Origin of the sequence: Pseudomonas sp. Sample_21, assembly GCF_004307525.1 — a bacterium.
Classification (GTDB): domain Bacteria; phylum Pseudomonadota; class Gammaproteobacteria; order Pseudomonadales; family Pseudomonadaceae; genus Aquipseudomonas; species Aquipseudomonas atacamensis.
On the sequence record NZ_RCNZ01000003.1, the window covers coordinates 1 to 56823 of the forward strand.

Sequence of the window (56823 nt, forward strand, 5' to 3'; positions counted from 1 at the left end):
CGATCTGCCCGGCGCCCTTGGACGACTCTTCGTTGAGCGGGATGCGGATCATGCCATCCGGTGCGGTCATGGCTTTCGAAGTCAGACCGGTGTACTCGCCTTTGATGTCGAAGTAACGGATTTCACGGAAGTTGAACAGCTTCTCGTAGAAGTTCGCCCAGTACGCCATGCGACCGCGATAAACGTTGTGGGTCAGGTGATCGATAATCTTCAGGCCGGCGCCAACCGGGTTGCGATCAACACCTTCGATAAACACGAAGTCGATGTCGTAGATCGAGCTGCCTTCGCCGAAACGGTCGATCAGATACAGCGGCGCGCCGCCGATGCCTTTGATCGCCGGCAGGTTAAGCTCCATCGGACCGGTTTCGATGTGGATCGGCTGAGCGCCGAGTTCGAGTGCGCGGGAATAGGCCTTCTGCGAATCCTTCACGCGAAACGCCATGCCGCAAACGGACGGGCCGTGTTCGGCGGCGAAGTACGAGGCGACGCTGTTGGGTTCGTTATTGAGGATCAGGTTGATCGCGCCCTGACGATAGAGGTGCACGTTCTTGGAACGGTGGGTCGCGACTTTGGTGAAGCCCATGATCTCGAAGATCGGCTCCAGCGTGCCGGGAGTCGGCGCTGCGAACTCGATGAACTCAAAGCCCATCAGGCCCATTGGGTTTTCGTATAAATCTGCCATGGTGACGCCTCATCATTTCTTATCAATTAACCAGGGTTATTTGTCAGGAAAGTGATGTAGAGGGAGGCGCACAGGAGATGCCACGCACGCTGCGCGCGAGGAAGTCTCCGTAGATCAGTTGGAACCCGAATATCTTCATTGTCGACCCAAGGCTCTTGCGGGCGAGGCTTCTGCTGCCAGAAGACGATTATTATTGTATGCGTAAATCGATTCTACACAGCGTAACGGGACCTGTCTGCCCTCTGTATAAAATCCGCTTTTTTTCGTACGGCGCAAGAGCCATCTGCGATCTATTCTCCCCTCTGGCTCAATTGTTTATCGGGTCGGATTTCTAAACCACAGGATGTGTCCATGCCGCTGACCCGTCGAACCCGCCGCAAACGCAGGACCCGAATCGCCGTGACTGTGCTCAGCGGTCTGCTGCCGATCGTGCTGGGCAGTGGGATTCTTTATATGCAGGCAGAACGCACACTGCAGCAAAGTGCCGGGGAAACGGCCGAACAAGCGCTGCGACAGTTCGATCTAATGCTCGATAACACGGCAGAAGCCGCTCGGGTCCTGCTGCCGCTTGCCGGGAAAAATTGCGAAGAGGTGAAACTGGCCCTGCGCGAACAAGTGACCCGCCGCCCCTTCGTGCGCTCGACCAATCTGGTCTGGGACAACAATCTCTACTGCAGCTCACTCTTCGGGGCGTTCCAGGAAGCCGTCAATGCCGGGGACTATCATCAAGGCAAACTGTGGTTGATGAACGGCAATCCGGTGACGCCTGATACGGCATTGTTGATCTACCGTATCAGCGACGGTCGCGGTGGCGCATTGACCACTCTGGATGGCTATCACTTGAGCAACATCCTGCGCCTGATCGGCCGCCAGACATTACTGACGTTGCAAGTGGGCGATAACTGGCTGTCCGCCGACGGCAAAGTTCATCAGGGATCACTGCCTGCCCCGCCGGTCGCGCACAGCCTGCTGGAATCCGAGCGTTACGGCTTCAAAGTGTCGGCGGGTTTCCCCAAGGGCGAAGTCCGGCGCTACATGGCGGCTGAATACCCTCCGCTGTTCAGTCTGTTGATTTTCTTCGGTGCAATTTCCGGTGCCATTGGCCACTTCGTTCAGAAGCGATCGACCTCGCCCAGCCACGAAATGATGCGCGCACTCGAGGCCGGGGAATTCATTCCGTACTTCCAGCCCGTGGTTCACGGCGACAGCAAGCGATGGTCGGGTGCCGAAGTGCTGATGCGCTGGAATCACCCGAAAGAGGGGCTGGTACGCCCGGATCTGTTCATTCCATTTGCCGAGCACTCAGGCCTGATCGTGCCGATGACCCGCGCTCTGATGCAACAGACTGCGGCCCTGCTGGGACCACCTTCTGTGAACTTCGCCAAGCCTTTCCATATCGGCATCAACATCAGCGCCAGCCACTGCCAGGATCTGGAACTGGTCGAGGATTGTCGTGACCTCCTGGCGGCATTTGCGCCAGGCAGCGTCGAACTGGTGCTGGAATTGACGGAGCGCGAACTGATCGAGCCGAGCGACATCACGCTTCAGTTGTTTGAGCAATTGCATGCACTGGGAGTAAAAATCGCGATCGACGACTTTGGTACCGGACACTCGAGCCTTGGTTATCTGCGCACCTTCAACGTCGACTTTCTAAAGATCGATCAGAGCTTCGTGGCCATGATCGGCGTAGACGCGCTATCGAGGCATATTCTCGACTCCATCATTGAACTGTCGGCCAAACTGGACTTGGGCATTGTTGCCGAAGGTGTCGAAACTCAGGCCCAGGCTGATTACCTGACCGAGCATAACGTTAACTTTTTGCAGGGCTATTTCTACGGTAGACCGATGCCTGGCGCTGATTTCCTCGAAGCATTAACTCATCATTAAATCGCCGACACTGCCCGCCGAACAACTGCACCAAATTGATACAAAAAGTCATTGTTGTTACATGGCGACAACATCAGGATTTACTCTTGTCGCATTAACTACTACAATTTTTTCAACCTGAGCCAGACTGGCAGGTGAGCCAATTATCACCGAGTCGCTTCCAGGCTCTTGGCTTATAGCTTTGTTTGCGGTTGGTATCAGCCAAACACACTATTGGAGTAAAGATATTGTCCAGACTCGCTGAATTTCGCGCAGCTGAAAAGGCCCTTCAGGAACAGCTCAAACAGCTGGAATCGCTGAAGAACGATGCCGGGCTGAAGAAAGAAATCGAATTCGAAGAAAAGCTCCAGGGACTGATGAAAACCTATGGCAAAGGCCTGAAAGACATCATCGCCATCCTTGATCCAAACCCGGCAAAGTCCGGTCTGCAGCAGTCCGCAGCGCCCAAGACCCGCCGCGCTCGCGTGGTCAAGGTTTATCAGAACCCGCACACTGGCGAGCTGATCGAAACCAAGGGCGGCAACCATCGCGGTCTGAAAGCCTGGAAAGAGCAGTACGGTGCAGCCACCGTGGATTCATGGTTGCGCGGTTAATCTGACGCCAACAAAAAGCCCTGCCTGATGCAGGGCTTTTTTATTGACAATATCTAACAAATGAAATGATTTTCATCGAACAAGTTGGAAATTTGTGTAACGCTTCTGAATCATCAGGCTAAACATTTTGCTGCGCCATGTTACCTCGAGCGCTTGATCAAACTATCTGCTTAATCCTTTCCGGTAAGCGAACTGCTGCGAGTTAGTACGAACGTTTATAATTTCAGGCTGTTGCGCGCCGCTTCTATATCGTCGGCGCTCGCCTTATAAACGTCGGCCTGACCGGCATATGAAAGTACGTAAGCCTTGTCTGTTTCCACAGCTGCCACCAACGTTTGTGATAATACGTGTCGACCGTTCTCGGTGACCGTGCAGGTCGTCTCCAGCCCGGACAATGAGCCGAGCGCAGCCGGATGAATTCTGTTGCAGACGCTCTGATAACCACTGCGGAAGAAATCCTTCTGGATCGATTTGCGCATTTCCAGCAGCACGCCTTGCAAATTGACCTGATGCCCCGCCTCCACGTGCGTCATCGTCAACTCCATCACCATCACCTGATTGCCGTCGGCGTCGAGCTTCACCGCCCGTTGCCGCGAGACTGGCGGCGCGGTTTCCGGCAACGCTTCAACCTCCCAGCCCGTCGGCCAAGTGATACTTGGTTCGGCCATTACGGGTAAAACCACAGCCGACGACAAAGCAAAAAAAACAAACACGGATTTCAACAGTCGGATCATTGCCGGACGCACTCATGGATAGAAAGCAAAGTCTGAGCCCCGCCTTCGCGCAGGGCAAGCCCGCCTTGCATTTGGCGATGCCGGCCGGCATGCGTATCATTGCGCCCATTCACTCGCCCATTTGTTACTGGAGGGCCCATGAGCCTCAACGAACTGAACACTTTCCCCGGCGTGACTGCCACGCCAGACAGCGCAACCCGCAACTTCGTGTTCAACCACACCATGCTGCGCGTGAAGGACATCACCAAGTCGCTGGATTTCTACACCCGCGTACTGGGTTTCTCGCTGGTCGAGAAGCGTGATTTCCCGGAAGCCGAGTTCAGCCTGTACTTCCTCGCGCTGGTCGATAAATCACAGATCCCGTCCGACGACGCTGCGCGTACCGAATGGATGAAATCGATCCCGGGCATTCTCGAACTGACCCACAACCACGGCACCGAAAACGATGCCGACTTCGCCTATCACAACGGCAACACCGACCCGCGTGGCTTTGGTCACATTTGCATTTCGGTGCCGGACATCGTCGCAGCGTGTGCACGCTTTGAAGAGCTGGGTTGCGATTTCCAGAAGCGTCTGACCGATGGCCGGATGAAGAGCCTGGCATTTATCAAGGATCCGGATGGTTACTGGGTTGAAATCATTCAGCCTGTGCCGCTGTAAAAGCTGAAAGCCCCTCACCCTAGCCCTCTCCCAGAGGGAGAGGGGACTGATTGCGGGATGTTGGAGAATTACGCCGACTTGAACGATTGGCGGTGAATCCATAATCGACCGGCTCTCTCAGGTCGATGGATGACTTCAGACACCTCGGTCGGCTCCCTCTCCCTCGGGAGAGGGCTGGGGTGAGGGGTGGCTTTCCACGCGCAATAAAAAACCCATGATCGCTCATGGGTTTTTTCGTTTTCGACCTGGCAGTTACGCCGGGGCCGAAGTCCGGATCAAGTGATCGAACGCACTCAGCGAAGCCTTGGCGCCCTCGCCCACTGCGATCACGATCTGCTTGTACGGCACAGTCGTCACGTCACCCGCTGCGAAGATCCCCGAGATCGAAGTCTCGCCACGATTATCGACAATGATCTCGCCACGCGGCGACAGCTCGATGGTGCCCTTCAGCCAATCGGTGTTCGGTAGCAGACCGATCTGCACGAAGATGCCTTCCAGCTCAACCGTACGCAGCTCATCTGTGGTGCGATCCTTGTAACGCAGACCGTTGACCTTCTCGCCATTGCCGGTGACTTCAGTGGTTTGCGCACTGGTGATCACGGTGACGTTCGGCAGGCTGTGCAGCTTGCGTTGCAGCACGGCATCGGCACGCAGTTGCACGTCGAATTCCAGCAACGTTACGTGCGACACGATACCGGCCAGATCGATGGCCGCTTCAACGCCGGAGTTACCGCCGCCGATCACCGCCACGCGCTTGCCTTTGAACAACGGGCCGTCGCAGTGCGGGCAGTACGCCACGCCCTTGTTGCGGTATTCCTGCTCGCCCGGAACGTTCATTTCGCGCCAGCGCGCGCCGGTCGCCAGGATCACGCTCTTGGCTTTCAAAGTTGCACCGCTGGCGAAGTGGACTTCATGCAGCTCACCGTTCTTGCCCGGGATCAGCTTGTCGGCGCGTTGCAGGTTCATGATGTCGACGTCGTACTGCTTGACGTGTTCTTCCAGCGCCGTGGCCAGTTTCGGCCCTTCGGTTTCCTGCACGGAAATGAAGTTCTCGATGGCCATGGTGTCAAGCACCTGACCGCCAAAGCGCTCAGCCGCAACACCGGTGCGGATGCCTTTACGTGCGGCATAAATAGCCGCCGAAGCACCAGCGGGGCCACCACCAACAACCAGCACATCAAAGGCATCCTTGGCGCTGATCTTCTCGGCCTGACGCACGATGGCGCCGGTGTCGAGTTTGGCGAGGATTTCTTCCAGGCCCATGCGGCCCTGGCCGAAGTTTTCACCGTTGAGGTAGATGCTCGGCACGGCCATGATCTTGCGATCGTTGACTTCGTCCTGGAACAGCGCGCCGTCGATGGCGACGTGGCGAATGTTCGGGTTGAGCACGGCCATCAGGTTCAGCGCCTGGACGACGTCCGGGCAGTTCTGGCAAGACAGCGAGAAGTAAGTCTCGAAGCTGAACTCGCCTTTGAGCGAGCGAATCTGCTCGATGACTTCAACACTGGCTTTCGATGGGTGGCCGCCGACTTGCAGCAGGGCCAGCACCAGCGAGGTGAATTCGTGGCCCATTGGAATGCCGGCGAAACGCAGGCTGATGTCGGCTCCCGGGCGGTTGATCGAGAACGATGGCTTGCGGGCATCGTCACCGCTGTCGATCAAGGTAATCTGGCTCGAAAGACTGGCAACGTCTTTCAGCAGGTCCAGCATTTCACGGGATTTCGCACCGTCGTCGAGGGATGCAACGATCTCGATCGGTTGGGTGACCCGTTCCAGGTACGATTTCAACTGGGCTTTAAGATTGGCGTCCAACATACGGGCGATTTCCTTTATTTGAGGCGAAAAAAAGCCCGAGCGAATCTCGCCCGGGCATTTTTATTGGGCGGTGCAGCTAACTTAAGAAGGTGCGGCGTGCCGCCCTGCGTTGCATGTCACAGACTTAGATCTTGCCGACCAGGTCCAGCGACGGAGCCAGAGTGGCCTCGCCTTCTTTCCACTTGGCCGGGCAAACTTCGCCTGGGTGTGCAGCGACGTACTGAGCAGCCTTGATCTTGCGCAGCAGCTCGGAAGCGTCACGGCCAACGCCGCCATCGTTCAGTTCAACGATTTTGATCTGGCCTTCAGGGTTGATCACGAAGGTGCCACGGTCAGCCAGACCAGCTTCTTCGATCAGTACGTCGAAGTTGCGCGAGATGACGTGGGTCGGGTCGCCGATCATGGTGTATTCGATTTTGCCGATGGCTGGCGAAGTGTTGTGCCAGGCAGCGTGAGCAAAGTGGGTGTCGGTCGAAACGCTGTAGATTTCCACGCCCAGCTTCTTGAACTCAGCGTAGTTGTCGGCCAGGTCTTCCAGCTCGGTTGGGCAAACGAAGGTGAAGTCGGCTGGGTAGAAGAACACTACAGACCACTTGCCTTTCAAGTCAGCATCCGAGACTTGAACGAAGTCGCCGTTTTTGAACGCGGTAGCTTTGAACGGTTTTACTTGGCTGTTGATGATAGGCATCGATGACTCTCCGTCAGGGGTTATGAAGTTGATGGGTGGAATCCTACCCACTCACTCGACGGAAGGCTCATTGGCAAACCTGATACTGCTGATTTGTTTTCGCTATTAGCTGACTGTATTAATAGAAGAAAACGATCTCTACGCTTGCTCCGGCTTATCCATAATCCGAGCCATTCCCTGGAATGGGCTGACCTCAACATAGCGCATGGCGGATTTCATGTCCTTCCAGCCGACGTAACTCATCAACGATTTAAGATCCCAGCCGCTTTGATGCGCCCATGTGGCAAAGCCACGCCGCAGTGAATGGCTGGTGTAGTTGGCGGCGGCAATCCCGGCGCGCTGCAAGGCCTGGCGCAGCAGCGGAATGATGCTGTTGGCGTGCAAGCCCTCCTCGCTCAGATTGCCCCACCGATCAATGCTTCGGAAAACTGCGCCGCGTACCAGCGCGGCCTCGGTAACCCAGTCGATGTAAGCCTGCACCGGACACAGCTTGAGCAGCGCTGGGGCCTGATAGGTCTGTCCGAGGTTTTCCCGGTCGCCCTTGCTGCGCGGCAGATACAAAGTGATGCCCTTGCCAGCACTCGCCTGCACATGCTCGATTTGCAAACGGCACAATTCGTCGCTGCGAAAGCCGCGCCAGAAGCCCAACAGAATCAGCGCGCGATCACGATACGCCTTGAGCAAGGTCGGGCGGTCCTGTTCCTGGCGGGCCGTCTGCGCCTCCTGTTCCAAGCAATCGATCACTCGTTGCAGATCCTGCAACTGCAACGGTTCGGCCTGTTTTTCCTGCGCCGGATGCAGTGCACGAATGCCCTTGAACACCTTGCGCACCACTGGCGCCTTCGTCGGATCGGCAAAGCCCTGACTGTTGTGCCACTGCGCCAGCGCCGACAGGCGCAATTTGAGGGTGTTGATCGACAGAACCCCGGCGTGCTCCACCAGATAGCGCGCAACGCTGTCGGCAGTAGCCGGGAGAAATCCGCCCCACGTCACCTCGAAATGCTCGATAGCCATGCGATAGCTGCGGCGAGTGTTGTCCCGGGTGGCGGCTTGCAGATATCGATCGATGTCACTCATGGGCAGTTTTCTCGCTTGTGTACGGGTTCACTCATGCAGGTGCGCATTTTGCCGCCTGACATTGGGTAATACCAGTATATCCCGCGTGTTTTAATTCAAATATTTACCTATATTTTCAGCATGGTACACTGCGTACTTTAGTGGCATGTACCACAGTACGTAACCGTAGGAGTTCACATGGCCCGTGGCGGCATTACCAAAGCACTGGTGCAAATCGCGCGCACAGCGATCCTGGCTCGCGGCGAACACCCAAGCATCGATGCAGTACGCATTGAAATGGGCAACACCGGCTCGAAAACCACGATCCATCGCTACCTGAAAGAACTGGATGACGGCGCACAACCAGCAGAAGCGTCAGCCGAACCGATCGATGATGAGCTGACCGCCCTCGTCTCTCGCCTCGCCCAGCGCCTGAAAGAACAGGCGCAGGAGCCCATCGAGCAAGCCCGCGAACAGTTCGAAGAGCAACGCGAAGCACTGGAAACCGAGCTGAAACAGGTTCGCCAGGCGCTGGAAAAACTCGAGCACGATCACGACATTCAAGGCGCCGCACTGCAACGCGAATCCGAGGCGCTGAGTAACACCCGCTCGATGCTGCAAACCGAACAAACGCGCAACGCCGGTCTCAACCAGGCACTGGCCGATTTTGAATTGCGCTTGCAGGACAAGGACGAGCAGATCCGCTCACTGGAAGAAAAACACTTGCACGCTCGCGATGCGCTGGAGCATTACCGTAACGCCACCAAGGAACAGCGCGAGCAGGAACAGTCCCGCCACGAAGGGCAGCTTCAGCAGATTCAGGCGGAACTGCGTCAAGCTCAGCAGAGTGCACTGGTGCGTCAGGATGAGATCACACAGTTGCACCGTGACAACGAACGCCTGCTTACCGAAAACCGTGGCACCCAGCGCGAGCTGAATCTGGTGCAGGATCAGCTCAAGCAGAGCAATCAGCGGCAGGACCAATTGCTCGAGCAGGCGACGCGCATGGATAGCGAGCGCACCCTCCTCCAGGAACGTCTGCGCGTCGCGACGCTGGAAAGCCAGGCGCTCAAGCAGAGCGTCGACGAACAGACGCAGCTCAATCAGTCATTGGAAAAGGAGTTGCTCAAGGCCCAGGCGAGCCTTGAGGACAGCCAGCGTCTGGCGGCTGCCGTTGCGGCAGCGCCAGACTCGACCAAAGCGAAAGACGCTTAAGCGCTGACCGGCGTGCGCATGGTGACGAACTCTTCGGCGGCCGTCGGGTGCACCCCGATGGTGTCGTCGAAGTCGCGCTTGGTCGCGCCGGCCTTCAAGGCGATCGCCAGACCTTGCACGATCTCGCCAGCGTCCGGGCCGACCATGTGACAGCCAAGCACCTTGTCGGTCTTGGCGTCGACCACCAGCTTCATCAGGGTTTTCTCTTGGCAGTCAGTCAGGGTCAGCTTCATCGGCCGGAAGCGGCTTTCGAAAATCACCACTTCGTGACCACATTCACGCGCTTCTTCTTCGCTCAAACCGACTGTGCCGATGTTCGGCAGGCTGAACACGGCGGTCGGGATCATCTTGTAGTCCACCGGGCGGTATTGCTCCGGCTTGAACAGGCGCCGCGCCACGGCCATGCCTTCGGCGAGCGCAACCGGTGTCAGCTGCACGCGACCAATGACGTCGCCCAGCGCCAGAATCGACGGCTCGGTGGTTTGATACTCGTCGTCGACTTTGATGAAGCCCTTATCATCGAGCTGAACATCGGTATTTTCCAGGCCCAGATTGTCCAGCATCGGACGCCGACCGGTGGCGTAGAACACGCAATCAGCTTCGAGTACACGACCATCCTTGAGCGTCGCTTTCAAGCTACCGTCGGCCTGTTTGTCGATGCGTGCGATGTCGGCATTGAATTGCAGATCGAGGCCGCGCTTGGTCAATTCTTCTTGCAGGTGCTTGCGCACCGCCCCATCGAAACCACGCAGGAACAGATCGCCGCGATACAGCAGCGTGGTGTTGGCGCCGAGGCCATGGAAAATCCCGGCGAACTCGACCGCGATATAACCGCCGCCAACCACCAGCACACGCTTGGGCAGCTCTTTGAGGAAGAACGCCTCGTTCGAACCGATCGCGTGCTCGTGCCCCGGAATTTCGGGAATCTGCGGCCAGCCGCCGGTGGCGATCAGAATGTTCTTTGCCGTGTAGCGCTCGCCATTGACTTCGACCTCGTGCGGCCCGACGATTTTCGCGTGCGCCTCGTGCAGGGTCACGCCGCTGTTGACCAGCAGATTGCGATAAATGCCGTTAAGGCGATTGATCTCGCGATCCTTGTTGGCGATCAGCGTGGCCCAGTCGAAGTTGGCCTCGCCCAGGTTCCAGCCGAAACCGGACGCCTGCTCGAAGTCCTCGGCAAAGTGCGCGCCGTAGACCAGCAGCTTTTTCGGCACGCAACCGACGTTGACACAGGTGCCACCCAGGTAACGGCTCTCGGCCACCGCCACTTTCGCCCCGAAGCCTGCGGCAAACCGCGCAGCTCGCACACCGCCGGAACCGGCACCAATCACATAAAGGTCAAAATCGTAGGCCATTTCTATCTCCTCGGCAGGCCATCAGCATACCCGCAGTCATCCATTGGGCAAGCACTGCCATCCATATAAGGGCGGAAAATGAAAAAGCCACCCGGAGGTGGCTTTCTTTTGCAGACGAGGCAAACGCTATCAGTAAGCTTTGCCAGTCTTGTAGAAGTTTTCGAAGCAGAAGTTGGTCGCGTCGATGTAGCCTTCAGCGCCACCGCAGTCGAAACGCTTGCCCTTGAACTTGTAGGCCATCACGCAGCCGTTCTGGGCCTGCTTCATCAGGGCGTCGGTGATCTGGATTTCGCCGCCCTTGCCTGGCTCGGTCTGTTCGATCAGGTCGAAGATGTCCGGGGTCAGGATGTAGCGACCGATGATCGCCAGGTTCGACGGCGCGTCTTCCGGCTTAGGCTTCTCGACCATGCTGTGTACGCGGTAGATGTCATCGCGGATCATTTCGCCAGCGATTACGCCGTACTTGTTGGTTTCCTGCGGATCGACTTCCTGGATAGCGACGATCGAGCAGCGGAACTGCTTGTACAGCTTGACCATCTGGGTCAGCACGCCGTCGCCATCGATGTTGACGCACAGGTCGTCCGCCAGGACCACGGCGAACGGTTCGTCACCGATCAGCGGGCGGCCAGTCAGGATCGCGTGGCCCAGACCTTTCATTTCGGTCTGACGGGTGTAGGAGAACGAGCACTCGTCCAACAGCTTGCGGATGCCAACCAGGTACTTTTCCTTGTCGGTGCCCTTGATCTGGTTTTCCAGCTCGTAACTGATGTCGAAGTGGTCTTCCAGAGCACGCTTGCCACGGCCAGTGACGATGGAAATCTCAGTCAGGCCCGCGTCCAGTGCTTCTTCAACGCCGTACTGGATCAGTGGCTTGTTTACCACCGGCAGCATTTCTTTAGGCATGGCTTTGGTCGCTGGGAGGAAGCGAGTGCCGTAACCGGCTGCTGGAAACAAGCATTTCTTGATCATATAAGTCCTTGAAAAGGCTGTGTGTACGAGTTTCGAGGCAGTCTAATCAGGCGGCGTGCGCCTTACAATGCCCCGCGCTGGCTAACCGATGCCAACATAGAGAAATATTCGCGCGGATAGTTCCATCCGGGTATTTCAGCGGCGGAATCAGCGTAGCTCAAGATTCGGGCAAACAGGATCACCATACGCTTATCAGCCCCCAATGCGAGCATTTGCCGCTATCATGGCGTCTTTGAACCAGCGAACGAGAATGACCAGATGGCTGCGGTAAAAATCATCAACGGGTATGTGATCGACAAGAAAGACGGCAAGTGGACGCTGACCACCACCAACGGCGAACATATCGCCGGGCCTTTCGACAGCGAGCAGATGGCGACGGATGTAGCCTCGGTGTTCACCGATACACCTGCTTCTTCCAAGCGCCGTGGTAAAGATCAAGACTGATCCTGCCAGCACTTGCGCCAAGCCCTGCCAGAACGCAGGGCTTTTTTGTGCCTTGTTGGCAAACAAGTGGCCAATCGCTATAACCTTTTCATCGCGGCGCTGTCAGAGCAACCAGTCCCCCACTTGAAGATCACGCAACCATGAACCTGAACAAACTGCAGCCGCTTCTCGCGGTATTGGTATTGAGCGGCTGTGCCACTTCGCAGCCCACCTATCTGAACAATGGCGAACAGGGTCTGAGCATCGACTGTTCCGGCGAAGCCAACTCCTGGGCCATGTGCTACGAAAAGGCCGATGCCTCCTGCGCTGGCACCGGTTATCGCATCGTCGGGACCGATGGCACGCCGGCGCCCAAGGAAGATGACAAAACCCTGGGCGTTGACGTTGGCAATTACAAGACCCGCAACGTCGTGGTCGTCTGCAAGTAAGCCTTACATGTGGATTTCGGCGAACTTGATCCCGAGGCCACGGACGACCTCGATCAGATCGTCGAGGCGATTGAAGGACTCGACTTCGTCATTGTCATCCACCAAAAAATAGCTGCGACCTGCACTCTTCTTGAAAAACACGATCCATTCACCGGGATTCGCCGGGTTCTGGATGACATGGGTGGCAGAGATAAGGCCCTCTGCGTGGCGCTCCCGCACATGCTCTCGCTTCATCGCGACTCCATAAATGACAATGCCGCCACAGCAGGACTGTGACGGCATCGGGTGCTGATGTTCGCTAGTCTATCAGCCGGAAATACAGGCGTTCGCGGCTTTCTGTACATCGCGAGGGCGAACCGGCACGTTGGACATGCGCTCATGCAGCTTGATGCTGCTGCCGCCGGCGCGATCCTCGATATCAAACACGGCTGCCGGGCCTGACGAAAGTTTGCCGGGAACGATGACTCGTACACCGTCCTTCTGCGGCTGGACTTGCAACGCACCACGACTGTCAGCGAGCTTGTCGGTCAGACACTGCGCATACTCCTGGGGTTTTTTGCCGGAGATCACGCTCATGGTTGGCAGTGTTTCATTGATTTCGGAAACATTTGCACAACCGGCCATCGCCAGAATCAACGGCACACACACCACACCCCACTTCATATAAATCCTCCGTTAAAGACCGTCCGACAGCACAAATGCCGCTTTTCTCCGGGGCCTTGTGCATTTAACCCGCCTGCCGTGGCGAAGTTCTGTTCAAAATTTGTCAAAGCAACGCCCGACGGCCAGATAATAACCCGTGCGGGCTGATAAACTGCGCCCATCGACAAGCTATCGTTTTGATTTAGTAGAAAAAGCCCTTCTGGAGGCGCCATGAAATTCATTCACCAGCGCGAGCACCTCAACGAAGACGACATCGTCGTCATTCAATGCTCGCAGATGTGCAACATCCGTTTGATGAACGACGCCAACTTCCGCAGCTTCAAAAACGGCGGCCGTCACACCTACCACGGCGGCGCGTTCGACACGTTTCCGGCGCGTATCACCGCGCCGAGCACCGGCTTCTGGAACATCACCATCGACACCGTCAACCGCCGCGCAATCAGCGTCACGCGCAAGCCGACGCTGACCCATTCGATCAAGATCATCCGTCGTTCCAGCACTAAACTGAGCTGAGACGCGCAGCCTATTCTGAAAGGGAAACATGACCGTGGCGCAAAAAACCAAATACGTGATCAAGTACAAACTGGACGGTGAACAGCGTTTCGAGTTCGCCGAACTGGAAACCGGCACTGACGAGGAAGCGAAAGCGGCGCTGAAGAAAATGCACGCTGACGAAGAACTCAGTGAGATCAAAGTCAGCAAAGCGCTGTAACCAACACCATGCACCCAACCACGTTCGACCTGTTCGCCGACAACGAACCCGTGCAGCAACCACGCGCCGAGCAGATCGGCGAGCAATCGTGGGTGCTGCGCGGTTTTGCCTTGTCACGGGTCGAGCAACTGCTGAACGAGCTCGAAGCCATTCTCGCCGCCGCCCCGCTGCGCCACATGGTTACCCCCGGCGGCTTCAGCATGTCGGTTGGCACCAGCAGCTGCGGGCAGCTGGGCTGGATTACCGATCGCAGCGGTTACCGCTATTCCAGCGTCGATCCACTCAGCGGCTTGCCGTGGCCGTCGATGCCGGCGGTGTTTGCCGATCTGGCGCACGAGGCGGCGAAACGCGCCGGCTTCCCGGGTTTTCAGGCCGACTCCTGCCTGATCAACCAATACGTCCCCGGCGCCAAGATGTCGCTGCATCAGGACAAGGACGAAAAGGGCTATGCCGCGCCCATCGTTTCGTTGTCGCTGGGGTTGCCGGCAATGTTTCTGTTCGGCGGTTTCGAACGCAGCGATAAAACCCGGCGCATCCCGCTGCTGCATGGCGACATGGTGGTCTGGGGCGGCGTGGACCGTCTGCGCTATCACGGCGTGCTGCCAATCAAACCCGGCCATCACCCGCTCTTGGGCGAACGGCGCATCAACATCACCTTCCGCGTTGCTGGCGATCAGTAAAAGTTTGACCGCAAGGCGCGGAGTGTCGCGGGTTACGATGCTGGTTAACCTGACTCAAACAGGTCAACGGATTCCCTCTCATGGACACGCTTTCGAAGACGATCAGAACTGAAGACGATCCACGCTGGGCTGCCGTGGTTGCGCGCGATCCGCGTGCGGACGGGCAGTTTGTCTACGCAGTAAAAACCACCGGCGTTTATTGCCGACCGAGCAGCCTTGCGCGCCTGCCCAAACCGCAGAATGTCGAGTTTTTCGACACCGCCGAAATGGCCGAAGCAGCGGGATACCGGGCAAGCAAACGCGCCAGCAAGGACCAGAATGACGCGCAGCACGCGGCGATCATCGCAGCGGCCTGCCGGCAAATCGAAGCGTGCGAGACATTGCCCGCGCTCGACAGCCTCGCGGCGAGCGCCGGCCTCAGCCCTTTTCATTTCCATCGAGTATTCAAAGCTGCGACAGGCCTGACGCCCAAGGCTTACGCCATGGCGAATCGTTCACGCAAGCTGCGTGCGCGCCTGGCGGACGGCGGCTCGGTGACCGACGCGCTGTATGACGCCGGATTTAACTCCAACAGCCGTTTTTACGAATCAGCCGATCAACTGCTGGGCATGAAGCCCACCGATTACCGCGCCGCCGGGCAGAACAACGACATTCGCTTTGCCGTTGGCCAATGCTCGCTTGGGGCGATTCTGGTGGCGCAAAGCGAACGTGGGATCTGCGCGATTCTGCTCGGCGACGATCCGCATCAACTGGTCTGCAACCTGCAGGATCAGTTTCGCAAGGCCAACCTGATCGGCGCCGACCGCGAATTTGAACAGTTGATTGCCAGCGTCGTCGGCTTTGTCGAAGCACCGGCGAAAGGCCTGAACTTGCCGCTGGATATACGCGGCACCGCGTTTCAGGAGCGCGTCTGGCAGGCGCTGCGGGAGATTCCCGCAGGCCGCACCGCCAGTTATGCCGAAATCGCGCAACGTATCGGCGCGCCGACTTCGATGCGTGCGGTGGCCCAGGCTTGCGGGGCCAACCGCCTGGCGGTGGCGATTCCCTGCCACCGCGTGGTACGCAGCGATGGCAACCTTTCCGGCTACCGCTGGGGCGTCGAGCGCAAACGCCAACTGCTTGAGCGCGAACTCAACGATTGACGTCGACCACCACCCTGCCCCGCAGTTTCCCGGCGAGCAGTTTGGGCGCAGCCTCAAGGGCTTCGCTCAAACTGATTTCGTGACTGATCAATTGCAGCAATGAGATATCCAGATCCTTGGCCAGCCGGTCCCAGGCCTCGATACGGCGTGCTTTGGGCTGGGTCACGCTGTTGATTCCAGCCAGCGTCACGCCGCGCAGAATGAACGGCGCTACCGAGGCCAGGAAATCCATGCCTTGCGCCAACCCGCATGCCGCAACCACGCCTTCCGAACGCGTGCTGGCGCAAGCGTTGGCCAATGTATGGCTGCCGACCGAATCGACCACCGCCGCCCAACGCTCCTTCGCCAATGGCTTGCCCGGTTCGGACAAGGTGGCGCGATCGATGATTTCGGCAGCGCCCAATTGCTCCAGATATTCATGCTCGGACACGCGGCCGGTGGATGCCACCACGCGGTATCCCAACTTGCTGAGCAAGGCGATGGCAAAGCTGCCGACCCCGCCGTTGGCGCCAGTGACCAACACTTCACCGTGATCCGGCGTCACGCCATGGCGCTCCAGCGCCAGAATGCACAGCATCGCCGTGTAGCCGGCGGTGCCGATGGCCATGGCTTGCGCCGGGGTGAAAGCTTCGGGCAGTGGAATCAGCCAGTCACCGTTGAGCCGGGCCTTTTGCGCCAGTCCGCCCCAGTGGCTTTCACCGACGCCCCAACCGTTGAGCAGCACCCGATCGCCCGTCTTGAAATCTCCATGCGTACTGGACTCGACGGTCCCCGCTAGGTCGATCCCCGGCACCATGGGAAACTTGCGCACCACCGGGCTGCTGCCGGTAATCGCCAGGCCGTCTTTGAAATTCAGGGTGCTGTACGCGACGTTCACGCTGACATTGCCTTCGGGCAGTTGCTGCTCATCGATTTGCTGCAGGTTGGCGCGATAACCGCTGTCGTCTTTGTCGATCAGAATGGCATTGAACATGACGGCCTCTCGAAAATGATTTGAAACAAGCATGCCTTGAAATAGCACATCGCAACACATTGCCACACTCGACTTTCGCCAAGCCACCCGCACCGACGCTGAAAAACTGCACGTGATGTTCAGAATTTCAGACTGGCCCCGCATCCGGGTTTGCTGTTAAAAAACGCGTGCCGTCCCTGCCCGTTTCATCGTTCGGAGATTTGCTATATGAGCCAGTGGCCAGACACCCGCATCCTTGATCTTCTCGGTATCGAACTGCCGATCATCCAGGGCCCGATGGCCGGTGCGACCAACTCTTCGATGGTGATTGCCGTGTGCAATGCCGGCGGCCTCGGTTCAATGCCGGCAGCGATGCTGAGTAGCGAGCAACTGCGCGAAGAACTGAAGACGATTCGCCAGCACACCACCAAGCCGTTCAACGTCAATTTCTTCTGCCACCAGCCACCGGCGCCAGATGAACAGCGAGCCCGGGACTGGAAAAATCTGCTCGAACCTTACTACCGCGAACTCGGTGCCGATTTCGAGGCGCCGACGCCAGTGTCCAATCGCGCACCGTTTGACGAGGCCGCGTGTGCCGTGCTCGAAGAATTCCGTCCCGAAGTGGTGAGTTTTCATTTCGGGCTGCCGGAGAAAAATCTGCTCGATCGGGTCAAGGCGACCGGGGCGAAAATCCTTTCGTCTGCGACTACGGTCGAAGAAGCGATCTGGCTGGAGCAACACGGCTGCGATGCGATTATCGCCATGGGTTATGAGGCCGGTGGCCATCGCGGGATGTTTCTCAGCGATGATCTGAGCACCCAGGTCGGCACCTTCGCCCTGGTGCCGCAGGTGGTCGACGCGGTGAAAGTGCCGGTGATCGCGGCGGGCGCGATCAGCGATGCGCGGGGTGTTGCAGCGGCGTTGATGCTCGGCGCCTCGGCGGTGCAAGTTGGTACGGCGTACCTGTTCACGCCGGAAGCCAAAGTCAGCGCCTCACACCACAAGGCCCTGCGCACCGCCAAGGAAAGCCAGACCGCCATCACCAACATTTTTACCGGACGCCCGGCACGGGGCATTGTCAATCGGGCGATGCGTGAACTCGGCCCGATGTCAGCGCAGGCGCCGGCCTTCCCCTTGGCTGGCGGTGCGCTGATGCCGCTGCGGGCCAAGGATGACGCCGATTTTGCCAACCTCTGGGCCGGACAGGCGCTCAAGCTCGGCAAGGATATCGGCAGCGCTGAACTGACCCGGCAACTCGCCGAAGGCGCCTTGGCGAAACTCAACCGTCATTGAATTTACGCGGCGAGCGGATTTATTCCCTCGCCACTTGGCGACGTATCGCTATATATTTCCGTATACAGCGATTGCGCCCGTGTATCGGCGTTATCCAAAGCAAAGCATTTACCGCGGATCACGGAGCCTTTACATGACACTTGCTGCCACACGCCTCGCCCCTGTCTGCCTCGCCTCATTCCTAGCATTTTTCAGCATCGGCGCCGCGCAAGCTGACGAAGTGCAAGTGGCGGTCGCCGCCAACTTCACCGCGCCAATCCAAGCCATCGCTGCCGACTTCGAAAAAGACACCGGCCACAAACTGGTCGCCGCTTACGGCGCCACCGGCCAGTTCTACACCCAGATCAAAAACGGTGCGCCCTTCCAAGTGTTCCTCGCTGCTGACGACGCGACCCCGGCAAAGCTTGAGCAGGAAGGCGAAACCGTCAAAGGTTCGCGCTTCACCTACGCCATCGGCACGCTAGCGCTGTGGTCAGCGAAAGAAGACTACGTAGATGCGCAGGGCGCAGTGTTGAAAACCAACCAATACCAACACCTTGCGATCGCCAATCCAAAAGCTGCGCCATACGGTCTCGCCGCCACCCAGGTGCTGGAAAAACTCCAGTTGAGAGAAGCCACGAAAAGCAAAATCGTCGAAGGCCAGAACATCACGCAGGCCTACCAGTTTGTCTCCACCGGCAACGCCGAACTGGGCTTCGTCGCCCTGTCGCAAATCTACAAGGACGGCAAAGTCAGCAGTGGCTCGGCATGGATTGTCCCGGCCGCTCTGCATGATCCGATCAAACAGGACGCGGTGATCTTGAACAAGGGCCGGGACAGCGCCGCTGCCAAGGCGCTGGTCGATTACCTCAAAGGGCCGAAAGCCGCTGCGGTGATCAAATCCTTCGGATATGAACTGTAAATGTCGCTGACCAGTGCCGACTTCGCCGCGATCTGGCTGACCCTGAAACTGGCGTCACTGACCACTGCGATCCTGCTGGTGATCGGCACGCCGATCGCGCTGTGGCTATCGCGCACCTCGTCGTGGTTGCGCGGGCCGATCGGCGCCATCGTTGCCCTGCCGCTGGTGCTGCCGCCGACGGTGATCGGTTTTTATCTGCTGCTGGCGCTGGGGCCGCACGGTTTTCTCGGTCAGTTCACTCAATGGCTGGGGCTGGGCACGTTGACGTTCAGTTTCACCGGGCTGGTCATCGGTTCGGTGATCTACTCCATGCCGTTCGTGGTGCAACCGCTGCAAAACGCTTTCTCGGCGGTTGGCACCCGCCCGCTCGAAGTCGCGGCGACCTTGCGCGCCAATCCCTGGGACACGTTCTTCAGCGTGATCCTGCCGCTGGCGCGCCCCGGCTTCGTCACCGCAGCGATCCTCGGCTTCGCCCACACCGTGGGTGAGTTCGGCGTGGTGCTGATGATCGGCGGCAACATCCCCGACAAGACCCGCGTGGTCTCGGTGCAGATTTACGACCATGTCGAAGCGCTGGAATATGCCCAGGCGCACTGGCTGTCCGCGGCGATGCTGGTGTTTTCGTTTCTGGTGTTGCTGGCGCTGTACTCCAGCCGCAAGACCCGCGCAGGCTGGAGCTGATCGATGATTGATGTACGCCTGAAACGCACTTATCCGGGGTTTGAACTGGATGTCGACCTGCAAGTGCCGGGCCGCGGCGTCACCGCGCTGTTTGGTGATTCCGGCTCGGGCAAAACCACCTGTCTGCGCTGCATCGCCGGGCTGGAGCGCGCCGAGGAGGGTTTTGTGCAGATCAACGACGAGATCTGGCAGGACAGTGCCAAGGGCATTTTCGTCCCGCCGCACAAGCGTGCGCTTGGCTATGTGTTTCAGGAAGCCAGCCTGTTCCCGCATCTTTCGGTGCTGGCCAATCTGGAGTTTGGTCTCAAACGCATCGCCAAGTCGCAACGCCGGGTCGATATGAACCAGGCCACAGAACTGCTCGGTATCAGCCATTTGCTCGAGCGTCATCCACAGCATCTGTCCGGCGGCGAACGACAGCGCGTCGGCATCGCCCGCGCCCTGCTGACCAGCCCGAAACTGTTGCTGATGGACGAACCGCTGGCGGCTCTCGACAGTCGGCGCAAAAGCGAAATCTTGCCGTACCTGCAACGCCTGCATGACGAACTGGATATTCCGCTGCTGTACGTCAGCCATGCGCAGGATGAAGTCGCGCGTCTGGCCGATCATTTGGTATTGCTCCGTGATGGCAAAGCCCTCGCCAGCGGCCCGATCGGCGAGACCCTCGCACGCCTGGATCTGCCCTTGGCAATGGGCGATGACGCCGGGGTAATCATCGAAGGCCAGGTCAGCGCCTACGACGCCACCTATCAATTGCTCAGCCTGCAACTGCCGGCCACTGCAATGAACATTCGCGTCACCCATGCGCCGATGGCCGTGGGCCAGGCTCTGCGCTGCAAAGTGCACGCGCGTGACATCAGCCTGGCGCTGAACAATGATGCAGCCAGCAGCATTCTCAATCGTCTGCCGGTTACGGTGATCAGTGAACAGGCGGCTGACAACAGCGCCCATGTGCTCATCCGTCTCGATGCCGGTGGCACACCGCTGCTGGCGCGGATCACCCGCTTCTCCCGTGATCAATTGGCCGTGCATCCGGGCCAGCGTCTGTGGGCACAGATCAAGGCGGTGGCGGTGCTCGCGTAAATCATTCGGCACGACGGCCGGCGCCTGCGGTCAATCAGTTACAGACTGCCGTATGACCGAAGGAAACCGCCATGCCCGATACCGTGCTGACAGATGCTCTGCCCGCCGATCTGCATTACGTCGATGACACTCAGCCTGGTATCACCCGGAAAAAACTGCGCGGCAAGTTCGTCTATTTCGAACCGTCGGGCCAGCGCATCACCGACCCGGACGAAATCAAACGCATCAATGCCCTCGCGGTACCACCGGCCTACACCGATGTATGGATCTGCGCCGACCCGTGCGGCCATTTGCAGGCCACCGGCCGTGATGCACGCGGGCGTAAACAGTACCGTTATCACGCCCGCTGGCGCGAAGTGCGCGCCGCCGACAAATACTCGCGCCTGCGCGACTTCGGCATGGCCCTGCCCAAACTGCGGCGCAAGCTCGAGGCGCTGCTCGATGAGCCGGGCTTCAGCCGCGACAAGGTCATGGCCACGGTGATTACCTTGCTCGACGCCACGCTGATCCGCGTCGGCAATACTCAATATGCGCGGGACAACCGCTCCTATGGCCTGACCACGTTGCGTAGCCGCCACGTCGAGGTCAACGGCAGCGCGATCCTGTTCCAGTTCCGTGGCAAGAGCGGCATCGAGCACCAGATCACCGTCAAGGATCGTCGCCTGGCGCGAATCATCAAGCGCTGCCTGGAGATCCCCGGGCAGAACCTGTTTCAGTACCTTGATGAAAATGGCGAACGGCACACCGTCACCTCCTCCGACGTCAATGCCTATCTGCAAAAGCTCACCGGCGCGGCGTTCACCGCCAAGGACTATCGCACCTGGGCGGGCAGCGCCCTGGCGTTGTCGGTGCTGCGCGAGTTGCAGCATGAGTCGGAAACCGAAGCCAAGCGCCATGTGGTAGAAGCGGTGAAGAACGTCGCCAAACAGCTGGGCAACACGCCGGCGGTGTGCCGCAAGTGCTACATCCACCCCGCAGTGGTCGAACATTTCATGCTCGGCGCCCTCGCCGAACTGCCCCGTCCGCGCGTGCGCAAAGGCCTGCGCGCCGAGGAAGTAGCCTTGGCGATGTTTCTCGAGCGGATGTGTGAGGTAAGCGAGGCGTCTTGATCTCCAGCGTAACGCTCGCTCCAAAGGTTTCGCCGACGAGTTGAACTGGGTATTTTTTGCACGATCACACAGGTCTTCTATAGTTGATCTGAAGGTTCGCGCCACGCGGACTTTTTGTTGCAACTCAGCCGTTTCAGCGAACGGAGGTGTTTCATGTCCGAAAAAGAGTCCATCACCACCCTCCTCACCCTGCTCGACGCCCGCCAGGCGCGCCTCGCAGCCGCCTGTAAAGAAATTGCCGACTGGGTTGATCATCAGGGCGGGCATCCGACAGCGTTGCGCATTCGCGACCGGCTGCACGACATCGAAAAAGATGCGCCGCTGATTCGCGATACGCTCTCGACGCTCAAACCGATCGACCGGCCGTTGCCACGGTTCAGATAGGCCTCAGCGTAGAGGTCCTCTCTGCATCGGCGCAGAGAGGACGCCGATTGGTACTTTTCCGACCGACTCAGTCGCCCTTGCCCGTACGGCCGCCTCCATGGCTGTGCTGCCCGCCGACGCGTGCCTTCTCGGCCCGATCAACTTTCACGTTGACTGGACTCTCGCCTTTCTTGCCGGCTTCCTTGATTTTCTGTGGGTCTTCAGCGAACGGTTGATCCTTGTGATGATTGTTCATCTCAATGTCCTCAGAATAATTATATACATACACTTAACAGACTCTAGTTTCAGCCGATTACAGTTCAACTTCGCACCGACAAATGGTCAGAAATCCGAAGCGAAGCGGTAACAAGCTTCAACCTCTCTTGCACATCAACCAGCAACTTGAAAAGTTATACGAAGCGGCGCAGAAAACCGCAGGCTGTATAAGTTTCATCACAAAGTTACCGTTCATCGGCCTGAGGAAAAATTTTCAAAACATTTTTCGCCGGCTCGTAATCGGAGTAGATGTCCGGTGCGACAACGGACATAACTAGCGAAACGTTAATTGATATCGGAGAGCTATCATGACCACAGGAAATAAAAATCCAGGTAACTTCGCAAACGATCGTGAAAAGGCATCTGAAGCCGGCAAGAAAGGCGGTCAGTCGTCGGGCGGCAACTTTGCCAATGATCGTGAAAAAGCATCCGAGGCTGGCCGCAAAGGCGGGCAGAACAGCCACGGCGGCGGTCGCAAGTCCTGAGCAAGCGGTACAAGGGCAGCCTCGCTGCCCTTTGAAATCAGCTGATGGAGCGTAATCATGAGAACGGTACCGGCTTTTGCACGAGGCGAAGTGCAACGAAACAAGGGAGCGGAAGTGTATCCCGAAGCAGCGCGCAGTTCGCACGTGACCAGGTCGGACAGTCCGTCGGTGTCACCTTGTGTCGAACGACAGCAAATCAGTCCAAGGCACCGGGAAAGTGTTCAGCAGGAATGTTATGAACGCCGGGAACTTGCAGTAAATTCTGAAAACTCCCGGACACCGGATACAACGCCGACTTATGAGCGCTCCTCTTAGCACAAAGGTCTAACTTGTAGTCACAAGACAAGCCAGACCAACTAAAGCAAACGACATCAGTAAACTTTATGAGCATTTCGCGAACAACGACGGCACGTAGTTTGTGCATCCTTGATTCGCCGAGTGCCTATATAAAGAAAATGAGGAAGTTTGAAATGGCACAAGATAAACAACAAGGCAGCATGTCGGTTAACGAAGCAGGCAAGAAAGGTGGTGATGCCACTTCGGCTTCGCACGATAAAGAGTTCTATCAGGAAATCGGCAGTAAAGGCGGCCAGAACAGTGGCGGCAACTTCAAGAATGATCCTGAGCGCGCCTCCGAAGCCGGGAGCAAAGGTGCCCAGAACAGCGGTGGCAATTTTGCCAACGATCGGGACAGAGCGTCCGAAGCTGGCAGCAAGGGCGGCCAGAGCAGCGGCGGCAACTTTGCCAACGATCGGGAAAAAGCCTCTGACGCTGGACACAAAGGTGGTCAAAACAGCCATGGTGGCGGGCGCAACAGTTGATGCGTCGGGTGCAGGGGAGCGCGGCTCCCCTGCCCACTTTCATTCAAGCGAAATTACAGCTATTGCTTAGGAGTCCTGACCAGCCGAGGGAATCGCCATGCCTGTTCATGTCATCAACTTCACCGGCCCGATCAATGCCTCGACGTGCGGCCAATTGATCGATAAAGCCTCGCTCGCCGTAAAGGAAGATGCACCGCGACTGATCGTCAACATCGCCACCATGGGCGGCGAATGCAGTTACGGTTTCACCATGTATAACTTCCTGCTGGCCCTACCTATTCCGGTGCACACCCACAATTTGGGAACAGTCGAATCGATGGGCAACATTGTCTTTCTGGCCGGCCAGCGCCGCACCGCCTGTACCCACAGCAAATTTCTGTTTCACCCATTTCATTGGCACCTGCAAGGTTCGGTCGATCATTCGCGCATGTCGGAATACGCCATGAGCCTGGATTACGACTTGCACCTCTACGCCCAGATTGTCGCCGAGCGTACGAGCAACGGAAAAAATGCGCTGGAGACAGAGAAATATCTGACAGCAGCGCCGCGCATCATCAATCCTGAAGAAGCCATGCATTCAGGCCTTATCACGGCGATTGAAAACACCGAGGTTCACGCGGACTTTGTCTGCTCCTGCATCTACTCCTGATCGTCCCACTTGATAACGCGTCGTAGCGGGCGCGTTCCTGTCTTAACAGGCGTCAATTCAGCCAAAAATTCCAGACGAACTTGTACAGAATCGATCTGCCGTACAGGCCTGCAAAGCGCCCAACCAGCCGGTCATCACGCCCGTTTCAATTTCTCTGAATTATTCATTTCGCCAGATATCCCTCTTCTTAACAGCCGGAGGAAATGTATGAGCGGAGAGGATTTGTACGTGATTGATTACCTGCTTCACGGGAAGCCCAGGTCATTCGTCATTCGCACAAAAACCATGAACAATGCCGAAGCGTGGCAGTGGGCAAGTTGTGACGCGGGTATCGCGCCCATCCCCCGCCCCGGCCGACCTCCGTTGAAACGTTTTTCCAAACCGATGGCGGAACGCTTTGGCGTGACCGAGGTGCAATGGCGAGAATCAGTACCTCTGGTCTGGGAGGAGGATCACGTGAAATGACAGAACGCACATTGAAATTCGGTTTCGGCCGCTCGTGGGATGACGAGATGGCGGAGAATGCCTCGATGTTCCGCGAGGCCGATCTGCTCGAAGAAGCGGCTTACAGAATCATCGAGAACGACACGGACAATCCTGAAGCCTGGGCCCGTTTCAGCGAAGCCAAGGCTATGGCCGACGCCAAACGAACGGCGGCCTATCAGGACTGGATGCGCATCAAGCGCGCGATGAGCAAGCCGCGCTCGAAATAGCGGACTGGCGCCTCATGGCTTGAGGATCAGCAGGGGCTCGCCTTTCGGGACGACGTAAGTGGCCAGTTCGACGCCTTTCTCGTTGCCAACGTTTTTGGCCACATGCGCAACGCCCGCCGGAATGAACAACGAATCGCCGGCCTTGAGTATCACCGGCGCCCGCCCTTCGAGCTGATACTCGAACGTGCCGCTGATGACATAGGCGACTTCCACGCCGGGATGAGCATGCCGAGGTGAAGTGACGCCAGCGTCGAAATCGATACGCGCCTGAATCACTTCGCGATTGTCAGCGCCGAGATCCTGACGAACCAGATCGGTGCGGCTCAGACCTTTCTGCCAGCTCGTTGCCGGCGCATCCGCCGCATGGGCGAAGCCGGTCAGGGAGGCGAAGACAACGGCAGAAGCCAGAAACAGTGGACGGTACATGGTGATGCCCTCTTGAGCGTAGTGTTGGTGTGAGGGCTACTTTGGGCTCGGCATGTAGGGCGGATGTGTCTCGAAGGCGCAGTTTGGTGTTGCCATGTGTATCGGCTGGGGGTTGATACATGCTTATACAAACGTGTTGCGGTACCTGACCGGGCCATGGCCGGAGGGAATCTGTAAACTGCCGCAATCTTCATTCACTCACACAAGAGATGCCCATGGCCAATCAAGACATCATTTTCACGCCGGATCCCGACACCGATTCGATTTCTTCCGACGTTGCCACCTTCGGCGGCATCATGATTTCCACGCAGATTCCAACCCGCGCCGATGGCAGCCTGGAACTCGGCGGCATCACCGAGCAGAGCGAGTGCACCCTGCAAGCACTGAAAGTCGCACTGGAACGTGCCGGCAGTTCGATGGACCGGGTGCTGCACCTGACCATTTACCTCACCGACATGGGCGATCGCGGGGCTTTCAATGAAGTGTACAAACGCTATTTCGCCAAGCCTTGGCCGGTGCGGGCGGCGGTAGGCGTGGCCTCGCTGGCGGTTGAGGGGATGCGTGTGGAAGTGACGGCGATGGCGGCGAAAGGCTGATTTACGGAAATACTGCGTAGGCTGCCTCCACGATTCAGAGGTGTGACATACGCAGTGAAATACTCAAGGGCGCGCGCCAAACACAGCAGCCACCAGGATGGGGCCGTTTGGCAAGCGCTGGCTCGCCCGTTGAGCGAATTAGCGTCAACGGTCTATTCACAAAACTCAAAGTGGACCGCTAGCTACAACAAACAGTTTACCTTCTGATACCCGGTATGTTTGCCCGCGGTGCTCGACTTCAAAATTGAATGTTGCCGTAATCGAATCGGTACCTTCTTCGTGTTTGCGCGCAAACTCTATCGTTCCTGTTTTCGCATATAAAATTTCATGCGACATAGTCATCACTCCCGCCACGGGACTTCCGAACCCGCCAACTTCATGCGTACCGTCCGTAAGGGAGCGATCTATCACAAATGAAATGATCTCACCCACCTCGTCCGTAAAATATTGACCAATAACGCTGAACGTTTCCTTTGTGCCGAAATAAAGATGCCGAGTAGCGGAGAATATTGGCTTGCCAATGCCCGGATGATTGGGTGAAACGACCGCTTTGTAATACACCTCGGCCGTCTTCCGAGGACGAGATTTAAACGACGCGAAATCCGAGATACCAATCGTCGCGAAGGCGTTATTACCTTTCATGATATTAATCTCCAATGTCTTGCGTGATATAGGCCAGAGCGACTTTCCCGCTCCCACCTGATGTTCACGCTTTGGACGCGGGCGGACAACTGACAGACTTTACAGTTATGCATTGCCTCGTATTGTGCTAGGTCCTTCGTACCTGATATCGGCACGCTGGTGCCGCCTTGGTGTTTCACAGGTACAATGCGCCCCTTGCCCGTGACCGCCTGACTAAAAAAACTATGTCCTTGCCCAAGCATCACCTGGAATTGCTCAGCCCTGCCCGCGATGTCGCCATTGCCCGCGAGGCCATCCTGCATGGCGCTGACGCCGTGTACATCGGCGGCCCGAGCTTCGGCGCACGCCACAACGCCTGCAACGAAGTCAGCGAAATCGCCGGACTGGTCGAATTTGCCCGCCGTTACCACGCGCGTATCTTCACCACCATCAATACCATCCTGCACGACAACGAACTGGAGCCGGCGCGCAAGCTGATCCATCAGTTGTATGACGCTGGCGTCGATGCGCTGATCGTCCAGGATCTGGGCGTGATGGAGCTGGACATTCCGCCGATCGAGCTGCACGCCTCGACCCAGACCGACATCCGCACCCTCGAGCGAGCGAAGTTCCTCGATCAGGCCGGTTTCTCCCAGTTGGTGTTGGCCCGTGAGCTGAACCTGAAAGAAATCCGCGCCATCGCCGATGAAACCGATGCCGCCATCGAGTTCTTCATCCACGGCGCGCTGTGCGTGGCCTTCTCCGGCCAGTGCAACATCTCTCACGCGCAAACCGGCCGCAGCGCCAACCGTGGCGACTGCTCCCAGGCGTGCCGCTTGCCCTACACCCTCAAGGATGAAAAGGGTGGCGTGATCGCCTACGAAAAACACCTGCTGTCGATGAAAGACAACAACCAGAGCGCCAACATCCGCGCACTGGTCGAGGCCGGCGTGCGTTCGTTCAAGATCGAAGGTCGCTACAAGGACATGGGCTATGTGAAAAACATCACTGCCTATTACCGCCAGCGCCTCGACGACGTGCTTGAAGACCGCCCGGACCTGGCACGCGCTTCCAGCGGCCGTACTGTGCATTTTTTCCTGCCCGATCCGGAAAAGACCTTCCACCGTGGCAGCACCGATTATTTCGTCACTGATCGCAAGATCGACATCGGCGCCTTCGATTCGCCAACCTTCACCGGCCTGCCGGTCGGTACGGTGGAAAAAGTCGGCAAGCGTGACATGCAGGTCGTCACCCATGAGCCGCTGTCCAACGGTGACGGTCTGAACGTACTGGTCAAACGCGAAGTGGTCGGTTTCCGCGCCAACATCGCCGAGGCCAAAGGCGAGTTCGAAGAAGACGGCGAGAAGCGCTACCGCTACCGCGTCGAGCCGAACGAAATGCCTGAAGGCCTGTTCAAGCTGCGTCCGAGCCACCCGTTGAATCGCAACCTCGATCACAACTGGCAGCAGGCGTTGCAGAAGACCTCTTCGGAACGTCGTGTGGCCCTGAGCTGGTTCGCTCGTCTGCGCGAAGAACAGCTGGAAGTGACCGCGACCAGCGAAGAAGGCATCAGCGCCAGCGTTACCCTCAACGGGCCGTTTGGTGTTGCCAACAAGCCTGAGCAAGCGCTGGAGCAATTGCGCGACCTGCTCGGCCAGCTCGGCACCACGCAGTATCACGCCACCGACATCAAGCTGGATGCGCCGCAAGCGTTCTTCATTCCCAACTCGCAGCTCAAGTCCCTGCGTCGTGAAGTCATCGAAGCGCTGACTGCGGCACGTGTCGCCGCGCATCCGCGTGGCAGCCGCAAGGCCGAAACCACGCCGCCGCCGGTGTACCCGGATTCGCACCTGACCTTCCTCGCCAACGTCTACAACCAGAAGGCGCGCGACTTCTACCACCGTCACGGCGTCAAGCTGATCGACGCGGCGTACGAAGCTCACGAAGAGCCGGGCGAAGTGCCGGTGATGATCACCAAGCACTGCCTGCGGTTCTCCTTCAACCTGTGCCCGAAACAGGCCAAAGGCGTCACCGGTGTGCGTACCAAGGTCGCGCCGATGCAGTTGATCCACGGCGATGAAGTGCTGACGCTGAAGTTCGATTGCAAGCCGTGCGAGATGCACATCATCGGCAAGATGAAAGGCCACATCCTCAACCTGCCGCAGCCGGGCAGCGTGGTCGGCCACATCAGCCCTGAAGACCTGATGAAAACCATCCCGCGCGCACCGCACTGAGTGACCGGCGTGCGCGGTGCTTCGGCAACGCGCACGCCTGCTTGGCTCAAGCGCGGTAAATCGCAGGCATAAAAAAACGCCAACTTCTTGCGAAGTTGGCGTTTTTTCGTAGATGGCAGGGGCGGCTGGATTCGAACCAACGCATGGCAGGATCAAAACCTGCTGCCTTACCGCTTGGCGACGCCCCTGTAGCTCTGGTCAGCGGCTCCGTTAGGATCGCTGTGAGAACGGGGCGCAATTTAACAACATTCATTTCGTTTGGGAAGCCCGAGATGAAATATTTTTTGTTTTAAAACAGCCACTTATTATTTTCGCGCGAAAACTCACCGTTTCATCGCCATGTATCACACTGTGTACGCGCCCCGCTGCTACACAACCCAATGCAAAAACGCTCTCTGGCGACACAGAGCAGATACCTCGCCACGCTTCAATGCACCCAGGGTTTCAAGGGTTCATCCAGCCCCTTGGCCACAGGCTCGCAAAGGAGACGTCAGCATGAAACAGGCTCTGCACACCTCTAAAATCACCGCCGCGCTCGGCTTGTCAGTCCTGGCGCTGTCACTGCTCGGCACCGTCGGCAGCGCTCAGGCGCAAACCACTGAACCGGCCGCCGTCAGCTATTCAGCGCCCTCTCCTTTCGGCCCGCTGAAGCACATCAAGGCAGGCTTGCTCGATGTGGCCTACGCCGAAACCGGTCCTGCCGATGGCCCGGTGGTGATCCTGCTGCACGGCTGGCCCTACGACATTCACAGCTATGACGAAGTCGCACCACTGCTCGCGGCCAAGGGTTACCGCGTGCTGATGCCATATGCACGGGGTTATGGCGACACGCAATTCCTGTCCAAAGCCACTCTGCGCAACGGCCAACCGGCGGCATTGGCGAGCGACATCATCGACTTCATGGACGCGCTGAAGATCAAGCAAGCAGTGCTTGGCGGCTACGACTGGGGCGCGCGTTCAGCGGGCATCGTCGCAGCGCTGTGGCCAGAGCGCGTCAAGGCGCTGGTGGCGGTCAGCGGCTATCTGATCGGCAATCAGGCCGCCGGGCAGAATCCACTGCCGCCGAAAGCCGAATTGCAGTGGTGGTACCAGTTCTACTTCGCCACCGAACGCGGCCGCGCAGGCTATGAAAAGAACACCCACGACTTCGCCAAACTGATCTGGCAACTGGCTTCACCGCAATGGAAATTCGACGACGCAACCTTCGACCGCAGCGCCCAAGCGTTGCAGAACCCCGATCACGTCGAGATCACCGTGTTCAACTACCGCTGGCGGCTGGGCCTGGTGCAGGGCGAGGCCAAATATGCCGCGCTGGAAGAGAAGCTTGCGACTGCCCCGTCGATCAGCGTGCCGACGATTACCCTGGAAGGCGATGCCAATGGAGCGCCACATCCCAAGCCTGAGGACTATGCCAAGCGTTTTACCGGCAAATATCAATTCAGATTGATTGAGGGTGGGATTGGGCACAATTTGCCCCAGGAAAGCCCGGCGGCGTTTGCGCAAGCTGTAATCGATGCTGATCGTCTCTGACAGACCCGCCCTCAATACCCCTCACCCTAGCCCTCTCCCGGAGGGAGAGGGAACTGATTGGGGGATATTCGAGATTTACGCCGACCTGAAAGCGCTGTATTGAATCCAAAGTCGACGTCCATCTTTCAGGTCGATGTACAGCGCAAGATACCTCGGTCGGCTCCCTCTCCCTCTGGGAGAGGGCTGGGGTGAGGGTTTTTGGGGATTGCACCGGTCGATCTATTTAACCAGCCGTTTTTCCTTCGAAGGCCGATAACCGAAGTACGAGCTGTAGCACTTGCTGAAATGGCTCGGTGAGACAAAACCGCAAGCCACCAATACTTCCACCTGCGACAGCTCGGTATGTTGCAGCAGGCGGCGGGCTTCGGTGATGCGCAGCTCCAGATAGTAGCGCTGCGGCGTGGTGCCCAGTTGTTCCTTGAACAAGCGCTCGAGCTGGCGCCGTGAGCGGCCGGCGTAGACCGCCAGTTGTTCCAGCTCAAGCGGCTCTTCGAGGTTGGCATCCATCAGCTTGATCACTTCCCGCAACGGCGCGCTGACGCAGATGTTTTCATCCGGTTTGATCCGCCTGTAGCGCGATTCCTCGAACGCCAGAATGTCCTCGACACCCTCGACCAGCGCCTTGCCGTGCAGGCTTTTGATCCAGTCCAGCGCCATGTGGAAAGCCCCCGACGGGCTCGACGCGGTGAGCCGGTCGCGGTCGATCACAAAGGGTTCGCTACTGACGTGGGTGCTCTTGGCGATTTCGGTCAGTGCCGGGCGATGTTCCGGGTGAATCGCGCAACGGTAGCCGTCGAGCAACCCGGCGCGGCCGAGAAACCACGAACCGTTCCACAACCCGGCCAGACTGACGCCCCGCTCCGCCGCCAGTTTGAGCAAATGCACAAACCCATCGCTCGCTCGCAACTCGGTGCGATAACCGCCGCAGACCACCAGCAGATCCAATTCCTCGAGCGCTGCTGAGTCCAGGCGCGCATCGGGGCGGATCACCAACCCCAGGTCGCTGATGACCTCGCCCTCACCCAGACCGAAGGTGCGCGAGGTAAACAGCCCCGGGCGCAACAGATTAGTGGTCACCACGGCGTCCAGCGTCTGCGTAAAGGCCGGTAGCGAAAAGTGTTCGAGCAGCAGAAAACCGGTGCGCGTCAACTGCGCGTTATCGCTTTGCTCATTCAGATAGCGGAGGTTTTTCCCCTTCATGCCTCCGCTGAATTGGCGTCGTTCGGTCAAGTTTCAATCCATCGGTCACATTGTTGTGCGCCGATAGTTGGCCGGAACCGGTAAAGAGTCAATCACGTCATCGGGCCACACCACCAAACAACCCATGGCCGTCGCCCCGGATCTGTCAAACGACCGTGTTCAACCCCGCCCCGAGCCGCCCTTCGAGGCGCCCAAACAGGACGTAGTGTTGATAGCCACTGGAGAAGGCGCCTGTGGCGATTGCCGTCTTTACGTCGGCGTTGAGTCGCAGATATTGAGCCTCATCGAAATGCTCGGCGCTGACTTCACCTGTACGGCCCAGAAGTTCGCTATCAATCGGCTGTTCGAGAATCGTGCGTCGTTGAAAGTCGATGATGCGATTGACCGCGTGACTTTCCAGCGGCCCCTTGTTGGGCGATGCGGAGTAGATGTGCAGACCGTTCTTCGCGCAGCGGTTGCACAAGTCCACGCAGTTCTTTTGCGTGGATTTGCGACTCATCAATTCCTGCACCGGCATGTCCAGATACTTGCCGACGCTGTATTCAGACTGATTGAAAATCGTGCAGCACAGCACGGTATTGCCATTGCAATCGAGTACCAGCCAATCATCTTTCAGAGTGCACGCCTGTTTGGGGTATTGCTTGACCAGATTGACCAGGTCTGCATACGGTGGCAACGCCAGGCGCTTGAGGGTTTCCCGGTCCGTGTCGGTGACCGAGGCATCGTCTTCGACGATGGCGAAGGTTTTTTCCAGCGGCATCATCACCGAGTAGCCGGTGGAGAAATTGAAACCCAGGCGCTCGCTGAACTCGCGCATCAGCCCCTCTTCTTCGAGGTTATCCAGATAGCGGTGGTAATAGACCTCGATAAGGGTATTCAGGCCGTGACGCTGCTTGAGGTCATGCAGCTTGATCATGTTCTGCTTGACCACTTCGATGTCGCCGCCGACATGGCCTTGGCGGTAGGTGTCCTGGTGGAACCCGGACAGGGAGACACGGAAGAACCAGGGATTGGCGAGCATCGCGCTTTCAATGTTCTTGGCCAAGTTCAAGTTGGAGCTGATGCCGCTTTGCAGACCTGCAGCGTTAATGATTTCGACGAACTCACCGATGCGCGGGTGAATCAACGGCTCGGTCCAGTTGTACAAAAAGATCGCCTTGACCCCTTCACGCCGTGCCTTATCGACAATCTGCGTGAACATCTCGAGCTGCATGGCTTTCTTGAAATTGGCATTTTCCGAATTACCCATCGGGCATGACGGGCAGCTCAGATTGCAGGCGCCGACGATATCGATGTACATATTCATTACGCGCATAGCTCCTTGGGTCGAACGTGCACCTCTCATCACGAGCACGTTCGGGTCGCCGGGTTGGTTGTTTTTCTGACGACCCGCCTTCACGTAAAGCAATAAGCGCACCAGAGCCCTACGCCATTAACGCCACAATCCAGTCGATAAACACCCGCAATTTCAAGCTGACATGCCGGTTCGGCGGATACGCGACGTAAAGCGGCATGCTTTCCAGGCGCCAGCCCTCAAACAACGGCACGAGCTCTCCGCGCGCCACATGCGCGTCAGACATATACGTCGGCAACCACAACACCCCCATGCCCGCCAGCCCTGCCGCCAGATAGGCATTGCCGTCATCCACCGCAAGCACATGCCGGCCTTTGATCTGCAGGCGCTCGGTGCAGTTTTGCAACGTGTACGGAAGAGGTTTACCAGTGCGAGCCCAGAGGAAAGCGACGACGCGGTGATGGGAGTCTTGCAGTTCCAGTGGGTGCTCAGGCGTCCCTTCGCGATCCAGATAAGCCGGCGCGGCGAAAACACCCAAGGGCAGATCTGCTAGCTTGCGCGCCATCAACGATTGGTCGAGCAATTCGCCGCCGCGCACCACGCAATCGACGTTCTCATCGATGATGTCGACGATGCGGTCGCTGACGCCCATGTCGATCTGGATGTCCGGGTAGCGCGCGTGAAAATCCGGCAAGGCTGGCACCAGAATGTGCCGCGCGAACGGGCTCGGCACGTCGATGCGCAAACGCCCGCGCGGCCGTGCGGCGGCACCGGGCAGGCTGGTTTCGGCGTCGTCCATGTCGGCCAGCAACTTGATCACCCGCTCGTAATACGCCGCGCCATCAGCGGTGACGTTGACCTTGCGCGTGGTGCGGTTGAGCAGCTTGACCCGCAGCCGCGCCTCCAGTTGCTGCACCAGTTGCGTCACCGTGGTCTTGCTCATGTGCAAGGTTTCGGCAGCTTTGGTGAAACTGCCCGCCTCGACCACCCGGGCAAAGGCCTGCATCGCATCGAACCGGTCCATCCGCGCCCCTCGATTGTTTGGGATTTGCAAACAGTGAACGCCAAGCTTGCGCGTTTATCCGCGCACTGCAAATACCTAAAGTCGTTCCCATCAACCCCTGATGGAGTCAGCCCCATGTCCAAGCGCGATGTAGTTTTCCCACCCGCCCGCCATGCCTTGTATGAGCGTCACCGTTACTCGCCGGCGATTCGCTCAAACGGTTTCCTGTTTGTCTCGGGACAAGTCGGCAGCCGTGAGGATGGCTCGCCCGAGGCGGATCTGCGCGATCAGGTGCGCACCGCCTTCCACAACCTCAACGCGATCCTCGCTGCGGCCGGTTGCAGCTTCGATGATGCGGTGGATGTCACCGTGTTCATGGTCGATCCGCACTCGACGTTCGAAACGATCTGGACTGTGGTACCGGAGTTCTGGGGCGAAGCGCCGTTTCCGACCATCACCGCTGTCGGCGTGACTTGGCTGGCAGGTTTCGATTTCGAGATCAAGGTGATTGCCAAACTGCCCGAGGCGGCTTGATTGCAACCTTACACAAACAGACACACCGCGCCGGCACGGAGGCTGGCCAATCTCCTCGCGAATGCGTATAACCTCGCCGTTTCGTCTACCCTGACGTGGCGCGCCGTTGACTACCGGTGGCCCTTCGAATGTTGACGCTTACGAAACGGAGAATTCTATGTTCAAGCGTACCCTCGCCCTCACCGCCGGTCTGGCGCTGTCCTTTTCTGCCCTGATGACGCAAGCCGCTGATGTGTTGCGCGTCAGCGCGATTCCCGACGAAGCCCCGACCGAGCTGCTGCGCAAGTTCGAACCGCTGGGTGCCTATCTTGAGCAGCAGTTGGGCATGAAGGTGCAGTTCGTACCTGTCGCTGACTACCCGGCCGTGGTTGAAGCGCTGGCCACCGATCGCCTCGACATGGCCTGGCTCGGCGGTTTCACTTTTGTGCAGGCACGTTTGAAGACCGACGCCACCACCCCAGTGATCCCGCTGGTGCAGCGCGAGCAGGACGCGCAGTTCACCAGCAAATTCATCACCGCCGACCCGAACGTGAAAAGCCTCGCCGACCTCAAGGGCAAGACCTTCGCCTTCGGTTCGGTGTCGTCCACCTCCGGCAGCCTGATGCCGCGTTACTTCATGCTGAAGAACGACGGCATCAAGCCTGAAGGCTATTTCAGCCGCGTCGCCTACTCCGGCGCGCATGACGCCACCGTTGCCTGGGTGCAGGCCGGCAAGGTCGATGCCGGGGTGTTGAACGCCAGCGTCTGGCAGAAACTGGTCGACGCCGGCAAGGTCGACACCAACAAGGTCAAAGTCTTCGCCACCACCCCGACCTACTTCGATTACAACTGGACCGTGCGCGGCACCCTTGATCCGAAGCTGGCCGCGAAAATCAAGCAAGCCTTCCTCGACCTCGACCCGGCCAATCCTGAGCAGAAGATGATCCTCGATCTGCAGGCCGCCAGTCGCTTCATCGAGACCAAGCCCGAGAACTACAAGGGCATCGAGGAAGCCGCCCGCGCTGCCGAATTGCTGAAATGACCCTACGCCTCACCCAGGGCAGCCTGCGCCATGCCAATGGCGTCGATGCCCTTCGCAACATCGACGTGCAGATCGGCGCTGGCGAACAGGTCGCGATCATCGGCCCGTCCGGCGCGGGCAAGTCGAGCCTGCTCAATCTGCTGGCGACTGCGCTCAAGCCCAGCAGTGGCGACATCGAAGTGCTCGGCGAACGCGCCTGGCACTTGTCGGCTCACCAGCGTCAGCGCCTGCGTGCGCGCATCGGCCTGGTGCATCAGGCGCCGCCGATTCCGCCGCGTCAGCGGGTGATTACGGCGGTGCTGGCCGGCAAGCTCGGTCAGTGGAGTCTGGGCAAAAGTCTGCTGAACCTGCTGCATCCACTGGATGTGGCAGGCGCTCGCGCGGCGTTGGCGCGACTGGATCTGGGCGACAAACTGTTCGCCCATTGCCAGCAATTGTCCGGCGGGCAATTGCAGCGCGTCGGCATTGCGCGGGTGCTGTATCAGGCGCCGGAAATATTGCTTGCCGACGAACCTGTATCGGCCATGGACCCGGTGCTTGCCGGCCATACGCTGTCGATCCTTTCGCGTCACGCCCGCGAGCACAACGTCACGCTGGTGGCGAGCCTGCACGCGGTGGATCTGGCGCTGGCGCACTTTCCACGGATCATCGGCCTGCGCGACGGGCAGATTCTTTTCGACTGTTCTTCTGATGAAGTCAGCCGCGACAAGCTCGATGCGCTGTACGCCAATGAACAACTGCAATCGCCAGCGCCAGCGGTCGCACCTTTGATTGTGCAGATTCCGCGATGCTGAAGGCCGATTCACGGGACCCGGCGGCGTGGCCGCGATTGTTGCTGACGCTGCTGGCGCTGGCCCTGCTGTGGCCGGGCATTCAGCTCAGTGAGCTGGACCTGGGCGTGTTGTTTCAGGCCGACAGCCAGAACGAAATGGGCCGTTTCGTTTCGGCGTTCTGGCCACCCGCGCACGATCAAGCGTTCCTGCAACTGCTGCTCAAAGCTACCCTGCAAACCCTGGCGATTGCCACAGCGGGCATGGCCCTGGCGTTGCTGCTGGCAGTGCCGGCAAGTCTGATCGCCAGTCGCGCGTTGTCGCTCTCGGCGGCGTCACGGGGCGGCGTGCCGAGCCTGCCCGGGCGTTTGCTGCGCTGGCCGGTGCGCGGCTTGCTGATCTTTCTGCGCAGCGTGCCGGAAATCGTCTGGGCGCTGTTGTTTGTGCGCGCGGTCGGCCTCGGCCCGGCGGCGGGCGTGCTAGCCATCGCCATTACCTACAGCGGCATGCTCGGCAAGGTCTACGCAGAAATTTTCGAATCCACCGACCAACGCCCTGCGCACGCATTGTTGCAGGCCGGCAGCGGTCGACTGGCGGCGTTTGCCTACGGCACGCTGCCGAATGTCGCCGCCGAATTGCTCTCCTACACCGTCTACCGCTGGGAGTGCGCGATCCGTGCCTCGGTGGTGATGGGCTTTGTCGGAGCCGGTGGCCTGGGGCAACAGATCGACCTGTCGATCCGCATGTTCGCCGGCGGTGAAGTCGCCAGCATGTTGCTGACATTCCTGCTGCTGGTGCTGTGCGCCGATCAACTCAGCCGCTTGCTGCGCTGGAGGCTGACATGAGGCGCCTGATCAACCTGCTGCTGCTCGCCGCCATTGCGGTCGCGGTGGTCGCCTCTTTTGCTTATCTGGAACTGGATCTTGCCGAACTCGGCAGCGCCAACAGCCTCAAGCAGATGGGCAGCTATGTGCAGCGTTTCCTCAGTCCCGACTTGAGCGCCGGGTATCTGAAAGCCATCGCCCACGGTTCGCTGGAAACTCTCGCTATGTCAGCCCTCGGCACCCTGCTTGCGGCGCTGTTCGGCATCGTTCTCGCGCTGCCCGCTGCCGGGCGTTTCGGCTGGCCGCTGCAAAGTGCGGCGCGTCTGCTGCTCAACGGCTTGCGGGCGATTCCGGAGCTGGTCTGGGCGGCGCTGATGGTGCTTGCCGCCGGTCTCGGACCGAACGCCGGCACCCTCGCCCTCGCTCTGCACACCACCGGCGTACTCGGTCGGCTGTTCGCCGAAGCGCTGGAAAACACCCCGCCGCAACCCGCCGAAGCGATTCGCTTGCAGGGCGGCAATCCGATCCTCGCTTTTTGCTACGGCACCCTGCCTAACCTCGCCCCGCAACTGCTCGCCTACTGCCTGTATCGCTGGGAAAACAACATCCGCATGGCCAGCGTGCTCGGTTTCGTCGGCGCCGGCGGCCTGGGCCAGATGCTGTATGTCAGCCTCAGCCTGTTCCAGGAAGCCCAGGCCAGTACGGTGATTCTGGCGATGCTGTTGCTGGTGTTTCTGGTCGATTGGTTGAGCGCCTGGAGCCGGCAGCGTTGGGTCAAAGCGTAGGCCGAGTGGATATCTGGCAAAAGCTGATTATGCTTCAGGAAACCTTGCAGCCCTGCGAGGCGGTCAGACTGTGCAAGCTTCACGCGACAGCGATGGCGACAGATGCCGACGGGCCAGAGTGCGACAGGCAGTAACGGGGGACTCCGGCCTACAACAATAAGCACGACGGAGAACACCCATGGCCACAATCGACACAGCATCCACCGGCACGCCACCGCGCAGCGGCGGCATCACCAAGGAGGAGCGCAAGGTCATCTTCGCCTCCTCGCTGGGCACGGTTTTCGAGTGGTACGACTTTTACCTCTACGGCTCACTGGCGGCGATCATCGCCAAGCACTTCTTCGCCGGCGTCAACGAAACCACCGCGTTCATCTTTGCCCTGCTGGCCTTTGCCGCCGGGTTTGCGGTGCGGCCGTTCGGCGCCATCGTCTTCGGGCGCCTGGGTGACATGATCGGGCGCAAGCACACGTTTCTGATCACCATCGTGATCATGGGCGTGTCGACGGCAATCGTCGGTTTGCTGCCGGGCTACGCCACTATCGGCGTCGCTGCCCCGGTGATTCTGATCACCCTGCGTCTGCTCCAAGGTCTGGCGCTGGGTGGTGAATACGGCGGCGCGGCAACCTACGTAGCGGAGCACGCACCACGCAACCGGCGTGGCTTTTTCACTTCGTGGATTCAAACCACCGCCACCCTCGGTCTGTTCATGTCGTTGCTGGTGATTCTCGCCTGTCGCACGGCGCTGGGTAACGAGGCGTTCGAAGCGTGGGGCTGGCGGATTCCGTTTCTGCTGTCGATCATTCTGCTGGCCGTGTCGGTGTACATTCGCCTGCAACTGAGCGAGTCGCCGGTATTTCAGAAAATGAAGGACGAAGGCAAGGCCTCGAAAGCGCCGCTGACCGAATCCTTTGCACGCTGGGACAACCTCAAAGTGGTGATCATGTCGCTGCTCGGCGGTACCGCGGGGCAAGCTGTGGTCTGGTACACCGGGCAGTTCTATGCGCTGTTCTTCCTTCTGCAAACGCTAAAGATCGACGCGCAGACCGCCAACCTGCTGATCGCCGGATCGCTACTGATCGGCACACCGTTCTTCGTGATTTTCGGCAGCCTGTCCGATCGCATCGGGCGCAAACCGATCATCATGGCGGGCTGCATTCTCGCGGCGCTGACTTACTTCCCGATCTTTACTGCGCTGACCCAGTACGGCAACCCGGACGTGTTCGTCGCTCAGGAGAAGAATCCGGTCAAGGTGATCGCCAGTCCCGAGCAGTGCTCGTTCCAGTTCGATCCGGTGGGCAAGGCCAGATTCACCAGCTCCTGCGACCTGGCGAAAACCCTGCTGGCGAAACGCGCGATCCCGTACGAGAACGTCGCCGCCGAACCGAACACCGTCGCGCAGGTGCGCATCGGTGATCGCGTCATCGAGAGTTTCGAAGGCAGCGCCCTCCCCGCCGCCGACTTCAAGGCCCGCAACGACGCCTTCACCGCCAACCTCGGCGCGGCGTTGAAAGACGCCGGTTATCCGGAAAAAGCCGATCCGGCGAAAATCAATTACCCGATGATGCTGCTCCTGCTCACCGTGCTGGTGATCTACGTGACCATGGTTTATGGCCCGATCGCCGCGTGGCTGGTCGAACTGTTCCCGACGCGCATCCGCTACACCTCGATGTCGCTGCCCTACCACATCGGCAACGGCTGGTTCGGCGGCTTCCTGCCGACCGTGGCGTTCGCCATGGTCGCCGCCACCGGTGACATCTACTACGGGCTCTGGTACCCGATTGTCATTGCTGTGGCGACGGCGATACTCGGCACGTTCTTCCTGCCGGAAACCAAGGATCGCGACATTCTGAAAGACTGAAAAAGCCGCAGCGCCCTCTCCTGCGGGAGAGGGCACAGCCGCTGAAAAATTTCGAACGTCTGCCGCCGCGCTGTCTCCAATGTGTACACCCACAGGAGGCCAGCGCCATGAACCCCAACGACGACAAAACTCCCAACGCTCCACCCACCGATGCCAGCGGCAAACCGGTGAACGTGGTCGAGCGCGATCTGCAGGACCGCGACGGCAAAACCGAAGGCGTGGACAAAATCATCACGCCGTCTTCCACTCGGGTCAAAGAGCAGGAAGCTGAAGAGCTACAGCGCAAAGTCGATGAGATCGAGCGTAAGGTTGCAGACGGTAACTGAGTGCAGCGTGGCTGTGGCCGCGGCTTTGAGCGGCGGCTGTCAGCCCGATGACCAAAAGCTGATTTCCTACAGAATTGAACTACACAGCTGATCGACTTCACGTGCATCACAAGCGAAGCGTCTGACAGATTTGCATCGTCTGTTTGCGGATGATGTCTTCCTCGTCCCGCCAGTGACGACAACGAGCCACATCCCCCTTAGACTGCTTCACATTGATCATGGAGGTCATGATGAGCGCTGAACTTTCACTTATCGTTTCAGACTTCGAAACCGAAGAAGAGGCTGCGGAATACGACCTTTGGTTTCGTGCGCAGGTCCAGGAAGCACTTGATGATCCGCACCCTGGCATTCCCCATGCCGAAGCAATGGTGTTGCTCGATCAGATGAATGAAGAAAACCGCAGGAAGCGCCGCGCTGCGGGTTAAATGGAGCTACAAGGCTATTCGTCAACTGGCTGACATCATTGATTACATCGATCAGCACAACTCCGTTGCTTCGGTTTCCTTTCAACGTAAAGCCGTTGCCGCAGCGCAGAAACTTTCTTCCATACCCCATGGCTACCGATCCGGTCGGGTGTCTGGCACTCGCGAAATGGTGATTCATCCGAACTATCTGCTGGTTTATCGGGTGAATGGGGAGATCGACATACTCAGGGTGCTTCACGCTCGACAAAAATATCCCCTAACCCCTTCACTCTAAACAAAGGCGGCCAACCGGCCGCCCAAACGTACTGCACGAGAGTCTTTTACAACGTCAGCTGCTCACGCTCCTCCTCGGTCAGCTGCTGTTTCGCCTGTTCATCCAGCGCCCCGGCGCCTAGCACCTGCACCGGGCTGTCCGGGTTGTAACCGGTCGCCGGCGTGCGACTGGCACCATCGCGCGTTGGTGCCAGTTGCTCGTTGCCGAAGCTGAGCACCTGCACAGTGAACACCGAGGCCTGGTTCTGCCGCGCCGCTGCCTGTTGCTGCCGGGCGACGTCTTCCGCCGCTTGGGTCGCGGAGGATGCCGCCGAACTGGCCGAGGTGATTGCGCCGGTATTCACTGCCGACACCACCGGCACGCCGGTTGCCTTGCCCTGCACCGAAATGTTCGCGGCGTTGACCACCGTCAGCGCGGCGATGTTGACGTTGCCTGACACGCGAATCCCCGCCTCGCCGGCATCGATGGTGCCCAGTGGCGCAATCAGGTCGATGTTGCCCGGCGCCACTTCGGCGATCGGGTTGAGCGTGGCGATACCGGCGCCGGTACTCGGCACCGATGGCGACAGCGTGACGTTGCCCCAGTTGTCGTAGACACGTTTTGGCGGCGTGTAGACCACGGTGGTTTTCGAGCCGCGACCGGCGTTGATATCGCCCTCGGCGGACCAGCCGAGAATCGAGCCGCCGAAGGTGGTCATGATCCGGCTCTGACCGAGCAGGATGCTGCCTTGGGAGTAAAGCTGAATGTCGCCCGAACCCTGAGTGATGATCCCCGCCGTCGACGGCGGCGCCGCGCCTTCGATGCCGAACACCTGACCACCGCCCGGTGTGAGCATCTGGATATCGCCGCCAAACAGCGTCTTTACCCCGGCGCCGCCGTACATCGTGATATCGCCGTCGTAGCGAATCGGATTGCCGGCGACATCAGTGGTCGGGAACAGTGCCGCAATGGCGTTGCGACCGCGCAGGTAACTGCCTTTGCGCGGACCACTGGCATCGGTGTATTCCAGGCCACCGGCACGCAATTCGGCGAAGTACACCTGGCGGGCGAAGATCGCCTGTTCGGTACTCGGCAGTGCGGCGAAGAACGCTTGCGCCTGTTCGTCGCTACCCTTGAAGCCATAACCCAGGCTCAGCCAGCTCTGCAGTTCTTCGACGTAGGTCTTGACCACTTTGCCCGGCTGCGCGCTGAGGGCCACCGCTGAATCCGCTACGTTTTGCGGGTTCAGATAACGCGTAATGAACCGTGAGTAATCCGGCCCCTGCGCGCCCGCACCCGCTTGCATCACGATGCTCGCACCGGGGCGCTGATCACCTGCCACGACAGGGCCGAGGCTGGTGATGCTGGCGCGATCTTCCATCAGGATATTGCGCCCGGCATTGACGTCCAGAACACCCGGGCCGGCAATGTCGAAGCTGCTGTAGAGAATGTCTCGCCCGGCCGAAATCCGCGAAATGTCGCGCGCATCGTTATGCACGAACAGATTGCCGGTAGACGCGATCTGTTCGTTATTGCGACTCATGCCCCCAACGGGCGCAAACGTGGGTTGCCCCAAATTGGTACCGGACGCCACGATGTCACGCCCCGCCACCATCCACACCGGGCCTGCCGATTCATACCAGGTGCGCTTCGTGGTCGCGAACGCCAGCGTTTCGCCCGTGCGAATTCCTACCAGGTCACCGGTCAGTGCATAGAAGCGCGCCGGCCCCTGAACACTGCTCAACCCCGAGTAGCTATCGGGACCAAAGGCAAACAGTGGATAGCGCGAATTGGTTTGCGCGAGCACACCATCGCTGCCGGCGTTGGTCGTGATCGGCCGAGCGGACTGGTTGTTGCCGTAGCCATTGAACGCGGGTGCAAACGGTGTGGCGAGCGCCGCCGGGCTGGCCCCTGACTGGTTGATGGCGTAGCCGCCGGCATAGATCGAATCCCCAGCGATCAGTTCAAGCTGCCCCGCGCTGGAAGGTGCCAACAGCAATGACCAGGCCAGAGCCGGCGCCGGGTTGCCTATGCCGTAGGCCGCTGATGGTCCCGCATAAATCGAGCCCTGCCCGGCCACGGCACGCAATATCGAAGGAAAGACGAAGCGGTCATCGGTCGGTGACCCGTTAAGCCCGGCGACGGGGTCCTGCCCGGTGGTTTCCATCAACTGGGTGCTGGGCGTCAGGTTGCCGCCGGCCGAGAACAAATCGATGGCCGTGTGATCGGTCCACAGCGAGAAACCACTCAAACCGCCACCGGCATGGTAAATGCCATCCGCCGTGGTAAACGGTGTGGAGTTCTGCAACCTCACGCGGCCCGGATCGGCGGCGCCACCCAACACCAGATCGCCGCGGGTGTTGAGGCGCATGCCGGAGTCACCGGGAATCAGCACCAGCCCACCACTGGCATTACTGGCCGTCGAGTTGAACGGGTCGAAGGCGCGCGTTTCCCGTGGGTCATGAAACAGCGCCGAGGCGCCGTACTGCAGATTGATACCGCCCAACGCGGCGCCCGTCAGTTGCGCCGCACCGCGCAGGTTGATGAGCGCGCCCTGCAAGTCGTGTGTCGGCGTGCCGGTACCGGCCAGGCCGGCACGTGCCTGCAGAGACGGATTAAGGACACCGCCCAGACGAATATCCAGGTCTCCGCCACCGGTCAGTTGCAGCTTCCCGTCACTGCCCACGCGGCCCGTACTGCCGACAGCTACGATCAACCCCTGACTGCGAGGGTACGACGCATACCTGTCGTCGCCCATGGCCTTGAGCATGCCAGCATCCCCGCCGGCGCTCAGACTGATGTTGCCGCCGCCCAGCGTACCGAACCCGGTAAAGCCTACCAGATAAGGTCTGGTTTCCTCGCCCAGCGCTGGCAATGGCTGCGCAGCGTAGCTGCCGAAATTGATCCACCAGGCAGTCGGTACATCGTTGTTGCCGGTGCCCTGGCGCCAGAGCCAATTGCCCACCGCCACACTCGGCACCTGCTCCCGCGTGCCGTCGCCCGTGGCGACCGAGCGACGGCCAAGCACGTCACCCGACACAGACCCGCCGGCATTGATCGTCAGGTTACCGCCCATCTGCGGATACCAGGCCTGATAGAGGCTGGCACTGCCGCCATCGACCCATTTTTCGTAATCGCTGCCAGCGCTGCCCAATACCGAGCCATCAGCCGACAGCCTTCCGCGGGGCTGGTTATAACGCGCGTCGACGTCTGCCGATTGGGTGCCGGCGGTGTAGACGCCGAAAGGTGAGGCCATGCTGAGGTTACCGGCCGCCATCAAATCCAGGTCGCCGGTGCCAGTACGCAAAACGCTGAACATCTGCGTGTGGGCCTGGGCGCTCTTGCTCGGATTGTTTTCAATGCACAGTGCCGGGTCGATGGAGCACCAGAACAATTCGTCATCGTTCATCGGTGTGTAATCCGGCATGCCCATCCAGTTGCCAGGCGCCCACACACTGCGCGCCATGGGTGCGCAAGAACCGGGAGCGATATCACAGAGCACAAGGTATTCCTCGGGAACCGGTTCGTACGGTGTAAAGCCATACTCGTTATCCACCGCCCAGACCAGTTTGCCGGCCACCTCGATCATGCTCACACCATAGTGAGTGTCGGCCATCTGCAAGTTGCCAACGCTGGCCTGAGGTTTCACGCTACGGCTGTCGGCCGCGGTCAGATCGGCCCCTGCCACTATGCGCATCGACCACGACGCACTGCCCGCCGGCAGCATGCTGGCGATCGCCCAGTTTCGACCTTGCTGGTTGCCATTGGCAGGACGCAGGTCGAGCAATACCGTGCCATCGGCGAGCTTCACGTTGGTCATGGAGGGGATCAGCGAACCCCGCAACAGCGCCAACGTTCCGTTCAACACAACACCCACCGTTTTATTGTCGGCATCAACCGCACCCGGCAGCGGCACGCCTTTGGGCCAGAGCAGGGCCTGCAGTGCGGTGGCGTTGTTCAAGCGAATACCTGCACCCAAACGACTGCCGGTCGGCAGGGTCACAGCGTTGTCGAGCAACGTACCGGCGGCATACATCAGGTTACCCGCCGCGTCATGCACATCGCCGGCCAGCACCGTTCCACCCTGTAACACATAAGGTGCGGCCAAAGTGCTCTGAACCGGCAACACCGTGCCCGCAGCCAGTGTGGCGGCTTGAATCGGCAGGTCGTAATTCAAGGTGGCGCCGACCGGGAAGAGCGTCCCTTCGGCAAGGCTGACACCACTGCCCGGTACGATCAGGTCACCGCCGAAAGGCTGTATCCCCGGCAACAGTTTCCAGCCAGCGTCGTCCGCGGTTTCCGGCGGCGGTGCGAAACCGTCGTTGATGCTGCCGTAGATATCGAGGTTGCCACCGGCACGGATCAACAGGCTGCCCGCTTCCCCGCTGCCATACACCGAGGTCCGGCGAGTGTGCGGGTTGAGGCTGGCGTAACGGTAGCCGGACAAGTCGAGATCGCCCTGCACCACCATATCGCCGTCAGCGGTTTTGCTGACGATTTCCACCCCCGGGCGCAGATGAAACGCATCGGCATAGGTCGCATTGTTGAGGCCGGCCAGTTTGCGTTGTAGCAGATCACTGTTACCCAGCGCCGTATCGATAAAGCCGCTGCTGTCTGAGTGAATGCGATCCAGGTAGGCTTGATCGATCACTTGATACGGGCGACCGCTGGCCGCCGGATCGGTGCCATCGGCAGCATCACTGTAACTTCGCACGGCATTCAGCCCGATGGAGCGGGCACCTTGAATACTCAACGTACCGCCGGCATCCACCGCAATGTCACCGCCGCCCAGGCGCGGTGCATTGAGCTCCAGCGTCCCACGCAACACGTCATCGCTTTGTCCCGCCTGGTTTCCAGGCACGGCATCGGTGCCGTGACGCAGATCAATCCGTGCACCAGCGGCCAGCGTCAGCACGCCGTCACCTGAATTGAGTTCAACCATGGCGCGGTTCGGTGCGTCGATGATTTTGCCGTAGCTGTCGACGCGCAGTACCCGGCCATGGGCATCGAGCAGCGCGTTGCCTGTCAGGTTCAAACCGTTTTTGCCAGCAAGGCGAATGCTGCCGACCCGTTCACCACTGGCATCGATCACCCCGTCCACGGTCAGGTTGCCGTTGTCCACCGAGACATTGACTTGGCCCGCTTTGAGTTCGTTACCGATACGCAGATCGCCCTGCTTGAACTGGAAGCTTCGACTGCCCACTACCCCGCCGGCATTCAAGCGCAGGTTAAGGCTGGCAAAGGCCTCGCTCAAATCACCCGCCAGGCGCTGGGCGCGAATGTCCACGCCACCGGCCTTGTACGGCACCCACGTACCGCCCGCGTCGTAATAGCCACTGCTGCTGCCGACAATCTGCCCTTGCAGATCAACCTGTCCAGCGTCAGTGGCCAGGGCCACAACGTTCAATTGCCCGGCCTGATTGTTGACGGCGGAAAGATCGATGCGCGAGCCCGCCAACTGTCGAATATTGCCGTTGTTGCTCTGCAACGACACGTCGCCGCCCCAGCTGTATTTCTGCACATCATTGAACGGCAGAACCCGGCCCGCCATGTCCACCTGCGCGCCGCTGCCAAGCAGCAGATCATCCTCGGCATTGACCAGCAGCTTGCCGCTGGCGAGGACGATGCGACTGTCGAGCACAACACTGCGTGCCGTCAGGCTCAGTTGCGCACCGAGGGCATCCGCGGCAGCCGTTGTGGCGCTACCACTCAGAGTCAGGTTGTTGCCCGCCTTGAGTTCACTGACCGAGGCGGCCTCGCCGGTCAGCAATGGCGTGCGCAGATTGAGATTGCCGCCGCTGTAGCTGAACCCCTTGACCGCGTCATAAGCTCCTTGGGATTCGTACACCGCCAGACTGCCCTTGTGGTTGGCGGTGATGCGCTCGCTGGCGTTGAAGTTGACGTTGGCAAACCCCAGGGCCAGTCGGTTATTGCGATCCAGGCCATTGGGCTGCGGGTTCGGGCCATAACCCAATTCGATCCGCTGCGCCTGAATATCCAGCGTACCGTGCCCGTTGCCGGCGCCGTCCTTGACCAGCGTACCCGGGGCCTGAGTGGCCCCGTTCCAGATCAGATTGCGGGTGCGGATCGTCGCGACATCGGTGGCAGCGCCCGAGCCGTAGATGGCCGGGCTACCCAACACCAGATTCTGCAAACGGCTCTGGCCGGTCTGCGGATCAATGGTGTCGAGGGTCACGCTGCCGAAAAAGTTGAACGCATCGCGGGCCACCAGACTCAGGGTTTCCAGGGCGGGGGCGCCAGATTGCGTGTCGCCCTGCAACAGGCGATCCAGCACGTTCTGGTTAAGCGTCAGGCCCGCGGGTGTGCGGCCGCTGGCTGCGGCCAGTGCTTGCGCACTGCCGGCATTGACCACACCGACCGAAAGCCCGAGTTGGCGAGTGCCAAAGCGCACGCTTTCGCCCAGTTCGAAGTCTTTGTCAGTGGCGGCGATGATGCTGCCGTTGGAGTACAGCAACGCCGCAGCGGTGCAATCGGCCGTCGGACAGTTGCCGATACGAATGCTCCCGCCCCCGCCATCGGTGGGCGCAAGCACCGGCGTCCAGCCGTTGGACACCACCAGCAGGCTGGAGCGCCCCGGCTCGTAGACGAAACCGGCTGCGGCATCATACGGGACGTCACCTCGCCCCAAGGTATTGACGCCCGCTCCCGCATCGATGGTGATGCCGCCATTGGCGCTGTTACTGCTCAGCACAACCTCTGGCGCCGAGAGGATCGCGCCCTCGCGCAGACGAATCGCCGAGGTATTGCCGATCACCTTGATCGAGCCGCCCTCCGCACCGTAATACACGGTTGGGGTGCCACCGATGGTCAAACGTCCGGCATTCAAGCGGTTGAGGGTGTCGGCGTACAGCGATACACCGTCGAACCCTGGCGTTCGCGTATGCCCGGCACCGAGAATTTCAAACTCTGCGCCGGTATAACCGCCCTGAACGACCGCCGTACCAATGACCCCGCCGCTGGCAGGTTTGAACAGCACCTGCCCGTTGAAGTCCAGGGCTGAGTCGTGCTCGCCGCCACTGACCATGCGCAGGTGCAGCGTGTTGCCGTCCAGCGGTGTGCGGGCGCGCGGCAGACCGCGGCGGGCAGCATCATTGAGCACAAATTGGCTGAACCCGGTTTCGTTGTACTGTGAATAGCGCCGCAGCACATCGGCAGACGTCACGATGACCTGGCTGGGCAAACTGTCACGAATACCGGTGTTGGCAATCGACAGCTGTCCGGCCGTGGTCCACGAGCCATTGCGCAACTTCAACGCACTGTCCATCGGCCCCGCAATCGCTTGACCATTGATTTCGACCCGGAAGGCGCCCGGTAACAAGGCAAAGGTCGATGGCAACAAGGTGTAGGTGCCGGGTGCCAGTCCGGCAACGCCGGTCCCGAGGGTGATCTGCTGGCCGATACGCGGGTCGACCGCGCCGGCCTCGGCCAGCATCGGCGCATAGCGGCTCTGGTCACCGGCCACGATCGCATACACGGGGTTGCTGGCCAGCCCCGGCAAACTGAAGGTGCCATCGGTGGCATTGCGTACCAGCGGATTGAAACGCGCGTCGGTGGAGCCACCTCGTCCGGAGACAAAACCGGCACCGCGCAAATCGCCGCCGCCCGAAAGGTCGATCAGCGCCCCGGCCTGCACATTGGTGTATTGCGCATCAAGGATGACCCCGGAGGTCGCTCCGGCAATGCCATTCAACACTACCGACTTGCCGTTGTACCGATAGTCGATACCGTCGGTGGTTCCTCCATAGGGCATGACCAGTCCGGCGGCGCTGACTGAAGTCACGCTGCCCGGCAGAAGGTGAAGTTCACGGGTTTTGACGATGATGTCATCACCCAGGGATATCAGCCCCAAAGGCGCACGAATGACGCCGCCCTGCTCGATCTGTCCCGCACTGAGTGTCAGGCTGCCGAACACCGAGTAAGGCAAAGCGGTCGGCGCCGCCCCGTGATTGCCGATACGCAACGTATGCTCCGGCACCGATCCGGCCATACTTTGATAGCCCACTCGCACCTCAGCCGAGACGCCACTGGCCGGGTAGATCTGCGCAGCCCGCATGTGCATGTCACCCGCAGTCCACAGACGGCTGCGCTGCTGTTCATCGGTTGGCGCGAGGAAGCGCAAGTCGCCCTGGCTGTCGAGCGTGACCAGACCAAAGCCACGGCGGCTGACCGCCAGCGCCGGTGCGGCCGATTGCACGAGAGTCCCTTCGGTGCCGAATGAAAGCGAGTTGCCCACGTCCAGCAGGTTCGCGCTGGCGGTGAATTGCGCGCCGGACAACTGCGCTGTCGGATTGCTCATCACCCGCGGACGCACTTTGACTTCCGAGCTGAAATAGGTGCCCAGCCCTGACAGGCGCAGGTAAGGTGCGCTGAGGTTGACCCGGGCGCTGTCACTCGCCGACTCGGCCAATGAAAGGGAACCGGCGAACAGGCTCAGGCCCTGTCCCATGTGCAGGTCGACATCGCCGTCGAACGTCATCAGACCGTTGCTCAGCAGACTCACGCTGTCGAAGCCACCGCTCATAAGCTGATCGGCACTCAAGCGTGTACGCCCGTAGCGTAAAAGTGGCGAAGCCTCTCCCGCTCGCAGCGGCTGCGGCAGTGCCGGCGCAGGCCCTTGGGCAATGATCAGTTCACGTGGCACGCGCACCGCATTGCTCAAGTTCGCGGAACCGTACGCCGGTGTATCCAGAGCGATCTCCAGACGCCCGCCCGCCGCACCCGCACCGCCAGCATTGGCCTGCAGACTGCCCTCGATGAACAGACCATTGTAGGAACTCAGGGTGATCCGTCCGCCATTGGTGGCCACACGAGCGGGGCCTTGCCCACCGCTATCGAGCACGGCTTGCGCACCGGACGCTTCCAGTCGCGCACCTTGGCGGACGATGACGTAAGCATCGGCAGCGGTCGCCGTGATTTTCTTCACATCGATCTCGCCACCGACAATGATCGAGCCACCCTTGCCGACCTGGCCGTAGACGCGGCCCAGCGCATCGACAGCGGTCGCTGCCCGACCGGCGACATCGATCAAGGCATGTTCACCGATCCAGATCGAACGGTTGTGCGGGGTCGGATCGGCCTCTTGCAAGGACGTCGCCACATCAATCGCGCCGAACTGCTGTTGACGGATATCGACAACACCGCCCCAGGCGTTGAGTTCACCATCAAGCGTGATCTGGCCTGCCCCGCGCAAACCGATGCGCTGGCCGGGATCGACACTGATCCGTGAGCCTTCGCCAATCGACAACGGACTGCTGGCGGGATCAATCAAGCCAGCAAGCGTCGCGCCGGCTTGCAATGCGACAGAAGCGCCGGCCCTTTGCGTCAAGACGCCCTTGAGCGGGTCTTCCTGAAATAGCGCGGGCGTCCATAGCTCCAGCGCAGCGCGCGGCGACATACCGGACACAATGGTCGAGGCGGATTCGCCAAATCGATAGACCGGCATCTGCACATCGATCGCGCTTTGCGCGGCGACCTCCAGCCCCTTCAGACCGATGATGTTGTAGGCGCTGAACCCCGTGCGGAACAGCTCCGGCGTCAGGCGCAAGGTCTGTTCTTCGGACACTTCGCCGGAAGCGCCGATCCGCACCTTGCTGGCCTGCACGGTCAAGGTGCCGCCGCCGTTCACGCCATAGCCCTGCACCTCGCCATCGAGCACCATGCGCGACTGGCCTGGCGCACTGTTGGCGCTGGATTCAAGCGTCACGTCGCCACCCTTGCCGCCACGCGTCTTGCCGTTGGCCAATACCGCACCGCCCGACGAAACATCGACCAGACTGCCACTGGCCAGCAGAATGTCGCCGGTACTGCGGATCGACACCGTCCCGCCATTGAGGTACGCCAGGCCGCCCGCGTCGTCCGGGTTACTCGACAGGTTGCTCCACAGACCGCGTGTCTGCAGCTGCACACCCTGCGCAACCGTCACTCGCGCTTGCTTGCCTGCTGAAACCTGGAGACTGGTGTCATCACGCCGATCGGTGGCGAGCTGGTTCAAAACGTTGCCCAATTGCAGGCTGCCGCCTTGCGCAATCAGATCGGCATTGACCTGCACGTCAGGGCTGAACAGGGTGATGTTGCCACCGTGATCCACCGTCACGCCTTCATTGACTTCAATCGTGTTTTTCGCCGAGATCTTCAGCGCACCCAGCGCGAAACCATTGAGCAGCCCGGCATCGAGGAACAGTTTGCCTGCGCGTTCTGCCGCGACCGCGTCGGTCAGCCCTGCGTTCGCTACGCTGGCATGCGCGCCCCCCACTTGCACCTGATCGAGCAACGGGTCGAGTTGATAGAGCAGGCCGGCACTGGCAGCGACATAAGCAGCATCGTAACTGCCAACCACCAACTGCCCTCGCTGCGCCCGGGCGGTCTGGGTCTGGGCATAGCCGTCCAGACCTGCCCGCGGTGCCTGGATTTGCCGTTCGCCCTGAAACACCTCACCCAACAGCTGGCCATCCAGCACGGCGTTGCCCGTGGCGATCACCAACTGGCCGGCATCCCGGCCAACGGTGTAACCCGATTCCTGACGACGCGTCGGCGCGATCAGCGGGCTATAGAAATAATCCGTCTGGCCCCAGCGCTCGCTGTGACTTTCGTAACCTTTGTAAAGACCGTTGTAGAGAATATCGCCCGGCGCACGCGACACTTCGTATAACCGCCCGTCCGCACCGCGCAGCCAGCTCTGGCGAATCTCGCCGCCCTGCACATCAAGCGTGCCGCCGGACACATTGATCAGCGAACCTTTTTCGCTGATCACGTCCTGTCCGGAAAACCGCACCTCACCGCCCTGCGCCATCCATTCACCAACGCCATGGCCCTGAGTACCGAGGTATCCGCCGACCTCCAACAACCCACCGGCGGTGTACCAGCGGTCGGTGGCGTAACCGTTGGTGCCCGCCGGCACGAATACCAGCTCACGGACATCGACCCAGATGTCGTTACTGTTGAGCGCGCCGTTCTCGCGATTGACCGGCGCATCACGCTGCTCGTTGCCCTGGACGTTGATCTTGATGTTGTTGTTTGCCATCGCCACTTTGACGCCGAGGGCGCCGGACACGTCGATCACCGCCCCCTCGCGCAATAGACTGCGTCGCCCGGCGGCAACCGCCACCTGCCCACCGGTGGCAAGGGTGATCGAGCCGCTTTTGAATTCGACGGTGCCGCCGCTGCCGATGTCGATGCGTGACTGATCGCTGCGGATCCGGTTGTTGGCATTGACGCCGGTCAGCGCCGCCTCGCGCTGGCTGTCCAGGGCGGTGAGATCACTGCTGTCGAGCAGAATCGCACTGACGCCATTTTCGCCCAGGGTCACACGGCCTTGGGCATCGCTGGCCGGATTGAGCAGATGCACGGTGCCGCGCGTCGCCACCGAAGTGCTCGCCAGCAGCACACCGTTTTGCACAACGTCGCGGCCGGTCAGGGTGATGTCGCCGGTGGATGCCTGGATCAGGCCGGTGTTGCTGACCTTGCCCGAGCTGTCAGCCTTGAAACCGGGAATGACCTCACTGCCGAAAGTGGTTGAATAACCATTACCTTCGGTGCCCGAGCCCTTGCGGATATAGAAACGGTCCCCCGCACCCAGCACCGTCTGACCTTTGGCCGTACTGATCGAGCCGTCGTTCTGCACGTCCTGGCCGAGCAGCAAGGTATAGCCGCCGGCGTCGGTGGAGAGCGCAGGTTGATGCGTTTGTATGGCTGCGCCACGCTCCACCAGGACTTTGCCAGCAGCGTCGGTAAAGGTTGGCTGACTGCCGGTGCTGTCGAAATACAGACCCCGATCGCGAAATTGTGCATCGGTCATGTTCGCGGCTGCCGCTACCAGATTTCGCACATTGAACTGGCTGCCACCGCTGAAGACGATGCCGTTGCGGTTGATCAGCATCACCGTGCCGTCCGCTTTGATCTGCCCCTGAATCTGGCTGGCCCGTGCGCTCGGATCGTTGACGCGATTGAGCACCGCCCAGTTGGCCTGCTGGGCAAATTCCACTGTGGTATTGCGGCCGACGTTGAACGTTTCCCAATTGAGAATCGCCTTGTCGGCGGTCTGCTCGATCTTCACCGTGGTCTTGCCGTCGGCCTGGGTCTGTTGCGGGCCTTTGGCGTTCATCCAGCCCTGGCTCAGGCTGTTATCGACCTTCAGGCCGCCCTCGCCCAATCCGTCCGGAACCACTTGCACACTGCCCAATGCGGCGGCACGTCCAGCGGCTTGTGCGGCCTGCTGAGCGGCAATCGCTGCCACGGTGTTATTGAGTGTCTGCAAAGAGCGCTGCAACTGCTGGCTGGCCCGTTGCTGCTGTGCCAGCGGTGGGGTCATCCCCGGCAGACCGCTACCACCCGGACGCGACGCCGAAGCCTGCTGCGCTGAGCCCTTCGCGGCAAACCAGGTGGAACTGAACGCTGTCGCCGCCTCGGCACTGCCCGCCACCAGACACAAGGCGACGGCTTGCGCCAATGGCTTGAGCAGCCACTGTGCGGGATCGCCCGCGCCACGTTTGATCGGCCGGATACGGTTACTGTGACGGGAGGTGCGAGCAAGCATCACTACAGGTCCTTTTGGGTGGCAGGTCGGATCAGCCCTGCTGTTACGACATAGGCAGTTGGCGAGCCTCACGACCGAACGGATGTCACACAAACTTCATGATCAAGGAGTAAATCGGCAAAAAAAAACAGCAGCCCGAAGGCTGCTGCCGTTTCATTGCCGTTGAGACAAGGCTTACAAAGGACGACCAATGCCGTTACAGGCGTTGGCGTTGTTGATGTCCAGGTTATTGCCCGAGGTGTTGGTGATGAAGTTGGCGGTCACAGCGGTTTTCCAGTTGTTGGGAACCGGCGTGAAGCTGTGGGCGACGGTGGCGACGTTGTTGCCCGGGTTGCTGTAGTGGGTGGTCAGGAAGTTGCGCACGGCGGTGGCCACGGCTGCATCTTTGTAGCACTGGCCGAAGATGAAGTTGGTGTAAGCCACAATCGGGTAACCGCTTGCCGGGTTAGGCACGACCGGGGCCCAGCCAGCCGGGTTGGCAGGTGCGCTTGGCACCGGTGCAGTGCTCAGCGCCAGCGTCACGTTAGCGTTGGTTGGCTGGACGCCATTGACGCGGGCAACCACAGCGTTGCTGGTGGCGTTCACGCCGTCCGGACCCACATAGCCGATCGAACCGTCCACGGCGTTCACCGCAGTGGCCACATCAGCGGTGTTGGCTACGCCGACCCAAGTCGATGGCAGCGCGGAACCGGCCGGCAGACGAGCGTTGGTGAAGGTGGAGTTGACGGCGAATTTGGTCGGGCAGATCGAGTTCAGGTGACGGCTGAGGATTTCGGTGGTGCCGCTCGAAGTGCTGCGATAAACCACGCGGATTGCGGTGGTGTCGGCGGTACCCAACAGCGCGCCCCAGGTAGTCTTGGTGCCCGACAACGCGTCGCACAACTGAGCGCTGGTCAGGTTAAGCGCGGTCTGACCGGATTTTTTGTACGGAATGGCAACCGAAGTGGCCACCGATGGCAGCTGGATCAGCGGGCCGTACGAAGCACCGAAGTTGGTGGTGTAGGTGCTGAGTTCCGCAGCGCTGAGGATCGAGTCGCTAGCGGCGAAGTGCACAGTACCGGTGGTGCTGAACTGGGCAGCGTTGTTGGTCAGGAAAGCGCTTTTGCCAATGCCGCTACCGGTTACGGCGTAGCTGAAGTTGGCAGGCAGGATGCTGTTGGCAGAACCTTTGTACAGTGCGGCAGGCAGGGAAGCACCACCACCGGTTACGGCCATGGCCTGGGCGGAAGCCAGAGCGGCGACGGTCAGTGAGGCGGCGATCAGAGTGCGCTTGAACATGAAGAATCTCCTTTTCAACTTGGTTGGGAACACAGGTTTCGGAAGGCTTGCATGACACCGGGAGGGTCCACCGCAGTGGAGCCGCAGGGAGAAATTCGCAGCTTCCGGTGACAGATAAAGGAAAAAACCTCGGGAGCTGCGGGGGGATTTTTGGGGGGATTTCTCGGGTGTTTGCGGTGGGTTGCGGCGCGTCTGGATCGCGGGTTTGGCTGAATCGGGCTGGAGCCGTTGGCGGGTGGTTGCAGATGACAGAATGGAGAACCCGAGGATGATGGGATCGGGACTCGGGTGAGGGTCAGGCCGATGCAAAATATTTGAGTTTTGTGTTGTCGGGACTGGCGCTTTCGCGAGCAGGCTCGCTCCCACAGTTGAAATGCGTTCTTCTGTGGGAGCGAGCCTGCTCGCGAAGAGGCCGGCCCGGCCAACATCAAACCGGGCTACTGCACCAACTGGTTGATCTCAATAATCGGCAACAACACCGCCATCACAATCACCAGCACCACCCCGCCCATCACCACAATCATCAGCGGCTCGAGCAACGCGGTCATGCCCATAGCCCGTCGTTCAATGTCCCGGGAAAGCGTCTGTGCCGCACGCTCAAGCATCGGCGGCAGTGAGCCGGTTTTCTCGCCGCTGGCGATCAGGTGAATCAGCACCGGCGGGAACACATTCTCCACGCGCAGCGCGGCGGCGAGGTTGACGCCTTCTCGCACCTTTGCCGTGGCCTCGCTGACGCTCAGGCTCAAGCGGTCGTTGGACAGCGTCTGCCGCGCCGCTTCCAGCGCACGCAACAACGGCACGCCGGCACCGCCGAGGATCGCCAGGGTGGAGGCGAATCGCGCGGTGTTCAGGCCGAGAATGAAACGCCCGAACAGCGGCAACTTCAGGACCCGGTGATGCCAGCTCAATCGCGCCGCCGGATTGCGCAAATACAAACGCCAACTCCAGAACGCCCCGGCCATGAGCGCCGCACACAACCACCCCCAGGCGCGAATGAAATCACTGGCCGTGAGCATCGCCAGGGTCAACCCCGGCAAATCCTGCCGCGCTTGAGAGAACGCGCTGACCACCTGCGGCACCACGTAGCTGAGCAGGAAAATCACAATGCCGATCGACACCAACCCGACCACGCCCGGATAGATGAACGCGGTAAGAATCTTGCCGCGCAGGTTGTTGCGTTCCTCGATGTAATCGGCCAACCGTTCCATCACCTGGGCGAGATCGCCGGACTCTTCGCCAGCGGCAATCAGCGCGCGGTAAATCTCGGGAAAATCCCGTGGCCGCGACGCCAGCGATTCCGCCAGACGCATGCCGCTGCGCACATCGGCGCGCACGGCGCTGAGGGTCTGGGCGATGTGCTTTTTCTCGGCCTGCTCGACCGTCGCGCTCAGTGCTGCTTCCAATGGCAGGCTGGCACCGAGCAGGCTCGCCAGTTGCCGCGTGGCCCAGGCGAGGTCGTTGTCGGAGAGTCTGGCGCTGAACAAACCGCTGCCGCCGTGTCGGGCGACGTTGCTTTCCTCATGCACCGACAGCGCTGTCAGGCCACGTCCGCGCAAGGCACTGAACGCTGCGCTCTGGCTGTCCGCCTCAAGGTGCCCGGACTCGATTTTTCCCGTGGCATCCGCCGCTTCAAAGCGATAGCGATTCATCAGGCGTCCCGTGTCACGCGAAGGATTTCTTCCGGCGCGGTGGCACCGCTGCGAATCCAGCGCTCACCGTCCTCACGCAGGCTGAACATCCCTGCTTTCGCCGCCGCCGCGCGCAGGGCCTGCTCCCCTGCCCCTTGGTGGATCAGCGTGCGGATGTCGTCGTCGATGCAGAACAATTCGTGGATGCCGGTGCGGCCGCTGTACCCGGTGTGATTGCACGCTGCGCAGCCCACCGGGCGCCAGGTGCCGGGCGTGGCCGGATCTTCCTGTTTGCACTGATTGCACAGGCGCCGCACCAGACGTTGCGCGAGGACGCCGAGCATGGATGACGCGAGCAAGAACGGCTCAACGCCCATATCGATCAGGCGATTGACCGCCGACACCGCGTCGTTGGTGTGCAGCGTCGCCAGCACCAAGTGCCCGGTGAGCGAGGCCTGCACGGCGATTTGCGCGGTCTCGAGATCGCGGATTTCGCCGATCATGATGATGTCCGGGTCCTGCCGCAGAATCGCCCGCAGCGCGAGGGCAAAGGTCATGTCGATCTTGGCGTTGACCTGAATCTGGCTGATCCCCGGCAGGTCGTATTCCACCGGA

The 56823-nt window shown here is 59.8% G+C and carries 53 protein-coding genes and 1 tRNA gene (1 of these 54 only partly in view); 33 read left to right on the plus strand and 21 right to left on the minus strand.

Annotation, left to right across the window (positions count from 1 at the left end; genetic code table 11):
* On the minus strand, positions 1-682 hold a 682-nt coding region (locus D8U71_RS00390; RefSeq protein WP_177434869.1), incomplete at its 3' end, for a VOC family protein.
* A 351-nt stretch (positions 683-1033) separates the two neighbouring features.
* On the opposite strand from D8U71_RS00390, the gene D8U71_RS00395 reads away from it, so the two are divergent.
* Positions 1034-2569 (plus strand): EAL domain-containing protein, encoded by a 1536-nt coding sequence (locus D8U71_RS00395; RefSeq protein ID WP_125927573.1) that lies wholly within the window; start codon positions 1034-1036, stop codon positions 2567-2569.
* 227 nt (positions 2570-2796) lie between these two features.
* Positions 2797-3162 carry a histone-like nucleoid-structuring protein, MvaT/MvaU family gene (locus D8U71_RS00400; protein WP_016774912.1) on the plus strand — a complete coding sequence of 122 codons (366 nt, stop codon included), beginning with the start codon at positions 2797-2799 and terminating at the stop codon, positions 3160-3162.
* Between the two features lie 215 nt (positions 3163-3377).
* Here the strand turns inward: D8U71_RS00400 and D8U71_RS00405 are convergent, their stop codons facing one another.
* On the minus strand, positions 3378-3896 hold the full coding sequence (locus tag D8U71_RS00405; protein WP_125927572.1) for a DUF4946 domain-containing protein: 519 nt from the start codon (positions 3894-3896) through the stop codon (positions 3378-3380).
* 138 nt (positions 3897-4034) lie between these two features.
* Here D8U71_RS00405 and gloA point away from each other — a divergent pair, with 138 nt between their 5' ends.
* Positions 4035-4556, plus strand: coding sequence for a lactoylglutathione lyase (gene gloA / locus D8U71_RS00410; RefSeq protein ID WP_125927571.1), 522 nt, complete (start codon positions 4035-4037; stop codon positions 4554-4556).
* Between the two features lie 252 nt (positions 4557-4808).
* Here gloA and ahpF read toward each other — a convergent pair whose 3' ends face one another.
* From ahpF to D8U71_RS00425, 3 genes are all read right to left on the minus strand, one after another.
* Entirely contained in the window at positions 4809-6371 is a 1563-nt protein-coding gene (gene ahpF, locus D8U71_RS00415) for an alkyl hydroperoxide reductase subunit F (protein ID WP_130886931.1), read from the minus strand.
* 124 nt (positions 6372-6495) lie between these two features.
* Positions 6496-7059 carry an alkyl hydroperoxide reductase subunit C gene (gene ahpC, locus D8U71_RS00420; protein WP_016774916.1) on the minus strand — a complete coding sequence of 188 codons (564 nt, stop codon included), beginning with the start codon at positions 7057-7059 and terminating at the stop codon, positions 6496-6498.
* Positions 7060-7197: 138 nt separating this feature from the next.
* Entirely contained in the window at positions 7198-8136 is a 939-nt protein-coding gene (locus D8U71_RS00425) for a site-specific integrase (protein ID WP_130886932.1), read from the minus strand.
* Positions 8137-8313: 177 nt separating this feature from the next.
* Between D8U71_RS00425 and D8U71_RS00430 the strand changes: the two genes are divergently transcribed.
* Entirely contained in the window at positions 8314-9330 is a 1017-nt protein-coding gene (locus D8U71_RS00430; protein ID WP_130886933.1) for a DNA-binding protein, read from the plus strand.
* Here the strand turns inward: D8U71_RS00430 and gorA are convergent.
* Together gorA and galU are read right to left on the minus strand one after the other, a co-directional pair.
* Positions 9327-10685, minus strand: coding sequence for a glutathione-disulfide reductase (gene gorA, locus D8U71_RS00435; RefSeq protein WP_130886934.1), 1359 nt, complete (start codon positions 10683-10685; stop codon positions 9327-9329). The genes D8U71_RS00430 and gorA overlap by 4 nt on opposite strands.
* A 129-nt stretch (positions 10686-10814) precedes the next feature.
* On the minus strand, positions 10815-11654 hold the full coding sequence (galU, locus tag D8U71_RS00440; protein WP_024013124.1) for a UTP--glucose-1-phosphate uridylyltransferase GalU: 840 nt from the start codon (positions 11652-11654) through the stop codon (positions 10815-10817).
* A 258-nt stretch (positions 11655-11912) separates the two neighbouring features.
* On the opposite strand from galU, the gene D8U71_RS00445 reads away from it, so the two are divergent.
* Positions 11913-12098 (plus strand): hypothetical protein, encoded by a 186-nt coding sequence (locus D8U71_RS00445; RefSeq protein ID WP_016774922.1) that lies wholly within the window; start codon positions 11913-11915, stop codon positions 12096-12098.
* 140 nt (positions 12099-12238) lie between these two features.
* A complete protein-coding gene (locus tag D8U71_RS00450; protein ID WP_071172599.1) occupies positions 12239-12526 on the plus strand; it encodes a hypothetical protein in 288 nt (95 codons plus the stop codon).
* A gap of 3 nt (positions 12527-12529) precedes the next feature.
* Here D8U71_RS00450 and D8U71_RS00455 read toward each other — a convergent pair whose 3' ends face one another.
* Positions 12530-12760 (minus strand): hypothetical protein, encoded by a 231-nt coding sequence (locus tag D8U71_RS00455; protein ID WP_016774924.1) that lies wholly within the window; start codon positions 12758-12760, stop codon positions 12530-12532.
* Positions 12761-12832: 72 nt separating this feature from the next.
* Positions 12833-13189 carry a hypothetical protein gene (locus D8U71_RS00460; protein ID WP_016774925.1) on the minus strand — a complete coding sequence of 119 codons (357 nt, stop codon included), beginning with the start codon at positions 13187-13189 and terminating at the stop codon, positions 12833-12835.
* A 210-nt stretch (positions 13190-13399) separates the two neighbouring features.
* Here D8U71_RS00460 and D8U71_RS00465 point away from each other — a divergent pair, with 210 nt between their 5' ends.
* The 4 genes from D8U71_RS00465 (at position 13400) to ada (ending at position 15723) form a co-directional block, all read left to right on the plus strand.
* A complete protein-coding gene (locus D8U71_RS00465; protein ID WP_007912251.1) occupies positions 13400-13702 on the plus strand; it encodes a DUF1883 domain-containing protein in 303 nt (100 codons plus the stop codon).
* A gap of 28 nt (positions 13703-13730) precedes the next feature.
* A complete protein-coding gene (locus D8U71_RS28270; RefSeq protein ID WP_024013125.1) occupies positions 13731-13901 on the plus strand; it encodes a hypothetical protein in 171 nt (56 codons plus the stop codon).
* 8 nt (positions 13902-13909) lie between these two features.
* Positions 13910-14581: a DNA oxidative demethylase AlkB gene (gene alkB, locus D8U71_RS00470; RefSeq protein ID WP_130886935.1), complete on the plus strand. Its 672-nt coding sequence runs from the start codon at positions 13910-13912 to the stop codon at positions 14579-14581.
* 80 nt (positions 14582-14661) lie between these two features.
* Positions 14662-15723, plus strand: a complete 1062-nt coding sequence (gene ada / locus D8U71_RS00475; protein WP_130886936.1) for a bifunctional DNA-binding transcriptional regulator/O6-methylguanine-DNA methyltransferase Ada — start codon at positions 14662-14664, stop codon at positions 15721-15723.
* On the opposite strand, the gene D8U71_RS00480 is transcribed toward ada, so the two are convergent.
* On the minus strand, positions 15713-16696 hold the full coding sequence (locus tag D8U71_RS00480) for an MDR family oxidoreductase (RefSeq protein WP_130886937.1): 984 nt from the start codon (positions 16694-16696) through the stop codon (positions 15713-15715). The genes ada and D8U71_RS00480 overlap by 11 nt on opposite strands.
* Before the next feature lie 207 nt (positions 16697-16903).
* On the opposite strand from D8U71_RS00480, the gene D8U71_RS00485 reads away from it, so the two are divergent.
* From D8U71_RS00485 to D8U71_RS00510, 6 genes are all read left to right on the plus strand, one after another.
* Positions 16904-17968 (plus strand): nitronate monooxygenase family protein, encoded by a 1065-nt coding sequence (locus D8U71_RS00485; protein WP_130886938.1) that lies wholly within the window; start codon positions 16904-16906, stop codon positions 17966-17968.
* 133 nt (positions 17969-18101) lie between these two features.
* On the plus strand, positions 18102-18869 hold the full coding sequence (modA, locus tag D8U71_RS00490; protein ID WP_130886939.1) for a molybdate ABC transporter substrate-binding protein: 768 nt from the start codon (positions 18102-18104) through the stop codon (positions 18867-18869).
* Complete coding sequence (gene modB / locus D8U71_RS00495) at positions 18870-19550, plus strand: molybdate ABC transporter permease subunit (protein WP_130886940.1); 681 nt, start codon at positions 18870-18872, stop codon at positions 19548-19550. It abuts the gene before it with no gap.
* A gap of 3 nt (positions 19551-19553) precedes the next feature.
* Positions 19554-20633, plus strand: a complete 1080-nt coding sequence (gene modC / locus D8U71_RS00500) for a molybdenum ABC transporter ATP-binding protein (protein ID WP_130886941.1) — start codon at positions 19554-19556, stop codon at positions 20631-20633.
* Positions 20634-20704: 71 nt separating this feature from the next.
* Positions 20705-21742, plus strand: coding sequence for a DNA topoisomerase IB (locus D8U71_RS00505; protein WP_130886942.1), 1038 nt, complete (start codon positions 20705-20707; stop codon positions 21740-21742).
* 153 nt (positions 21743-21895) lie between these two features.
* On the plus strand, positions 21896-22126 hold the full coding sequence (locus tag D8U71_RS00510; protein WP_016774936.1) for a hypothetical protein: 231 nt from the start codon (positions 21896-21898) through the stop codon (positions 22124-22126).
* Positions 22127-22193: 67 nt separating this feature from the next.
* On the opposite strand, the gene D8U71_RS00515 is transcribed toward D8U71_RS00510, so the two are convergent.
* On the minus strand, positions 22194-22361 hold the full coding sequence (locus tag D8U71_RS00515; protein WP_125927559.1) for a general stress protein: 168 nt from the start codon (positions 22359-22361) through the stop codon (positions 22194-22196).
* A gap of 328 nt (positions 22362-22689) precedes the next feature.
* On the opposite strand from D8U71_RS00515, the gene D8U71_RS00520 reads away from it, so the two are divergent.
* From D8U71_RS00520 to D8U71_RS00540, 5 genes are all read left to right on the plus strand, one after another.
* Positions 22690-22866, plus strand: coding sequence for a general stress protein (locus tag D8U71_RS00520; RefSeq protein ID WP_016774938.1), 177 nt, complete (start codon positions 22690-22692; stop codon positions 22864-22866).
* Positions 22867-23336: 470 nt separating this feature from the next.
* Positions 23337-23687, plus strand: coding sequence for a general stress protein (locus D8U71_RS00525; RefSeq protein ID WP_130886959.1), 351 nt, complete (start codon positions 23337-23339; stop codon positions 23685-23687).
* 97 nt (positions 23688-23784) lie between these two features.
* Complete coding sequence (locus D8U71_RS00530; RefSeq protein WP_016774940.1) at positions 23785-24336, plus strand: ATP-dependent Clp protease proteolytic subunit; 552 nt, start codon at positions 23785-23787, stop codon at positions 24334-24336.
* A 207-nt stretch (positions 24337-24543) separates the two neighbouring features.
* Positions 24544-24801 carry a DUF6555 family protein gene (locus D8U71_RS00535; protein WP_016774941.1) on the plus strand — a complete coding sequence of 86 codons (258 nt, stop codon included), beginning with the start codon at positions 24544-24546 and terminating at the stop codon, positions 24799-24801.
* Positions 24798-25049 carry a hypothetical protein gene (locus D8U71_RS00540; protein ID WP_024013135.1) on the plus strand — a complete coding sequence of 84 codons (252 nt, stop codon included), beginning with the start codon at positions 24798-24800 and terminating at the stop codon, positions 25047-25049. The genes D8U71_RS00535 and D8U71_RS00540 overlap by 4 nt, the downstream gene beginning before the upstream one ends.
* A 12-nt stretch (positions 25050-25061) precedes the next feature.
* Here the strand turns inward: D8U71_RS00540 and D8U71_RS00545 are convergent, their stop codons facing one another.
* Positions 25062-25475: a cupin domain-containing protein gene (locus D8U71_RS00545; protein ID WP_016774943.1), complete on the minus strand. Its 414-nt coding sequence runs from the start codon at positions 25473-25475 to the stop codon at positions 25062-25064.
* A gap of 215 nt (positions 25476-25690) precedes the next feature.
* Here D8U71_RS00545 and D8U71_RS00550 point away from each other — a divergent pair, with 215 nt between their 5' ends.
* Positions 25691-26071, plus strand: a complete 381-nt coding sequence (locus D8U71_RS00550) for a RidA family protein (protein WP_016774944.1) — start codon at positions 25691-25693, stop codon at positions 26069-26071.
* Positions 26072-26236: 165 nt separating this feature from the next.
* On the opposite strand, the gene D8U71_RS00555 is transcribed toward D8U71_RS00550, so the two are convergent.
* Positions 26237-26713 (minus strand): hypothetical protein, encoded by a 477-nt coding sequence (locus tag D8U71_RS00555; RefSeq protein ID WP_122698153.1) that lies wholly within the window; start codon positions 26711-26713, stop codon positions 26237-26239.
* A gap of 224 nt (positions 26714-26937) precedes the next feature.
* Here D8U71_RS00555 and D8U71_RS00560 point away from each other — a divergent pair, with 224 nt between their 5' ends.
* The gene (locus D8U71_RS00560) at positions 26938-28926 is read left to right on the plus strand and encodes a U32 family peptidase (protein ID WP_130886943.1); all 1989 of its coding nucleotides are present in this window, start codon (positions 26938-26940) and stop codon (positions 28924-28926) included.
* Positions 28927-29039: 113 nt separating this feature from the next.
* Here D8U71_RS00560 and D8U71_RS00565 read toward each other — a convergent pair.
* Positions 29040-29114: transfer RNA gene (locus tag D8U71_RS00565), tRNA-Gln, on the minus strand.
* Between the two features lie 307 nt (positions 29115-29421).
* Here D8U71_RS00565 and D8U71_RS00570 point away from each other — a divergent pair.
* Complete coding sequence (locus tag D8U71_RS00570) at positions 29422-30456, plus strand: alpha/beta hydrolase (RefSeq protein WP_130886944.1); 1035 nt, start codon at positions 29422-29424, stop codon at positions 30454-30456.
* Between the two features lie 219 nt (positions 30457-30675).
* Here D8U71_RS00570 and D8U71_RS00575 read toward each other — a convergent pair whose 3' ends face one another.
* From D8U71_RS00575 to D8U71_RS00585, 3 genes are all read right to left on the minus strand, one after another.
* The gene (locus tag D8U71_RS00575) at positions 30676-31686 is read right to left on the minus strand and encodes a GlxA family transcriptional regulator (RefSeq protein WP_177421646.1); all 1011 of its coding nucleotides are present in this window, start codon (positions 31684-31686) and stop codon (positions 30676-30678) included.
* 115 nt (positions 31687-31801) lie between these two features.
* Complete coding sequence (locus tag D8U71_RS00580) at positions 31802-32962, minus strand: radical SAM protein (RefSeq protein ID WP_130886945.1); 1161 nt, start codon at positions 32960-32962, stop codon at positions 31802-31804.
* A gap of 118 nt (positions 32963-33080) precedes the next feature.
* Positions 33081-33974 carry a LysR family transcriptional regulator gene (locus D8U71_RS00585; protein ID WP_130886946.1) on the minus strand — a complete coding sequence of 298 codons (894 nt, stop codon included), beginning with the start codon at positions 33972-33974 and terminating at the stop codon, positions 33081-33083.
* A 114-nt stretch (positions 33975-34088) separates the two neighbouring features.
* Between D8U71_RS00585 and D8U71_RS00590 the strand changes: the two genes are divergently transcribed.
* The 9 genes from D8U71_RS00590 (at position 34089) to D8U71_RS00630 (ending at position 40770) form a co-directional block, all read left to right on the plus strand.
* Positions 34089-34487, plus strand: a complete 399-nt coding sequence (locus D8U71_RS00590; protein WP_041480136.1) for a RidA family protein — start codon at positions 34089-34091, stop codon at positions 34485-34487.
* Positions 34488-34644: 157 nt separating this feature from the next.
* Positions 34645-35508, plus strand: coding sequence for a putative selenate ABC transporter substrate-binding protein (locus D8U71_RS00595; RefSeq protein WP_130886947.1), 864 nt, complete (start codon positions 34645-34647; stop codon positions 35506-35508).
* A complete protein-coding gene (locus tag D8U71_RS00600) occupies positions 35505-36302 on the plus strand; it encodes an ATP-binding cassette domain-containing protein (RefSeq protein WP_130886948.1) in 798 nt (265 codons plus the stop codon). The genes D8U71_RS00595 and D8U71_RS00600 overlap by 4 nt, the downstream gene beginning before the upstream one ends.
* Positions 36296-37123, plus strand: coding sequence for an ABC transporter permease (locus D8U71_RS00605; RefSeq protein ID WP_024013147.1), 828 nt, complete (start codon positions 36296-36298; stop codon positions 37121-37123). Before D8U71_RS00600 ends, D8U71_RS00605 begins: the two co-directional genes overlap by 7 nt.
* Positions 37120-37887 carry a phosphonate ABC transporter, permease protein PhnE gene (phnE, locus tag D8U71_RS00610; RefSeq protein WP_016774956.1) on the plus strand — a complete coding sequence of 256 codons (768 nt, stop codon included), beginning with the start codon at positions 37120-37122 and terminating at the stop codon, positions 37885-37887. The genes D8U71_RS00605 and phnE overlap by 4 nt, the downstream gene beginning before the upstream one ends.
* 178 nt (positions 37888-38065) lie before the next feature.
* On the plus strand, positions 38066-39745 hold the full coding sequence (locus tag D8U71_RS00615; protein WP_130886949.1) for an MFS transporter: 1680 nt from the start codon (positions 38066-38068) through the stop codon (positions 39743-39745).
* Positions 39746-39852: 107 nt separating this feature from the next.
* The gene (locus D8U71_RS00620; protein WP_056789562.1) at positions 39853-40071 is read left to right on the plus strand and encodes a hypothetical protein; all 219 of its coding nucleotides are present in this window, start codon (positions 39853-39855) and stop codon (positions 40069-40071) included.
* 230 nt (positions 40072-40301) lie between these two features.
* A complete protein-coding gene (locus D8U71_RS00625; protein ID WP_016774959.1) occupies positions 40302-40496 on the plus strand; it encodes a hypothetical protein in 195 nt (64 codons plus the stop codon).
* Positions 40459-40770: a type II toxin-antitoxin system RelE/ParE family toxin gene (locus D8U71_RS00630; RefSeq protein WP_130886950.1), complete on the plus strand. Its 312-nt coding sequence runs from the start codon at positions 40459-40461 to the stop codon at positions 40768-40770. Before D8U71_RS00625 ends, D8U71_RS00630 begins: the two co-directional genes overlap by 38 nt.
* Positions 40771-40816: 46 nt before the next feature.
* Here the strand turns inward: D8U71_RS00630 and D8U71_RS00635 are convergent, their stop codons facing one another.
* The 4 genes from D8U71_RS00635 to gspE all read right to left on the minus strand — a co-directional run.
* Positions 40817-53302 (minus strand): filamentous haemagglutinin family protein, encoded by a 12486-nt coding sequence (locus D8U71_RS00635; protein WP_130886951.1) that lies wholly within the window; start codon positions 53300-53302, stop codon positions 40817-40819.
* 174 nt (positions 53303-53476) lie between these two features.
* The gene (locus tag D8U71_RS00640) at positions 53477-54580 is read right to left on the minus strand and encodes a substrate-binding domain-containing protein (RefSeq protein ID WP_130886952.1); all 1104 of its coding nucleotides are present in this window, start codon (positions 54578-54580) and stop codon (positions 53477-53479) included.
* 437 nt (positions 54581-55017) lie between these two features.
* Complete coding sequence (gspF, locus tag D8U71_RS00645; protein WP_130886953.1) at positions 55018-56229, minus strand: type II secretion system inner membrane protein GspF; 1212 nt, start codon at positions 56227-56229, stop codon at positions 55018-55020.
* Positions 56229-56823: the end of a type II secretion system ATPase GspE gene (gspE, locus tag D8U71_RS00650; protein ID WP_130886954.1), read on the minus strand. Its footprint extends 812 nt past the window's final position; only the last 595 of its 1407 coding nucleotides appear in the window; the start codon falls outside the window, past its right edge; the stop codon is at positions 56229-56231. The genes gspF and gspE overlap by 1 nt, the downstream gene beginning before the upstream one ends.

Excerpts from the sequence above, each read along its gene's own strand:
- gloA (WP_125927571.1), top strand. The coding sequence starts at position 4,035 with ATGAGCCTCAACGAACTGAACACTTTCCCCGGCGTGACTGCCACGCCA.
- D8U71_RS00555 (WP_122698153.1), bottom strand. The coding sequence starts at position 26,713 with ATGAAAGGTAATAACGCCTTCGCGACGATTGGTATCTCGGATTTCGCG.
- D8U71_RS00515 (WP_125927559.1), bottom strand. The coding sequence starts at position 22,361 with ATGAACAATCATCACAAGGATCAACCGTTCGCTGAAGACCCACAGAAA.
- D8U71_RS00560 (WP_130886943.1), top strand. The coding sequence starts at position 26,938 with ATGTCCTTGCCCAAGCATCACCTGGAATTGCTCAGCCCTGCCCGCGAT.
- modB (WP_130886940.1), top strand. The coding sequence starts at position 18,870 with ATGTCGCTGACCAGTGCCGACTTCGCCGCGATCTGGCTGACCCTGAAA.
- D8U71_RS00570 (WP_130886944.1), top strand. The coding sequence starts at position 29,422 with ATGAAACAGGCTCTGCACACCTCTAAAATCACCGCCGCGCTCGGCTTG.
- D8U71_RS00395 (WP_125927573.1), top strand. The coding sequence starts at position 1,034 with ATGCCGCTGACCCGTCGAACCCGCCGCAAACGCAGGACCCGAATCGCC.
- D8U71_RS00630 (WP_130886950.1), top strand. The coding sequence starts at position 40,459 with ATGAAGAAAACCGCAGGAAGCGCCGCGCTGCGGGTTAAATGGAGCTAC.
- D8U71_RS00460 (WP_016774925.1), bottom strand. The coding sequence starts at position 13,189 with ATGAAGTGGGGTGTGGTGTGTGTGCCGTTGATTCTGGCGATGGCCGGT.
- D8U71_RS00595 (WP_130886947.1), top strand. The coding sequence starts at position 34,645 with ATGTTCAAGCGTACCCTCGCCCTCACCGCCGGTCTGGCGCTGTCCTTT.
- D8U71_RS00465 (WP_007912251.1), top strand. The coding sequence starts at position 13,400 with ATGAAATTCATTCACCAGCGCGAGCACCTCAACGAAGACGACATCGTC.
- D8U71_RS00520 (WP_016774938.1), top strand. The coding sequence starts at position 22,690 with ATGACCACAGGAAATAAAAATCCAGGTAACTTCGCAAACGATCGTGAA.
- D8U71_RS00480 (WP_130886937.1), bottom strand. The coding sequence starts at position 16,696 with ATGTTCAATGCCATTCTGATCGACAAAGACGACAGCGGTTATCGCGCC.
- modC (WP_130886941.1), top strand. The coding sequence starts at position 19,554 with ATGATTGATGTACGCCTGAAACGCACTTATCCGGGGTTTGAACTGGAT.
- alkB (WP_130886935.1), top strand. The coding sequence starts at position 13,910 with ATGCACCCAACCACGTTCGACCTGTTCGCCGACAACGAACCCGTGCAG.
- D8U71_RS00430 (WP_130886933.1), top strand. The coding sequence starts at position 8,314 with ATGGCCCGTGGCGGCATTACCAAAGCACTGGTGCAAATCGCGCGCACA.
- D8U71_RS00590 (WP_041480136.1), top strand. The coding sequence starts at position 34,089 with ATGTCCAAGCGCGATGTAGTTTTCCCACCCGCCCGCCATGCCTTGTAT.
- D8U71_RS00625 (WP_016774959.1), top strand. The coding sequence starts at position 40,302 with ATGAGCGCTGAACTTTCACTTATCGTTTCAGACTTCGAAACCGAAGAA.
- phnE (WP_016774956.1), top strand. The coding sequence starts at position 37,120 with ATGAGGCGCCTGATCAACCTGCTGCTGCTCGCCGCCATTGCGGTCGCG.
- D8U71_RS28270 (WP_024013125.1), top strand. The coding sequence starts at position 13,731 with ATGACCGTGGCGCAAAAAACCAAATACGTGATCAAGTACAAACTGGAC.
- galU (WP_024013124.1), bottom strand. The coding sequence starts at position 11,654 with ATGATCAAGAAATGCTTGTTTCCAGCAGCCGGTTACGGCACTCGCTTC.
- D8U71_RS00540 (WP_024013135.1), top strand. The coding sequence starts at position 24,798 with ATGACAGAACGCACATTGAAATTCGGTTTCGGCCGCTCGTGGGATGAC.
- D8U71_RS00485 (WP_130886938.1), top strand. The coding sequence starts at position 16,904 with ATGAGCCAGTGGCCAGACACCCGCATCCTTGATCTTCTCGGTATCGAA.
- D8U71_RS00545 (WP_016774943.1), bottom strand. The coding sequence starts at position 25,475 with ATGTACCGTCCACTGTTTCTGGCTTCTGCCGTTGTCTTCGCCTCCCTG.
- D8U71_RS00635 (WP_130886951.1), bottom strand. The coding sequence starts at position 53,302 with ATGCTTGCTCGCACCTCCCGTCACAGTAACCGTATCCGGCCGATCAAA.
- D8U71_RS00510 (WP_016774936.1), top strand. The coding sequence starts at position 21,896 with ATGTCCGAAAAAGAGTCCATCACCACCCTCCTCACCCTGCTCGACGCC.
- D8U71_RS00620 (WP_056789562.1), top strand. The coding sequence starts at position 39,853 with ATGAACCCCAACGACGACAAAACTCCCAACGCTCCACCCACCGATGCC.
- ada (WP_130886936.1), top strand. The coding sequence starts at position 14,662 with ATGGACACGCTTTCGAAGACGATCAGAACTGAAGACGATCCACGCTGG.
- D8U71_RS00600 (WP_130886948.1), top strand. The coding sequence starts at position 35,505 with ATGACCCTACGCCTCACCCAGGGCAGCCTGCGCCATGCCAATGGCGTC.
- D8U71_RS00615 (WP_130886949.1), top strand. The coding sequence starts at position 38,066 with ATGGCCACAATCGACACAGCATCCACCGGCACGCCACCGCGCAGCGGC.
- D8U71_RS00550 (WP_016774944.1), top strand. The coding sequence starts at position 25,691 with ATGGCCAATCAAGACATCATTTTCACGCCGGATCCCGACACCGATTCG.
- D8U71_RS00580 (WP_130886945.1), bottom strand. The coding sequence starts at position 32,962 with ATGAATATGTACATCGATATCGTCGGCGCCTGCAATCTGAGCTGCCCG.
- D8U71_RS00525 (WP_130886959.1), top strand. The coding sequence starts at position 23,337 with ATGGCACAAGATAAACAACAAGGCAGCATGTCGGTTAACGAAGCAGGC.
- D8U71_RS00530 (WP_016774940.1), top strand. The coding sequence starts at position 23,785 with ATGCCTGTTCATGTCATCAACTTCACCGGCCCGATCAATGCCTCGACG.
- D8U71_RS00535 (WP_016774941.1), top strand. The coding sequence starts at position 24,544 with ATGAGCGGAGAGGATTTGTACGTGATTGATTACCTGCTTCACGGGAAG.
- gspF (WP_130886953.1), bottom strand. The coding sequence starts at position 56,229 with ATGAATCGCTATCGCTTTGAAGCGGCGGATGCCACGGGAAAAATCGAG.
- D8U71_RS00450 (WP_071172599.1), top strand. The coding sequence starts at position 12,239 with ATGAACCTGAACAAACTGCAGCCGCTTCTCGCGGTATTGGTATTGAGC.
- gorA (WP_130886934.1), bottom strand. The coding sequence starts at position 10,685 with ATGGCCTACGATTTTGACCTTTATGTGATTGGTGCCGGTTCCGGCGGT.
- D8U71_RS00585 (WP_130886946.1), bottom strand. The coding sequence starts at position 33,974 with ATGGACCGGTTCGATGCGATGCAGGCCTTTGCCCGGGTGGTCGAGGCG.
- D8U71_RS00605 (WP_024013147.1), top strand. The coding sequence starts at position 36,296 with ATGCTGAAGGCCGATTCACGGGACCCGGCGGCGTGGCCGCGATTGTTG.
- D8U71_RS00455 (WP_016774924.1), bottom strand. The coding sequence starts at position 12,760 with ATGAAGCGAGAGCATGTGCGGGAGCGCCACGCAGAGGGCCTTATCTCT.
- D8U71_RS00640 (WP_130886952.1), bottom strand. The coding sequence starts at position 54,580 with ATGTTCAAGCGCACTCTGATCGCCGCCTCACTGACCGTCGCCGCTCTG.
- modA (WP_130886939.1), top strand. The coding sequence starts at position 18,102 with ATGACACTTGCTGCCACACGCCTCGCCCCTGTCTGCCTCGCCTCATTC.
- ahpC (WP_016774916.1), bottom strand. The coding sequence starts at position 7,059 with ATGCCTATCATCAACAGCCAAGTAAAACCGTTCAAAGCTACCGCGTTC.
- D8U71_RS00505 (WP_130886942.1), top strand. The coding sequence starts at position 20,705 with ATGCCCGATACCGTGCTGACAGATGCTCTGCCCGCCGATCTGCATTAC.
- ahpF (WP_130886931.1), bottom strand. The coding sequence starts at position 6,371 with ATGTTGGACGCCAATCTTAAAGCCCAGTTGAAATCGTACCTGGAACGG.
- D8U71_RS00405 (WP_125927572.1), bottom strand. The coding sequence starts at position 3,896 with ATGATCCGACTGTTGAAATCCGTGTTTGTTTTTTTTGCTTTGTCGTCG.
- D8U71_RS00445 (WP_016774922.1), top strand. The coding sequence starts at position 11,913 with ATGGCTGCGGTAAAAATCATCAACGGGTATGTGATCGACAAGAAAGAC.
- D8U71_RS00425 (WP_130886932.1), bottom strand. The coding sequence starts at position 8,136 with ATGAGTGACATCGATCGATATCTGCAAGCCGCCACCCGGGACAACACT.